The following is a 57671-nucleotide window of genomic DNA, read 5'->3' as shown; positions in this document are numbered from 1 at the left end:
ATCTTAAAATATCCAATATTTTTATCTATATCTTTTGTTTCTAGGTTTTCTGTATTAAATTCATTTGAATTATTCTTTGATTTTCCAACTATATTATTTTTTTCGTTAGCCTTTGGACCATTTTCATATTGGTTAAATTTTAAATAGTCGTTAATTTTTTTATTATCAAGACCATATCTTCTTCTTACATTTTCCTTTTCGTATATATGACTTAAATAATGACGCCAGTCATTTTCTGGCATTTTATAATAAGTTATATACATTTCAACCGCTTGATTTTGATCAATTATTTGGGTGTGGTCGTTGTTAAGCTCATACAAAATTTTATTCATTCTCAAAGCAAAGTCCACATCATTTTTTGAATCACCAATATATTTTTTGAAAGATTCTTTTTTGCCTAGCCAATCAATACCATTTATTTTCTTATTTATATCAAAATAAGGATAGTAAGTTTCCAAAATATTGTAGGCGTATTCAAAATCTTCTATATATTCATCCTTTGTTAAGTCTTTCATTTTTTTTTCTTCAAGGCTTGGAAGATTGATTTTATCAGCATTTTTGGGGCTAGTAAAATTCAAAAAAGCAAGAATTAGTAAAATTGAAATGATAGCAAAGGGAAAAAGTCTTCTTTTTTTCATCTAATTATCCTTTCCTTTTTAATTATAACAAATAATATTTTAACTTACACTTTTCTTATAGAAATTAAGAAGGGAGGGTTGTTAATTTGATTGAAAAAATCATATTTTATAAGTTGAAATTTTTTTTGGTCCAAATTTTTTAGAAAATCACAAACATATAAAGCTTCATTTTTGCCAGCTTCATGGCCTGGATAAAAAGTTATTAGGATTAGGCCCTTTTCATTTAAAAGATTTAAAGCCGACTCTAGTGATTTTATGACGGACTTATAATTTGTTGTAATTGATTTATCACCTTTTGGCAAAAATCCCAAATTATAAATAAAAAGATCAATTTTTTCTCCTATATATTTTTCAATATTTTTGTGATCATCAAGGATAAATTTAAAATTTTCCCTTTGGCCTATAAGATTCTTACATCTTTCTTGTGAAAGTTTTTGTATATCAAAGGCATACAGAATTTTTGGATTTTTCTTATCCAAAATAAACTTTGAATCCTTTCCGTTTCCAGCTGTCATATCGCAGGCTCTTATATTATTTTCAACCCTATTTTCTATCAAATAATGGGAAAGTTTTACCGGATTATTTATAATTTCATCAGTATATATCATGATTTCTTATATCCTTTCCGTTAATATCCTTAAAAAATCTAGAATCTGCTTCTTCTTTTTTGATTTTCATCCCCATTCTGTGCATTTCATTTAATTTGAAAATCATAAGATTTACATTTACATCGTGCATTGAGGCTAGCTGATTGTAGGTGTAGCCTTCTTTTACATCATTTATAAGTTCTTTCTCATCCAAAAGAAGATGGGCTGCAAAAATATTTGCACACAATTCCATTTCGCTATTTATATCAAAAAGCTCGTATTCAATCAGATTTTCATTTTTTGCCATGTCTCTGTGATAAAGGTCATGGCCTAATTCGTGAGCAAAAACCATATTTTGAATTCTTCTGTCAACAAAGGGATTGTAAAAAACAAAAGAATTTCTTTTTATAATTTTGTACATGCCCAAAAGCTTTGTATTTTCCTTAAAAGCAATTATATTTACCCCTCTTTGAATTAAAATTTCCCTCGGATCTCGGCTGTCATATTTTTTTATTAATTTTTTTACATCATCAAAAATTTGATCGTAGAAAAAAGACATAATTCACCTAATCTTTGTGAGGATTGTATTTTTTATTTTTATTTTTTGCAATATAGTAGGCCTCTTGGATAGAATCAAGAATTGCTTTTTTATCTTCCTCATCTATTTCTCCACCAGCCATAAGACCGATTACACCATCAACCATTTCCTTTGCATCCCTTGCTCCATTATAGCCGTATTTTTCTCTGGCATTAAGAATAAAATTATCCTCATCAGTTACAAGATAATCGTGACTAGTATCTAAAACTTCTGCAAGCTTGTCATAAATTTTTCTATATCTAGGTTTTGATTCTCCTGTTTCATATCTTGAAATAGTTTTTAAAGAAACGCCAACAAGTTTTGCTAGCTCTTCTTGGGTTAGATTTTTATTTTCACGAAGTTGCCTTAACTTAGGTCCAAAACTCATATTTTCTCCTTCAATAGACACTCAAAGACTTTTACGTCATTAAAATCCTTGACAAAAGACATTTAGCGTCTTAAAATTTAATTAAGTCATTTAATGTCATAATTATACAATATCAGTCATTTAAGTTCAAGGAGGAAAAAATGATTAGAACAATCCTACATTCAGATATGAATTCTTGTTATGCATCAATCGAAGCAAAATTAAATCCAAAATTAAAAAACAAGGCAATGGCAGTAGCAGGCGATCCAAAAAATAGGCACGGGATAATTCTTGCAAAAAGTCAAGAAGCAAAAATTATGGGAGTAAAAACGGGAGAGGCAATTTGGCAAGCAAAAATTAAATGTCCAAATTTGATTTTAGTTCCTCCTCACTATGAAAAATATTTAGAATTTTCAAGAAAGGCAAGAAAAATTTATTATTCTTATACAAACAGGGTTGAGCCCTTTGGTCTTGATGAATGTTGGCTTGATGTAAGCGAAAGTTTAAAACTTTTTGGAAATGGAGAAGAAATTGCGGCTCAAATAAGAGAAAGAATGAAAAAAGAATTGGGAATAAGTGTAAGCGTTGGAGTTTCATTTAATAAAGTTTTTGCAAAACTTGGTTCTGATTTAAAAAAACCTGACGCTACTACAATAATAAAAAAAGAAAATTTCAAAGAAATAGTTTGGCCCTTGGATATTTCTTCTATAATTGGAATAGGAAAGGCTACAAAAAGAAAATTAAATGGTATAGGAATTTATACTTTGGGAGATCTTGCAAAAACAGATTCTGATGCAATAAGAGGAATTTTGGGAATAAATGGACTTTATTTGTGGCAATATGCAAATGGTCTTGACGATAGGCCGGTAAAAGATTATTCCTATAGGGAAGTAATAAAAACCATAGGAAATTCATCAACTCTTGTTGAAGACTTATATACAAATGAGGAAGTTTACAATATTTTTCAAATTTTGGCATTAAATGTTTCAAAAAGACTTAGGGAAGCAAATCTTTCTTCTATGGGAGTTCAAATTTTTATTAGGGACAATAATTTATTCTCTTTTGAATTTCAAATGCCAATAAATAATCCAACCCAATCTTCCATAATTCTTTCAGAAAAAGCAATAGAACTTTTTAAGAAAAAATACAAGTGGAACTTTCCCATAAGGGCACTAGGAATTAGAGCAATAAATTTAGTAGACGAAAAAATCCCAGCCCAAACTGACTTATTTTCCGATTATAAAAAAATAGTAAAAAAAGAAAAATTGGACAAGGTGATTTATGATGTAAGAAAAAAATACGACAAAAATGCCCTTACTTTTGCATCATTAAAAAACAATAAAAAATTTCCAAAAGACAAAACAGAAATAGTAACACTTCCAAATGGAAGAATTAGATAGGGCTGTTGCAAAAGTCCAAAGATAGAAAAAAGACGAGGAAATTAAAATGAAAATTAATAATTAGTTTGAGAAAAGAATTGGTTATAAATTTATCGAATAGGAAAAGCTTTTACCTAAATGCTTTTTATATTGATTTTAGACAAATTTTTTATATTTTTTGATTTTTTACAAAGGCTAATACTCTAATTATTAACACTATAAGTTTATACTTATGATATCGATTATAAATAAATAATTTTACTATTAAAAACGTTTTCTATATAATTATATTTGAAAATTGCTACTAATATTTATTATAATTGTAGAGGATTCAAAATTATTAAGTGAATTTATGGAGGAAATTATGACTAAGTTTCGTAGAGAACATGATTCTGTTGGTGAAATGGATATTTTAGAAAATGCTTATTATGGTGCAAATGCCAAAAGAGCTGAAGAGAATTTCCCAATAACTGGTCTTAAGGCTGATGATAAATTTTTGGATGCTATGGTTGAGGTTAAAAAAGCTGCAGCGTTGGAAAATGAAAAATTAGCTTTAATTTCAAAGGAACAAAAAGATGCGATTATTTATGCTTGCGATAAAATTCTTGGTGGAGAATACAGAGATAACTTTATAGTCGATCCTATTCAAGGTGGAGCTGGTACAAGCTACAATATGAATACTAACGAAATTATTGCAAATATAGCAAATGAAAAACTTGGTGGAGGCCTTGGAGTTTATGATAAGGTTCATCCAAATGATGATGTAAATAAAGGACAATCTACAAATGATGTTATTCCAACAAGTGGAAAAATTGCTCTTGTTAGATATTTTATGGAACTTAAAGAAGAATGCGAAAAACTTTTAAAATCTTTTGATAAAAAAGCAAATGAATTTAAAGATGTTTATAAAATGGGTCGTACTCAACTTCAAGATGCAGTTCCAATAAGCTTGGGCCAAGAATTTAATGCTTATCATTCTGTAATTAAAAGAGATTACAAAAGAATGGAAGAAGCAATTGAAACCTTATCAAGTGTGAACTTGGGTGCTACTGCTATAGGAACCGGACTTAATGCTGATGCTACATATGTAAATGAAATAGTTGATGTATTAAAAGAAGTTACAGGCCTTGATTTAAAACAAGCAGAAGATTTGGTTGATGGAACACAAAATTTGGACGGATTTTTATATGCATCATCAATTTTAAAAACATTTGCTGTATCTCTTTCAAAAATCTCTAATGATTTAAGGCTTATGTCTTCAGGTCCTCAAACAGGAATTGGCGATATTAATTTACCAGTTAGACAAGCCGGTTCATCAATAATGCCTGGAAAAGTAAACCCAGTTATACCAGAAGTTGTAAGCCAAGTTGCCTTTGCTGTTTGTGGAAATGATACTACTGTAACAATGGCAGTTGAAGCTGGACAATTAGAACTTAATGCTTTTGAACCAGTAATATTTTATAAACTTTTTGAATCTCTAAGAGCTCTAAAGGGTGCAATTTATACATTGAGAGTTAATTGTATAGATGGAATCACAGCTAATAAAGAATTATTATTAGAAGAAGTTGAAAAATGCGTAGGACTTGTTACAGCCCTTGCTCCACATATAGGATATGAAAAATCAAGTGAGATTGCTCACAAGGCTCAAGATACAGGTAAAACAGTAAGAGAGATTGTTCTTGAAGAAAAATTATTGGGCGAAGCTGAACTTGATAAAATATTAGACTTCAAAAAAATGATTACACCTGGAATCTTAGAAGAGGATAAATTGGATGAAAAATAAATTTTAGGAGGATTTTATGACTGCAAATGAAAAAAAGAAAATGAGCGCAACTAAAAAAATATTATTATCAATGCTCATTGGTCTTGTAGTAGGTATAGGACTTCACTATATAGTTCCGGATGGATTTTTTAAACAGTCTGTTTTGATTGATGGTGTATTTTTCCTATTCGGACAAGGTTTTGTTAGATTATTACAAATGCTTGTAGTACCACTTGTATTTTTCTCAATTGGTACAGGCGTTATGCAAATGAGAGATGTTTCCCAATTTGGTAGAGTTGCTATAAGAACTTTGGTTTTGTATTTAATTACAACAGCTCTTGCAATTGCTATTGCTTTATTTATTGCAAAAATATTTAAACCAGGAGTTGGAATGAACCTTGCTGAAGCTACAAAATCAGCAGCACCTGCAGCAGATGCAGAAGAAGCTCCAACATTAATAGAAACTTTGGTGAATATAATTCCAAAAAATCCTATTGAATCATTAGCAAACGGAGATATGCTTCAAGTAATATTCTGGGCATTTTTATCAGGAATAGTTATAGGAAAATTTGGTCAAGAATTAAAATTATTAGAAGACTTTATGAATGTTGGAAATGATTTTATGATGAAAGTTACTGCTTTAGTAATGAAAGCTGCACCAATCGGTGTATTTGCATTAATTGCTAGAACATTTACAGATATAGGACTTGGAATAGTAGGACCACTACTATCATTTTTGGGATCAGTATTAAGCTCAATGCTAATTTTAATACTTCTTGCATATATCCCATTAATTTCTTTAACTTCAAAGAAAAGTCCAAGCCATTTCTTGAAAAAAGTATTTCCGGTTTATACCTTTGCTTTTTCGTCAGCATCATCAAACGCTACAATTCCATTAACCCTATCATCATGTGATACACTTGGAATTCCAAGGGAAATTTCATCTTTTACAATTCCACTAGGTGCAACAATCAACATGAATGGTACAGCAATCTATCAAGGTTGTGCTGTAATATTTATAGCAAATGCTTATGGAATAGATTTAACATTTGGAAACTTGGTAACAGTTATTTTGACAGCAGTTTTATCATCAATTGGTACAGCAGGAGTTCCAGGAAGTGGAATGATAATGCTATCAATGGTTCTTTCATCAGTTGGACTTCCAGTAGAAGGCGTAAGCTTAATTATGAGTGTTGAAAGAATAGTAGATATGTTTAGAACAGCATTAAACGTAACAGGTGACGTTGTATCAACATTTGTTTCTGCAACAGCTGAAAAATTATTAGATCAAGAAAGATACTTGTCAGACGAAAAACCAGAAATGGAAGAAGTTAATTTTTAATTATGAAAAATTTCTTTGTAATTTTGGGAGGAATGGGGACTTTAGCAACAACAAATTTTCTAAACGATCTAAACGAGGCTTATAAACCAAAATCAGATCAAGAAAATTTAAATTATATGGTTTTAAACCATGCTACAATCCCCGATAGAACCTCCTTTATATTAAAAAAATCAGACGATAACCCTTTTGATTACTTAAAAGAGGATATAGAAAGTGTTGATAAACTAAATCCAGATTTTTATGTAATAACTTGTAATACTGCACATTTTTTTTATGATGATTTACAAAAACTTACAAAAAAACCAATCATAAATATGATTGAGCTTGTAGAAAACAAGTTAAATAAATTAAAAAAACCTTCAACAATAGGAATTTTTGCAACTGAAGGAACAATAAAAAGTAAATTATTCAACAATATTATAGAAAAATGTGGTCACAAGGCCTTGCAATCATCAAAAAACACTCAAGAAAATATTAATGCTTGTCTTTATGGTGATGTAAAGGAAAAAGGAGAAATTAATTTTGACAGATACCATAAAACTTTAAAAGCTATGATGGATGAGGGAGCAGATTATATAATTATAGGCTGCACTGAAGCTTCTTTTATAAATTCTAAAGATAAGGAAAGTTCTTCTTATCCATTAATTGATAGTGAAAAGGAATTGGTAGATGCGACTTTGAAATTAGGACTTAAACTTCAAAAAAATATAGAAATTTAGGAGAATATATGTCAGAGATGGACTTAGAATATATTAGGGCCATATTAAAATATGGGTCTATGACAGCCGCCTCAAAAAAAATTTATATTTCCCAATCAGCCCTAAGCCAACATATAATTAGGATTGAGAAAAAATTGGGAGTTGAAATATTTAATAGGGATTTTAAGCCCATAAAACTTACAGAGGCAGGAGAAATTTATAAAAAGTCCCTTGAAGACATGGAAAAATTAAAGGAGGATACTCTTTTAAAAATTGAGGAAATAAATAAGCTAAAGGTTGGAGAAATATCAGTTGGATCAACTGATTATCAAACTTATTTTTTCCTTTCTAAAATTTTAAAAGATTTCCACAAGGATTATCCTGGTATAAAAATTAAATTAATTGAAGCTAAAACAGACCAGCTTAATATTTTCGCCTTAAAAGGAATTTGTGATTTTTCTATAACCTACGAAACATATAGGTTTGATGATTTGGAAAGTATAAATTTATATAGGGAGGACGTGTTTTTGGCTATGGCAAAAGAGAGTCCTTTAAAAAAATTCTTATCAGGAAAAGGAAATATAAAATCAATTGAGGCGAAAAATTTGATGGGACAAAATATCATAAGAATGAAACAAGGACAAAACTTGGTCTTGCAATATCAAGAACTTGATAAATTTACTGAGGATTCATTAAAAACTGTTCTTGAAACGGATTCAATATTTATTGCTGAAAAGTGTGTTAGGGAAAATATGGGACTTGCTATTCTTCCCGAATCAATGCTTAAAGAAAAAAAGGATGATCTTATATATTTTAAATTAAAAGAAGGTTTATCATCAAGAACAACCATGATAAATTATTCAAAAAAACACAAGTTAAAAAGAATAGCAAATATTTTTATAGACAGATTAAAAAAATACGCAAATGAAGAATTTTAAATCGAGGTAAAAAATGAAATTTAGACAAGAAGAAGATTCTCTAGGAATTGTAAATGTTCCAGCTGATCATTTTTGGGGAGCACAAACTGAAAGATCTTTAGAAAATTTTCCTCAAGAAGTTGAAAAAATGCCACATTCCCAAATTATGGCAATAGCAAGCATAAAAAGAAGTGCAGCTATTGTAAATAATAAAGAAGGAAAATTAGATGATTTGAAAAAAGATTTGATTGTAGATGCTTGCGATAGAATTTTAAAGGGAGAATTCGACAACGAATTTCCACTAACAGTTTGGCAAACAGGATCTGGTACCCAAACAAATATGAATGTAAATGAAGTAGTAAGCCATATTGCAAATGAAAATGAAAAAATAATTCATCCAAACGACCATGTAAATATGAGTCAATCTTCAAACGATGTTTTCCCAACAGCAATGCACCTTTCAACTTACAAAAATTTATCAGAAAAATTATTAAAAGAATTGCCAAAAACAATTGATGCAATTAAAAAGTTGGAAGAAGAAAATAAAGAAATAATTAAAACAGGAAGAACCCACCTTCAAGATGCAACTCCTGTAAAACTTTCTCAAGAAATTTCTGCTTGGAGAACTTGTCTTGAAAGAGATTTGAAAGTTTTAGAAGAAGTAAAAGAAGAATTGACCTACCTTGCTATAGGGGGTACTGCTGTAGGAACAGGAATAAATGCCAAAAAAGAATTTGGCGATGAAATGGCAAAAGAACTTTCAGATTTTTATGGATTTGAATTTAAATCTGATGAAAATAAATTTTACCAATTATCATCAAAATCTGCCCTTGTAAATGTTCACGGAACAATCAAGGCCCTTGCGACTGATCTTTATAAAATTGCAAATGATATTAGATTTTTATCTTGTGGACCAAGATGTGGAATAAGTGAGCTAAGAATTCCTGCAAATGAACCAGGCTCTTCAATAATGCCAGGAAAAGTAAATCCAACTCAAGTTGAATCAATAACTATGGTTTGTATAAAAGTTATGGCAAATGATTTTGCAATTTCTATGGCAAATACCCAAGGACAATTGCAATTAAATGCTTACATGCCTTTAATAATCCATTCAATGGATAACTCAATTACACTTTTATCTAAATCATTAAAGTGTTTTAGAGAAAAATTATTGGAAGGCCTTGTAGCCAACAAAGAAAATATTGGAAAAAATCTTGAAAACTCACTCATGCTTGTAACAAGCTTATCACCACATATTGGATATGATAAGGCAAGTAAAATTGCAAAATATGCATTTAATAATAATTTAACTTTAAAAGAAGCTAGCCACGAACTAGGCTATTTAGAAGATAGCGAATTTGATGAAATTGTAAAACCTGAAAAAATGGTTTAAGGAGAAAATAATGGAAAATCTAAAAGAAAAAGCACTTGAATTACACAAAGAGATCCAAGGAAAAATATCAACAGAATTAAAAACAAAATTAGAAAGTAAAGACGACTTATCTTTAGTTTATTCACCAGGAGTAGCTGAGCCTTGTAAAAAAATCCATGAAAATGAAGATGATGCTTACGTTTACACTGGAAAAGCAAATACAATCGCAGTTATTTCTGATGGAACAGCTGTTTTAGGACTTGGAGATATTGGTCCAAAAGCTGCACTTCCTGTAATGGAAGGAAAAGCTTGTTTGTTTAAAAAATTTGGTGGACTAAATGCAGTTCCACTTGTAATTGATACAAAAGATACTGAAGAAATAATTAAATTTGTAAAACAAGTTGCACCAACTTTTGGTGGGGTAAATCTTGAAGATATTTCATCACCAAGATGTATAGAAATCGAAACAAGATTAAAAGAAGAATTAGATATTCCAGTTTTCCACGATGACCAACATGGAACAGCTATAGTTACAATTGCAGCTTTAATTAATTCTTTAAAATTAGTTGACAAAAAGCCTGAAGATTGTAATGTAGTAATCTCAGGAGTTGGAGCTGCAGGATCATCAATTGTAAGAATGCTAAATGATTTTGGAATTAATGATATATATGCTTTTAATTCAAGAGGAATTTTAAGAGAAGGCGAAGATTATTCTAAAGATTTATACAACAAACTTGCTAAAGAAACAAATAAAGAAAATAAGAATCTTACATTAGAAGAAGCGATGGCAGATGCAGATATTTTCGTAGGAGTTTCAGTACCAAATAAAGTAAGCAAGGAAATGGTAAAATCTATGAGACGTGATCCAATAGTTTTGGCTATGGCAAATCCAGATCCAGAAATTACTTATGAAGATGCAAAAGAAGCAGGAGTGAGAGTAGTTGGAACAGGAAGAAGTGATTATCCAAATCAAGTAAATAACGTTCTAGCTTTCCCAGGACTTTTCAAAGGAGCCTTGTCAGTTCATTCAACAAAAATAACAGAAAAAATGAAAGTTGCCGCTGCAGAAGCTATAGCAAGTTTGATACCAGACGATAAAATTTCAGAAGATTATGTAATTCCATCAGCCTTTGATTTAGGAGTTGCTGATGTTGTTGCAGAAGCTGTAGCAAAATGTGCAGTAGAAGAAGGACTTGCTCAAAAATAAATATTAACTAGATTTAATTCTCCCTAAATTTTGGGGAGAAATTTTTTGTGAAATTTTATTTTTTTATTAAATTTTGATTTAAAAAATAATTTGACAAATGTTTTCCTAAATGATAAATTGATATAAATAATATCTAAATTTTAAATAAGATATGTAGTATGTGATTAATGATTATTTTAGTTAAATTCAAATTTTGAAACTATTTTGGTCATTAATTTTTTTGTTTTTGAAAGGTAATTTATGATTAGATCCTACAAATGTATTGATAATCCACAAAAACCACTTGAAAATGACATATTATTAGATCCAAACAAAATGGCAGCATATGCTCGCGGGGAAAAATTTATTTCTTTGCCCCTTGTTCCTATGATTTCTATTTGTTTGGGAGTTGAATTTGAAAATGGCATAAAGGCTAAGCCAATTTTTGAAAAAATTCAAGATGTAAAGCTTATAATGAATTATGAAAATGATGACTACAAAAAAATGCTTGAAGCCATAGAAATTCTTGATGATAAAAAAACTGTAATAGAAATGAGAGGTCCTCTTGCTGTTTTGGATAATCTTTTGGGAATAGATAAGGTTATGAGGGCTATGAGAAAAAATAGGGAAAATCTAAATTTTCTCTATGATGAATTTATTGGGATTTATCTTGAATATATTAAGAAAATGCAAGATAAGGGAATTACAATTTTTAGTTTTGCTGAAAGTATTTTGGATGTGAAATTATTTGGACCAAGGGAAGTGAGTAATTATGCCAATGATTTTTTACTTAAATTTTTAAAAGAAATAAGAATTTTGCAAAAAGAAAATCCTTTTACCTTTCATCTTTGTCCAAAATCAAGCCTTATCCTTGTTGATTTAGAAAAGGCAGATTTTATTCCAATTGAGTATGAAAGTCCAAAAAAATATATAGATATTTTATATGAGAATAAGACTTTGCTTGGAGATAGGTGTTTAAATTTGGCAGATAAAAAATTTAAAAGTGTAAATAAAATAATTTTGAAGGAGGAGTAGATGACTAGTCAAAAAGAATATCTTGATAAAATGGCAGAAATGGTTGTTGAAATGGAAGATGAAGAAATCGGAGATTTGTGCCGTGAGTATTTAAAAGAAGGCTATGACCCAGAGGAGGCTATTTTTAATGGACTAATTAAGGGGATGAATGAAGTAGGAAGACTTTTTGAAGAGGAAGAATATTTTATTTCTGACTTATTGATTTGTTCAGATGCCATGTATAACGGCATTGATGTTTTGAAAGAAAATATTGAAAGTTATGGGGAAAATAATCTTGCAACTGCAGTTATTGGAGTTGTTGAAGGGGATACCCACGATATTGGGAAAAATCTTGTAAAATTGATGCTTGAAGTCAATGGTTTTAATATGATTGATTTGGGCAAGGATGTTCCTTGTGAAAAATTTGTTGATGAAGCAATTAAAAATAAGGCTCAATTTATTATGATGTCAACTCTTATGACAACTACTATGGAAAATATGAAAAAAGTAATGGATATTTTAAATGAAAGAAATGTTCGCGACCAATTTATTGTTATGGTTGGAGGAGGCCCAGTTACTGAAAAATTTGCCAAAGAAATTGGGGCTGATGCCTACAGTGAAAATGCAAATGAGGCTGTAAAGGTTGCAAAAAGTTTAATCAAAAATCATGAAAATTGAAATAGTAAATTCAAATAATATTATCGAGTCAAATGGCGAAAATATCCTAGAAAGCCTTAATTTAAATAATATAAAAATTGACAATTTTTGTAATGGCAAGGGGACTTGTGGAAAGTGTAAAATTAAGCTTTTAAAAGGAAGACTTAATCCTATAAGTTCTGTAGAAAAATCCTTATTAAGTGATAAAGAGATAAAAAATGGAATTAGGCTAGCTTGCTTATCTTTTCCGAAATCTGACCTTAAAATTAAAACTATAAGCGAAAATTTAGATTTTAAAATTTTAGACTTTGGAAAAATTCCTGATTTTGAAATGAAATTTGACCAAGGTTTTGGTCTTGCTCTAGATATTGGTACGACAAGTCTTGCCATGTACTTGGTTGATTTATCAAATGGGAAAATAATAGATAAAAACTCCTCAATAAATTCTCAGGTTAAATATGGCCTTGATGTCATGACAAGAATTAGTTTTGAATATGAAAATGAAAATGGTAAAAATTTACTCCAAGATGAAATTATAAAAAGTATCAATAATTTGATTGATGATCTTGTAAATAAAAACGAAATTGAAAGAAGTCAAATAAAAAAACTTGTAATTGGGGCAAATACTACAATGCTTCACATGCTAGTTGGCATTGATGCAAAATCTTTGGGGAAATTTCCCTACAAGGCAAAATTTTTAAATTCTTTAAAAATAGATTCTAAAAATATAGGCATCAATATTTCAGCAAAAGTCTATACCCTTCCAAATGTTTCGGCTTTTGTGGGAAGTGATATTGTAGCAGGAGTATATTTGACTGATTTAAAAAATCAAAAAAATGCACTTTTTATCGATATTGGAACAAATGGAGAAATAGTTTTAAAAACAGAAGATAAACTTTATGCAACGTCAACTGCAGCAGGTCCAGCCCTTGAGGGGATGAATATTTCTTGTGGAATGCGAGCAGAAAGCGGGGCAATTGATTCTTTAAAAATTCAAAATGAAAAAATAAATTTTTCTACAATAGATAATAAAAAGCCAAGAGGAATTTGTGGAAGTGGGCTTTTAAGTTCAGTGGGTCAAATAATTGAGAAAGATTTTGTAAATAAAAGAGGAAGGATTTTAGATCCAAAAAAATTGGAAAAGGAGGATTACAGGAGAAAATTTATAAAGGAAGATAGTAAGAGAAAAAGAATAATAATTCTTGATCAAAAGGAAAATATTTATATCAGCCAAAAAGATATTAGGCAGGTTCAACTTGCAAAAGGAGCAATTTTATCAGGATTTTTGATTCTTCTTGAAAAAGAGAACATGGAAATTGAAGATTTAAATTCTGTAATAATTGCTGGTGGTTTTGGAAGCCATCTTAAAAAAGAAGATTTGACAGGTGTTGGAATCTTGCCAGAAAGTGTAGAAGAAAAGATAAGATATGTTGGAAATTCTTCCCTAATTGGAGCCTATATGGTCCTTATGAATGAAAAAATTATTAAAGAAATGGAAGAATTATCCCAAAATATAACTTATCTTGACCTTGCAACAAGTAAAAATTATGAAAGAAAGTTTGCGAAAGCAATGCAATTTTAAGGAGAAAAAAATGAAAAATTACAAAAAATTACTAACCGTTCTTACCCTAACAACTTTAACTTTAACTTCATGTGCAAATAAAAATGAAGAAAAAAATTCTAATAATTCAAATCAAACAAGTGTAGCAAGCATTGAGTCTAATGAAAAAGAAGAGGTCACAAACGTAAGTATTTTAATCAAAGATACAGTAAATGACAAAGAAATTTTAAAAGAAGACGGAAAAATTGATAAGGATGGTCTTCAAAAATACCTTGAAGAAAATCACAAGGCAAAATTTGAAGACGGAATGATGACAGAACTTGAAGGAATAAAACAAGACAAAGAAAAAAGCCAATACTGGATGTATTATGTAAATGGTGAAATGGCTGAAGTGGGAATAGGCGATTATGTACCAAAAGAAAATGACCAAATAGAATTTAGATTTGAACAAATGTAGATGGATACAAAAAAACTTACAAGACTTGCTAGTCTTTGCGCAATTTGTGTAATCACAAGGATATATTTGAAATTAATCCCAAATGTCCAGATTCTTTCGGATATAATTTTAATTCTTGCAATAAATGGAAAGCTTGACGAATCTTTGATTGTAAATGCAAGCACTATGGTTATAACAAGTTTTTTTCTAGGTTTTGGATATTGGGTTATATTTCAAGTTTTGGATTTTGGAATTTTGGGGATTTCAAATTATATTTTATTTAATAAAATAAATATCAAAAAAACAAAAATAAATAAGGCCATAGCCCTCGGGCTTTCTGGTTTTATTTATGGTTTTTTGATAACTTTGATGCAAGTTTTTTTGGTGGCTGGAAATAAATTTACTTTTTTAGGACTTTATGCTGGTTCAATTCCTTTTGATATTAACCACATGGTTGGAAATATTGTAATATATATTTTTCTTATCATTAGGCTTGAAAAATATATTACGGGAGAAAAGCATTTTAAAAATTAAGGAGAGATGATGGATAAAATAAAACTTCAAAAAGAAATTTCAAATTATAAACCAGAAATGACATCAGACGAAAGATTAAAAGCATATTTTAATGGAGAGCGTGTTGACCACTTGCCATTTAATTTAATGAGCCTTGATATGGCTTATGGAATGAATTTGGGATATACATTAAAACAAACAGACCAAATTGAAAATTTAATAGAAATTATTAAAAAAAGATGCCAAGAATACAAGGTGTATGGAATTTCTGAAGGTTTAAATCTTAGGGGCATGGGATACGCCCTTGGTTCAAGTGGAATTTTTCCGGAAAATGATATAGACCATGTCGAAAAATATTTGTTAGAAGATAAAATTGATATGGACTTATTAGAAATGCCAGATCCCTACAAAAATAAATTTTTAAAAAGAAAAATTGATAATGCAAGAAGGCTCAAAGAAAATTTCCCAGACCATAAAATTTCTACTTTTGTAGCAGGACCAATGACTGTGCTTTCAGCTTTAAGGCCCATTGAAAAACTTTTGAGAGATTTGAGAAAAAATCCCCAAGGAGTAAAAGAATTACTTGACTTTGTTCTGGAAGCAAATATGAAATGGATTGAAGTTTTTAACAAAGAATTTGGAGATGTGGGAGTAATGATTGCAGATCCAGTTTCCTGTGATGATATTTTAAGTCCAAAACAAGTAAAGGAATTTTCATTTCCATATTTAAAAGAATTGACCGATAGAATTTATAAGGTAAATAATATCAAGGCAAATCTTCATATTTGTGGTCACACAAAAAGACAGTGGGAAAATCTTACAAATTTACAAATTGGATCATTTAGTCTTGATAATTGTCACGATCTTAGTGAATGTAAGGAAATAATTCAAGATAAATTATCACTAATGGGAAATGTTCCACCAGTTGATGTAATGAGAAATGGTAGCGTGGATGATGTAATAAATTCTGTAAAATCTTGTATAAAAAAAGGTGCGGACAACAAAATGGGCTTTATTTGTGCAACAGGCTGTGCAACTCCTGCAAATAGTCCAAAGGAAAATTTGGATGCCTTTGTCTATGCAGTCCAAAAATACGGAAAAGATGCAAAAATCGGAGAAATTCCACAAGCAGTTTTTAAAGATTAATGGGAGGATTTATGAACAAAGAAGAACTTAAGGAAAAGATGAAAAATTATAAACCGGAAATTACTTCATCAGAAAGGATATCCAAATATTTAAGCGGCGAAAGAGTTGACCATATTCCTTTTGCAATTATGAGTACAAATAGGATTATTGCAAACCACCTAAATTATACAATTAGCGATATGGAAGATGTGGACAAATTATCAGACATTGTCCAATACAAATACGATAAGTATAAAATTGTGGGTCTGACAGAAGAATTAAGTCTTAGGACTATGGGCCATGCTGTTGGTTCAAAATTAGTTTTTCCAGAAGATGATATTGATTATATAGAAGAATTTGTCATGGAAGAAAAACTCGATATGGATTTAATTGATTTGCCAGATCCCTTTACTAATAAAGTTTTGGCACCAAAATTAGAAAGAGCAAGAATCCAAAAAGAAAGATTTCCAAATATGGCAATCGAAACAGAAATTCCAGGGCCAATAACAACAGCTGCTGCCATAAGACCAATCGAAAAACTTTTGAGAGATTTGAGAAAAAATCCCCAAGGAGTAAAAGAATTATTAGATTTTTGTTTTGAAGCAAATATGAAATGGGCGGAGGCTTTCAAAAAAGAATTTGGACCAACAAGTATAATGGTTGTAGACCCAGTTGGATGCGATGATATTTTAAGCCCAAAGCAAGTTAAAGAATTTTCCCTACCATATTTGAAAAAACAATTAAGTGCTTATTATAAATTAAATGGAATAAAAGCAAATTTACATATTTGCGGTCACACAAAAAAACAATGGAAATATTTAAAAGATTTGGATATTGATTTTTTCAGTGTAGATAATTGCGAAGACTTAGAAGAATGTAAAAAAGAAATTGAAGATAAATTAATTGTTGTTGGAAATATTCCTCCAGTAGAAGTGATGCGTTACGGAAGTATTGATGATGTAATAGAATCAGTAAAAGTCTGCATAAAAAAAGCAGCTGATGCGAAATGTGGATATATAGCAGCAACAGGATGCGGTTCCCCAGTAAAAACTCCAATAGAAAATTTGGATGCTTTTATTTATGCAATAAACAAATACGGCAAAAATGCAAAATTAGGCGAGATGCCAGAAGCTATAAATGATTAAAAAATTATAAAAAATGAGCCAAAAATTTTAAAATAAAATTTGAGGCTCATTTATTTTTTGTCTATCAAAATATATAAAAATTTTTATTTGAAAATATATTTTTAATTTTCAAATAAATCCAGATATTCTTCATACCCTTCTTCTTTTAATTTCTTTTTTGGTATAAATTTAAGGCTTGCACCGTTTATGCAATATCTTAGTCCTCCCATTTCTTTTGGACCGTCATTGAAAACATGACCTAGGTGGGAATTTGCTTTTTTGGATTTTACTTCAGTTCTAACCATTCCATGTGATAGGTCTTCGTTTTCTTTTATATTATCTGCTAGTGGTTTTGAAAAAGAAGGCCAACCACAACCAGAATCAAATTTATCTAAAGATGAAAATAAAACTTCTCCACTTATTATGTCTACATAAATTCCATCCTTATAAAAATCATTATAGATACTAGAAAAAGGTTTTTCTGTACAAGAATTTTGAGTAACTTCAAAAGATAATCTAGATAGGTTTTCAAGTCTATCCTTTTTTAATTTTTCATCCATAATATCCTCCTTACAAATATTTTACTAATTTATAATAATTTAGGCAATAGTTTTCTTGCTTTTAAAAAAACATGATTAGTGATACAATATTTTAAATAATAATGAAAAAAGGGGAAAATTATGGGAAAAAATATTATAGCAGATCATGCTAAATGGCCAAGACTTGAAGATGCCATTTTTAAAGTTAGTGGTGAATGCAAAAAAGCAATCGAAAAATTTGGAAAAGAAAAAGTTATAAATTCAACTCTAGGGACTTTGATTGACGATGATGGAAATATTATTGCCTTTGACAGTGTCTATGATACTTTAAAAAATATGGACAAAAAAGATATAGCAAGCTATGGGGCAATTGAGGGCGACAAAGATTATTTGGATTTGGTAATTGAAAAATGTTTTGGAGATTATAAACCAAAGGGATTTATAAAATCAGTAGCAACGGCCGGAGGAAGTGGAGCAGTTAGGCATACTTTTTGGAGCTTTTCAGAAGCTTGCGATTATGTAATTTGTCCAAATTGGTATTGGCCAGCTTACGCTACAATGTGTGAGGAATACAATAGGGAATTTTTGACTTATGAATTTTTGGATGAAAACTTTGAATTTAATTTAAAAGAATTTACAAAAGCCTTGGATTTTTCTTTAGAAAAAAAAGATAGGGCCCTTTGTGTATTTAATTCGCCTGCAAATAATCCAACAGGATTTACTATTGAAGATTCTATGTGGGATAAAATTTTAAAAATTATAAAAGAAAGGGCAGTTGAAGGAAAATTTATTACGATTTTACTTGATGTTGCCTACATAGAATTTGCAGGAGACGGAAGTCAAAAGAAATTTTTCAAAAAATTTGGAGATTTACCAGAAAATATTATAACTACAGTGGCTTATTCCATGAGTAAATCTTACACAGCCTACGGACTAAGGTCAGGAGCTTGTATAATAATTTCTTCAAATGAGAAAATTGCAAACGAGGCTTTTGATTCAATGAAACACTCAAACAGGGCGATTTGGTCAAATATAACACATGCAGGAATGAATATTTTGGTTGATTTAGAAAAGGATGAAAAAAAGAAAAAATCCTACGAAAAAGAGCTAGAATTTTACAGAATAATGCTTGAAAAAAGAGCCAAAGCCTTCACAGAAAATGCGAAAAAAGTAGGACTTGTAACACTTCCATATTTTGGAGGATTTTTCATATCAATTCCTTGCAAAAATTCAAAAGAAGTTTCTAAAAAATTAAAAGAAAAAAATATGTATATAGTTGCAAATAAAGAAGGATTAAGATTTGCAGTTTGTGCAGTAAGCGAAGAAAAATGCAAAATTTCACCAAAACTTATAAAAGATGCTATGGATGAGATAAATTAAAACATTGCCTTTCTAACAGTAAGGCTATTTTTTTAAGGAATGAAAGTGAAAAATATTTTTTGAAATACAAAAAGTATTGATTTTTAATGTCTTATTTCGATAGTTATAGTTTTTTAGTGATTGCTTGATGTTTTTATGCAAAAATTTTACCTATGTTTTAATATATAAAGATTTTTTAAAAAAATAAAAATACATCTTTAATTTTCAAAAAAACTATGGTATGATAATTTTACATTCATTTGGGGGAAATAATCATGGATTTTGTTTTTAAAATTAGAAAATTTTCAAATATGATTTTATCTATGAAAAAAATTGAAAGACTAAGATATGTCTTTGGATTTCTATGCCCAATTTTGTCTATGAATGGATTAATGTTTTATCAAGGGAAGCTAATGTTTTATTAGCTTCCCTTTTCTTGTCTTTAATTTAGACTGAAAGCTTTATAATATGGAGGGATAAATGAGAGCTTTAATATCTGTTACTGATAAAAAGGATGTCGAAAAACTTGCTAAAGGTTTAAGTGATTTGGGAGTTGAAATTGTATCTACTGGTGGTACATACAAAAAAATCAAAGAAAGCGGAGTAGATGTAAAGGAAATTGAAGAGATAACAAATTTTCCGGAAATTTTGGATGGTAGGGTAAAAACTTTATCTCCTTATGTTCATGGAGGAATTCTTTACAAAAGAGATGACGAAAATCACAAAAAAACTGTGGAAGAAAATAATATCAAGGATATTGATATAGTTGTTGTAAATTTATATAAGTTTGAAGAGTCCTTAAAGAGTAAGGATATTGACAATATTATTGAAAATATTGACATAGGTGGACCAACTTTGATTAGATCTGCTGCAAAAAATCACAAGGACTGTATCGTTTTGACAGATCCAAAAGATTATGAAGAACTTTTAGAAAGATTAAAAAATAATCAAGTTGATTTGGATTACAGAAGATATTTAGCTATGAAGGCTTATTCTCTTACAGCTTATTATGACAGTGTAATTTCTAGATTTTTCAAAGATTTGACCAAAAAAGAAAGCGAATATAAAACTTACGGTCTTAGAAAAATTGAAGATTTAAGATACGGAGAAAATCCAAGCCAAAAAGCTAGCCTTTATGAAGATACTTATGCAAAGGGTCTTTTGAAAGATATAGAAATTCTTCACGGAAAGGCAATGAGTTTTAACAATTATAATGATTTAAATATTGCCTTGGAACTTGCCAAAGAACTTGGTGAAAATTCTTGTGTAGCTTTAAAACACCAATCTCCTTGTGGGGCAGCTATTGGAGAAAATGCCTTTGATGCTTATAAAAAAGCTTACGAAGCTGATTCCTTATCAATTTTTGGTGGAATTGTTGCTTTAAATGGAGTAGTTGATGAAAAAACTGCAAGCATGATGAGTGAAATTTTCCTTGAAATTGTTGCGGCAAATGACTTTACAAAAGAAGCTTTGGAAATTTTATCTAAAAAGAAAAATATCCGTCTAATAAAAGTCGACCTTTCAAAAGATTTTGTAAAAGAGGATGTAAAATATTTGGAAGGAAAAGTTTTAGTCCAAGATAGGGATACAAAAGAAGATGATTTTGAAGTTGTAACTGAAGTTAAACCAGAAAAAAAAGATATTGACGATTTAAAATTTGCCATGACTGTTGTAAAATATACCAAATCAAATGCAATTGTAATTGTTAAAGATGGAAAAACTTTGGGAGTTGGTTGTGGACAAACTTCAAGAATTTGGGCTTTAGAATCAATCAAAAATAACCACCCAGATGTAGACTTTACTGATTCAATTATGTCATCAGATGCCTTTTTCCCATTTGATGATTGTGTAGAATTTGCTCACAAAATTGGAGTAAAATCAATAATCCAACCAGGTGGATCAATTAGAGATAAGGATTCAATTGAAAAATGTAATGAATACAAAATGTCCATGGTATTTACCAACAACAGACATTTCAGACATTAAGGATAAAATCATGAAAAATTTGGTTAAGAGAATTTATGTAAGAAAAAAAGATAGGTTCGATTACAAGTCCAAGGAAGTCAAAAAAGAAATAGAAAATCTTTTGAAAATAAAATTAGAAAAATTAAATATCTACAACAGATATGACCTTGAAATAAGCGATGAAAATTTGGATAAGGCAATTAATAATGTCTTATCCGAAAGAAATCTTGATTATGTTTATGCCAAAGATGAGGCAAAAAAACTTGAGGATTCTTTTGAATCTGCTCTTGCAGTTGAATATCTTCCAGGTCAATTTGACCAAAGAAGAAAGGGAGTTCTCGATACCCTAGATTTAATTTTGGATGAAAAAACAGACTGTAAAACTGCAACTGTCTATGAATTTTCAAAATTAAGTGAAAATGACCTTAAAAAAATTGAAAATTATCTAGTAAATCCCGTTGATAGTCACAAAATTGATTTGAAAGAAATGCCAGAAAGTTTGGATACAAAAAGGGAAAAAAATCTAGAAAATGAAATATATGATGGATTTATAAATTATTCAGATGAGGAAATTTCTAAATTTTTAAAAGATCACGACCTTGCCATGGATAAAAATGATTTGAAAATGGTTAGGGATTACTTTAAAAAAGAAAATAGGGATCCAAACGAAACCGAAATAAAAATATTAGATACTTATTGGTCAGACCATTGTAGGCATACAACTTTTAATACCAGTCTTGATATTGATATAAAGGCAAAAACTGTTCTTGATGAGGCTATTAAAAATTCTTTTGAAAAATATTTAAAAATGAGAGATGAGCTTGATATTAAAAAGCCGATAAATCTTATGAGTTTTGGAACAATTCTTTCAAAATATATGAGAAGTAAAAATGACTTTGATGACTTGGAAGTTTCAAGCGAAATAAATGCCTGCTCTGTTTATGTAAAAGTTAGGGTAGAAAAAAATGGAAAAGAAAGTCTTGAAGATTATCTTTTGATGTTTAAAAACGAAACCCACAACCATCCAACAGAAATCGAGCCTTTTGGTGGAGCATCAACTTGTCTTGGTGGAGCAATCAGAGATCCACTTTCAGGCAGAAGCTATGTCTACCAAGCCATGAGAATTACAGGTGCTGGAAACATCTTGGAAGATGTCGATAAGACAATGGAAGGAAAACTTGCTCAAAGAAAAATTTCAAAACTTGCTGCAAAAGGATATTCTTCCTATGGAAACCAAATTGGTCTTGCAACAGGATTTGTAAAAGAAATTTTCCATGAAGGTTACAAGGCAAAAAGAATGGAATGTGGAGCAGTTATAGCCGCAGCTCCAAAAGAAAATGTAAAAAGACTTACACCAAAAAAAGATGATATAGTTTTATTAATTGGAGGGAGGACTGGAAGAGATGGAATTGGTGGGGCAACAGGTTCATCAAAATCTCACAAACTAACTTCAATAATTACAGAATCTGCCCAAGTTCAAAAAGGAAACGCCCCAGAAGAGAGAAAACTTCAAAGATTATTTAGAAGAAGCGAAGTTTCAAAACTTATAAAAAAATGTAACGACTTTGGAGCTGGTGGAGTTTCAGTTGCAATTGGAGAATTGTACGATGGAATTGATATTGACCTTTCTAAAGTAAAATTAAAATATGAAGGCCTAAAGCCATCAGAAATTGCAATTTCTGAATCTCAAGAAAGAATGGCAGTTTTAATTGATAAAAATGATAGGGAAGAATTTGAGAAATATTGTAGGGAAGAAAATGTAGAAACAGCACTAGTTGGTGTTGTTACTGACACAAATAGGATGAGAATGTTCTATGATGATAAAAAAATTGCAGATATTTCCTATGATTTTATAAATACAAATGGAGCAGAAAGAAATACGAAAGTCGAATTTGTAAGCGAAGAAGTTCCAAAATATTTGAAAGAAAAATCTTTAGATCCAAAATATTTTTATGAGAAAATAAAAGACTTAAATGTAATAAGCCAAAGAAATCTAATAGAAATTTTCGATTCAACCATTGGACAAAATACAGTTCTTCAACCACTTGGAGGAAAAAAACAAGTAAATCCATCCCAAGCCATGGTTGCAAAAATTCCAGTAAATGAAGGAAAATCTAGAACTGTTTCAATAATGTCCTATGGCTTTGACCCATATTTATCAGAAAAAAGTCAATATTTGGGAGGATATTACGCAGTAATTGAATCAATTGCAAAACTTGTTTCTGTTGGAAGTGATTTGGAGAAAATAAGATTATCCTTCCAAGAATTTTATGAAAAAATGGATAATGAAAAATCTTGGTCCAAACCATTGAAATCACTTTTGGGAGCCTTTGAAGTAACAAACTTTTTCAAAATGCCTCCAATCGGTGGAAAAGATTCAATGAGTGGAAGTTTTGAAGATTTGAATGTTCCACCAACTTTAATTTCTTTTGCTACGACTACTGAAGATATTGAAAATATAAAATCAAATGACTTAAAAGGAAAGGGAAAAATTGGTCTTGTTAGGGCAAAATATAATTCCGATATGACTCTTGACCTTGATTATTACAAAAATTTGTTGGAAAAATTAATTAGTGCTATGAGAGATGGAAAAATTATTTCTACTCTTGCCCTTGATAATAAGGGGATTTTAGCAAATATTTACGAACAAGCCCTAGGAAATTCTAATTTTACCCTAGATTTTGACAATTTATACAATCCAATGTTCGGGTCTTTTGTTGTTGAGTATGTAGAAGATTTAGACTTTGTTGAAAAAATTGGAGAATTTTCTGATGATTTAATTGTAAATGGAGAAAAATTAGACGTTGAAAAATTAGAAAAATCTTATTTGAATGAACTAGATCAAATATTTGCACCAAAAGAAGAAATTCCTTATGAAAAAATCGACCAAAAAGAGATGAAAGTTTCTTTAAAATCAAAAAAACCAGTCGATAAGGTCAAAGTTTCAATCCTTGCCGTAACTGGAACAAATTGCGAATGGGATACAAAAAAAGCCTTTGAAAAATATGGGGCAGAAGTTGATATAAATTTATTTAGAAATTTAGACAAAAAAGCTATCGAAGAATCTATTGAAAATCTTTCTAAATCAATCAGAAATTCACAAATTTTTGCCATCCCTGGTGGATTTTCTATGGCAGATGAGCCAGATGGATCTGGTAAATTTTTGGCAAATATTATAAGAAATAAAAAAATAAAAGATGCAATTGAATATATGCTTGATGAAAATGATGGATTAATAATTGGAATTTGTAATGGATTCCAAACTTTGATTAAAACTGGTCTTCTTCCTTACGGAAAAATCAAAGAAATCGAAGAAGATGACCCATCTTTAACTTACAACACAAATGATAGGCACATTTCAACAATTGTTGATACAAAAGTTTTAAATAACCAAAGCCCATGGACAAGTGGTCTTGATTTGGATGTAACTTACAAAATTCCAATTTCTCACGGCGAGGGAAGATTTATTGTAAATGAAGAAAAATACAAAGATTTATTAGAAAATGGTCAAATTTTTTCTGTATATGAAATAAATCCAAATGGCTCTGACTATAATATTGAAGGAATTTTATCCAAAGACGGAAAAATCCTGGGTAGAATGGGCCATGTTGAAAGATTAGATTCAGACCTTTACAAAAATATTTACGATAAAAAAGAGCAAAAAATATTTGAAAATGCAATAAATTATTTTAAAAAATAGGAGGCTTTATGCAAATAATAGGAGAAGGATTAACTTTTGATGATTTATTATTGGTTCCAGGTCCATCAGAAGTTTTACCAAACGAAGTTTCATTAAAAACAAATCTTACAAATAAAATTAAATTAAATATTCCTTTGATGTCAGCATCAATGGATACAGTAACCGAATCAAAAATGGCAATTGCTATGGCAAGGCAAGGTGGAATTGGAATAATACACAAAAATATGTCAATTGAAGAACAAGCCAAAGAAGTTGACAGGGTAAAAAGAAGTGAGCACGGAGTAATAACCGATCCATTTTATTTAAGTCCAGAAAATATTTTAAAAGAAGCCTTGGGAATAATGGCAAATTATAAAATAAGCGGAGTTCCAATAGTTGATGATAAGATGACTTTAAAGGGAATTTTGACTAACAGGGACGTAAGATTTCAAGATGACGAAAATGTAAAAATTGATGATATTATGACAAAAGAAGGTCTTATCGTTGGTCATGTTGGAATTTCTATGGAAGATGCGGTTAAAAAAATGGAATCAGGAAAAGTTGAAAAACTTCCAATAGTTGATGATGATTTTAAATTAAAAGGTCTAATCACAATTAAAGATATAGAAAAATCAAGACAATATCCAGATTCTGCAAGAGATGATCACGATAGGTTATTGGTAGGAGCTGCAGTAGGAATTACTCGCGATATGATGGAAAGAATTGACGCTTTGGTTAGCGCAAAAGTTGACGTTGTAACAGTCGACACAGCTCACGGCCATTCAAAAGGAGTTATTACTGCAATTAAAAAAATAAAAGAAAAATATCCTAACCTTCAATTAATAGCAGGAAATGTTGCAACAGGAGAGGCTACAAAAGATTTGATTGAAGCAGGTGTTGATGCTGTAAAAGTAGGAATAGGACCTGGTTCAATTTGTACAACAAGAGTTGTAACAGGAGTAGGAGTTCCACAAATTTCTGCAATAATTGATTGTGTAAAGGCTGCAAAAGAATATAATATTCCAATTATAGCAGACGGAGGAATAAAATATTCTGGAGATATCACAAAAGCCCTTGCTTGTGGAGCAAGTGTAATAATGGCAGGATCCTTATTTGCAGGAACGGAAGAATCCCCAGGAGAAACAATAGTATTTGAAGGAAAACAATACAAGGAATACAGGGGCATGGGATCACTTTCTGCAATGAAATCCGGATCAAGCGACAGATATTTCCAAAATGATACCAAAAAATTTGTTCCAGAAGGAGTAGAAGGAAGAGTTGCCTTAAAAGGATATGTTGGAGATGTAATCTATCAACTTCTTGGAGGCCTTCGCTCAGGTATGGGCTACGTTGGAGCAGGAAATTTAAAAGAACTAGAAGAAAAATCAAAATTCGTAAAAATTTCCCCAGCAACACTCGTAGAAAACCACCCACACGATATCCAAATAACCAGAGAATCACCAAATTATACAAAAAAATAAATAAGTAAAAAGATTGGATTTTGTCCAATTTCAGAGTGTAGACAAATCCTCAAGCACGAATATCTGACTCCAAAAATTGTTGATTTCTAAATTTTAAAATTCTAAAATCGCAAACTCGCTAACGCGAGGACAGATAAATAGCTTAAAATTGTGCCAGTGGCACGATTTTAATATTTATCCCTCGGAATAAAACGAAGAATTAAAATTTAATTGAATTTAATTTATTTAATAAAAAATCATAGCTTTAAATTTTAGAATGCGATTTTTTCCGAATTTTAAAATTTGAAATCAAATCAATTTTTTTCGTATGATATTCTTAGCATGAGGATTTGTATACTTTGTCGACAGTCTGAGATTTGATTTTGTCCAATCTTTTATTTTCTAAAAAATTGGGGTAAGAATATAATAAGAAAAAATTAGGGGGATATATGTTAGATCTTACAAAAATAATTATCGATTATTATAAAGGAAAAAATCTATCAATCGAAGAAATTGCAGAAGAGTTGGATAAGGCAAAGATTGAGGTTGTTGAAAATTTTTTGGATAATAAATTATATGTTAAAAAGAGAAATGGGAAAATTGAATTATTTGATATAGAAAAAATTTCAAGATCTATAAAAAATGCAGCTAGGGATGGAGAAATAGAACTAAATTCTTCTGACCTTTCTATTTTAAAAAATGATCTAGATAAAATAGTGGAAAAAAATCATCAAAGAATTCTTCCAACATCTAAAATTAAAGAATATGTAGAAAATATTTTGGAAGAAGATGGTTACAAAAAAGTATTAGAAAACTACAAATCTTATATTAAAAAGAAATAAAATGAGCCGACTGAGGCTCATTTTATTTTTCTATTAAATTATTATTTCAACTAATTTCATAGCAATTGGCATTATTATTACAGCAGTAATTCCTGCAATTGCAATTGAAAGCCCACTCATTGCTCCTTGAATTTCTCCCATAAGTCTTGCCTGGCTTGTTCCAACAGCATGGGCTGAAGTTCCTATGGCAACTCCTTGGGCAACTGGATCTTTTATTCTAAATATTTTCATTACGATAGGGGCAAAAACTGCTCCGCTTACTCCTCTAATTACAACTACAATTGCAGTAAGTCCAATTATTCCTTGGTATTCTCCGGAAAGTGAAATTGCTATTGCTGTGGTTATTGATTGTGGAATTAAACTTGCAACTAAATTTTTATCAATTTGGAATATTTTTGATAAAAATATGGCGAGTACAAATGAAAATATTGTTCCAAATCCAACTCCAACAATTATTGGCAAAATATTTTTCTTTAGTGTGTCAAGATTTGCATATAAATCTAAAACCATTGCAACTGTTGCAGGTCCTATAAAAAATGCTATAAAATCTCCACCTTTTTTGTAATATTCGTAGTCGATTCCTGTGATGGATAAAAATCCTATAATCAAAAGTATAGCAATAAGAAGTGGGTTCGCTATAGGAGTTTTTAATTTTTTATTTATCCATTTTCCAATTTCGTAGGCAGCAAAGGATAAAACTATGCCAAAATATTGATTATCAAGCATCTTTCCTCCTTTGTAAAAATTGCACTACAAGTCCTGTAAGAGCCATTGAAATTATTGTTCCAATTATAACTAAAATAATTATTTGAAAAATTTTTCCTTTAATGACATCGACATTAGCGAGTATTCCTACTCCTGCTGGTACAAAAAGAAAAGCTAAATTTTTTAAAATACCATCAGAAGTTTCTTTTATATCTTCACTTTTGAGTATGTTAAATTGTAGGGCTATAAAAAGATAAATCATTCCATAAACAAGTTCTGGTATTGGATAATTTATAATACTTCTTGTAATAGCTCCTAAAAATAAACAAACACAAAGGATTACAAATTCTTTTAGGTAATTCATAATCAAATCCTTTAAATTTACTCACCTAATAAGGCAATAACTTTATCTGGATTTAAAATCATATTTGGGTCAAATGCTTTTTTAATTCCTCTCATTATTTCAATATTTACGTCACCTTCAAAGCTCTTTAGATATTTTTTCTTTCCATGACCAATTCCATGTTCACCAGAAATTTTTCCACCTAAATCATATGCTTTTTTGTAAATTACATCCATGAATTTGTCGACTTCTTCTTTAAATTGATCAAGTTTATCTTCTTCATTTGATAGGGTGTAAATATGCAAGTTTCCATCTCCAGCATGGCCGAACGATTTAACATCAAACATATAAGATTCACTTTCCTTGTTAACAAAGTTTATATATTCAGCAATTTTTGTAACTGGGACAACCACATCACATTCATCTAAAAGTTTATTTTGAGTTTCAATTGCTTCAAGGAAAGAACTTCTTGCAGCCCAAGCATCTCTAATTGCATTTGGAGTATCAGCAACCAAAACATCAATAGCGCCGTTATCTACCAAAACTTCAGCAGCTTGTTCAAGAGTATTGTCGATTAAATCCTCATCATCGCCATCAAAAGTAATTAATAAATAAGCTCCAACATCAATTCCTTCCATATTTTTTGGGAAAGTTTCCTTACCTATATATTTTTCGCTTGCAATAACAATATCTCTTTCCATAAATTCTATAGCTTGAGGATTTAAATTATTTTGGAATAATTTTGGAACTGTAGAAATACAATCATCCAAATCTTCAAAAGGAACAATTAATGATACAGTGTGTTTAGGATTTGGAACTATTTTTAAAGTAAGCTCAGTTATAATTCCAAGAGTACCTTCACTTCCAACCATTAAATCTTTTAAAGAATAACCAGTAGAAGATTTAGAAACAATAGATCCAAAAGTTGTAATTTCTCCATTTGGCAAAACAACTTCCATTTTTCTTACATAATCACGAGTTGTGCCATATTTAACAGCACGCATTCCACCAGCATTTAGTGAAACATTTCCACCAAGAGTAGCGTTTTTTTCGCCTGGATCAGGTGGATATAAATATCCTTTATCAAGGCAGGCTTGAGCTAAAGTACTTAACAAAACTCCAGATTCAACACGAACAACCATGTTGTCTTCGTCAAATTCTAAAATTTTGTTCATAGATTGCATATTAATCATTACACCATTTTTAATAGCAACGCCAGCGCCAGTCAAACCACTACCAGCACCTCTTGCTATTACAGGAATTTTATTTTCATTACATATTTTCATAATATTTGCTACATCTTCTTTACAAGTAGCATCAACCAAAAGATCTGGAACACCTTGTCCATAAATTGGCATTTCATCGTGGAAAAAATCTTCATTTATTTCTTTTCCCACATAAACTTTTCCATTGACAGATGATTTGATTTTTTCAATAATTCCATCGTTAATTTTGTTGTAATACATTTTTTCCTCCTAAATTTAAATAGTAATTAATATGTAGAATTAACTTGCTACATTAATTGTCTATTTAAGTATAACATTATTTTAACAAATGGAAAAGTTTTCCTATAAAAAATTAAAATATAAAAAACATTTATTGATTTCTATAAAAACATGTAACATATATGTTTCAATTTTTTTAAAAATCAAATTTTAAATAAATAAGGGTAATTAAAAAATTTTGAATATATTGATAAAGATTTGACAGATTGACAGGTTGTGATATTATTATAGTGTAGGTAAAGATATTTTGGGAAATCTTTTTTCTTTCATATTGTTATTAATAAATTAAATCAAAATTGTATGTTCAATTTAGATTTTTATTTACCAAGAAAAGATTTTCAAAATATTTAAGGACTTAAAGCTTAAAAGCTTGATAAAAAATTAGCTAAAAGGCTTGACAAGTCTAAGTGCGATTGTTAATATAATAACATAGGCAATCAAAAGTGTTTCTAAATATTATTTTTTAGGTTAAAAATAATAAATATGGAAAATTATTTAGGAGAAAATATGTATAAATTATCAGAAGATTATGAAGAAATGAGAGAAATGTTTCATGATTTTGCAGAAGGCGAAGTTAAACCTTTAGCTCAAAAAGTTGACGAAGAACATATGTTCCCAGAAGAAACAGTTGCAAAAATGCAAGAATTAGGTTTCTTTGGTATTCCATTCGATGAAGATTTTGGCGGACAAGGTGCTGACACACTTACATATGTGCTTGCAGTTGAAGAAATTTCAAAATATTGTGCATCAACAGGTGTAATTTTATCAGCTCACACATCTTTATGTGCAGATTGTATAAATAAATTTGCTAATGATGAACAAAAGAAAAAATATCTAACACCACTTGCAAGCGGAGAAAAATTGGGAGCTTTTGCCCTAACTGAACCAAATGCAGGAACTGATGCTTCAGGTCAACAAACAGTTGCAAAACTTGATGGTGATGAATATGTACTTAATGGTACAAAGATATTTATTACAAATGGTGGATACGCTGAAACTTATATAGTATTTGCTATGACAGATAAATCTAAAGGAAATCATGGTATTTCTGCATTTATAGTTGAAAAAGGAACAAAAGGATTTGATTTTGGTACTCTTGAAAACAAAATGGGAATCAATGGTTCATCAACTATGGAATTAATCTTCCAAGATTGTAGAATACCAAAAGAAAATTTACTTGGTGAAGAAGGTAAAGGATTTAAGATTGCTATGGCTACTCTTGATGGAGGAAGAATAGGAATCGCAGCTCAAGCTCTTGGTATTGCAGAAGGTGCTTTAGAAAAAGCAGTACAATATTCTAAAGAAAGAGAACAATTTGGTCGTCCTTTAGCTAAATTCCAAAATACTCAATTTAAATTAGCTGAAATGGCTATAGAAGTTGAAGCAGCAAGACACTTAGTTTATAAGGCAGCTAGCCTAAAAGATGCTGGTGAAAATTATTCAGTAGCAGCAGCTATGGCAAAATTAAAAGCAGCTAGAACAGCATCATTCGTTGCTGATAGAGCAGTTCAAATTCTTGGTGGATATGGATATATCAAAGAATATGATGTTGAAAGAATGATGAGAGATGCAAAAATTACATAAATTTATGAAGGTACTTCAGAAGTAATGTTAATGGTTGTATCAGGAGCCTTATTAAGATAAGTTATAATAAAATTTAGGAGGAATAAATGAATATATTTGTATGTGCAAAGCAAGTTCCAGATACTAATGAAATTAAAATAGATCCTGAAACTAATACTCTTATTAGAAAAGGAGTTCCTAGTATCTTAAATACTTATGATGCTTTTGCCCTTGAACAAGCTTTAAGAATAAAAGATAAAGATCCAGAAAATGTAAAAATAACAGTAATTTCTATGGGACCACCTCAAGCTGAATCAATGCTTAGAGATACTCTAGCAGTAGGAGCAGATAAGGCATATTTGGTTACAGATAGAAAATTTGGTGGATCTGATACACTTGCAACAAGCTATATTATTTCAGAAGCTATAAAAGAAGTTGCTAAAAAAGAAGGCGATTATGACATGATTTTCTGTGGTCTTCAAGCAATCGATGGAGATACAGCTCAAGTTGGTCCAGAAATCGCTGAACATTTAGATCTTCCACAAGTAACTTATGCTTATACAGCAGAATTAAATGATGAAGGAATCAAAGTTCTTAAAGAAGTTGAAGGTGGAGCATTAAACATTCAAGCTAAACTTCCAGCACTTGTGACATTTACAAAATATGGTGATGAAGAATTAAGATATCCTAAAATCAAAAATAAAATGAAAGCTAAAAAAGCTACAATCGAACAAATTACTTTTGAAGAACTAAAAGAAAATATTGACGAAACAGCAATAGGACTTAAAGGTTCACCAACAAGAGTTAAAAAATCTTATACACCTGAACATAAGAAATCTGGAGAAATCTACAACGATGAAGATGCTAGCGTTTCTGTAGATAAGTTAATAAATGCTCTTTCTGATGAGAAACTTATTTAGGAGGATATAGATGAGTGAAAATAAAAATCTTTGGGTAATTGTAGAAACAAAAGAAGATGGATCAGCTGTAAATGTTGGACTTGAACTAATGAATCCAGGAAGAAGAATGGCTGATGCTATCGATGAAAAACTTTATGCTATAATTATTGGATCAAATGTTGATAAAGCTAAAGAAGAAGTAAAAGAATATGGTGTAGATGGAATTATCACAGTTGATGATGAAGTTTATAAAGAATATAATACAGAAGTTTATGCAGATGCAATAGATCAATTAGTTAAAAAATATAGTCCAAATATAATCTTGATTGGTGCAACAAACCAAGGAAGAGATTTGGGACCAAGAGTTTCTGCAAGACTTCACACAGGACTTACAGCAGACTGTACAGAACTTGATATCGACGCTGAGAAAAAAGAAGTTAGATGGACAAGACCAGCTTTTGGTGGAAACTTAATGGCTATGATTTTATGTCCAGACCACAGACCACAAATGGGAACTGTTAGACCAGGAGTATTCTCAAAAGAAGCTATTGGAGCTAAAGATGATATAGATGTAATTGATGAAGATATCAAATTTGAAGGTGAAGCTAGAACAAAAATCTTAGATTTCATTCCAAGAGATGAAGGAGATGAAGTTGATTTAGTTGGAGCTGAATTTATAGTTTCTGGTGGACGTGGACTTGGAGATCCTAAAAACTTCTCACTTATTAAAGATTTAGCAGATGCACTTGACGGAACTGTTGGATCAAGCCGTGCGGCTGTAGATGCTGGTTGGATTTCACACTCTCACCAAGTAGGACAATCAGGAAAAACTGTAGGACCAAGAGTTTATATAGCTGTAGGAATTTCTGGAGCTATCCAACACTTGGCAGGTATAAATGCTGCTGATAAAGTTATAGCTATAAATAAAGACCCAGATGCTCCAATTTTTGGTAGAGCTGACTACGGAATAGTTGGAGATTTATTTGAAGTTGTACCAAAACTTACTGAAGCAATCAATAAGAAAAAAGGAAAATAATTAAATTAAATTTATAAATTTGGGTATATCATTATTAGTATCTCAAATTGATTTTAAGGATGAGATTACTCTCATCCTTAATTTTTATTAAAGATAAGATAAATTTTTCTATATTTTAAAATATAAAAGCAAATGGAGGATGATATGGACTATAGTAAGCTTTATAAGGAAAAACTAATAAGTGCAGAGGATGCTGCAAAACTTGTAAAGGACGGCGATTATGTAGATTATTCATGGGGAATAGTTTCACCACATGATTTTGACGAAGCTTTGGCAAAAGAAATTACTAATCTTAATGACATCGTTGTCAGGGGTGGAGTGGAGCTTGAAAAATTCAAAATATTTGATGCTGATCCAACAAATGAACATTTTGTTTATAATTCTTGGCATTCATTGGGACCTATAAGAAAATTAGCAGGAGAAGGAAGAGCATTTTATTCACCATTAAAATATTCAGAGCTTCCAAAATATTACAGAACATCAATAAAAAAACCAAATATTTTTGTAACTCAAGCAACTCCAATGGATGAGCACGGATTTTTTAACTTCGGAGCTTCAGCATCACATCTTTATGCTGCAATCGAAAATTCGGATATAGTAATAATTGAAGTGAACAAAAATGTACCAAGAGGACTTGGTGGATATGAAAATTGTGTTCATATTAAAGAAGTTGATTATATTATTGAAGGATCAAATCCTGAAATGATAGCTTTAGGAAAAGCACAACCAAGTGATTTAGATAAGGAAGTTGCAAAATTTGTAGTAGAAGAATTAGTTGATGGGGCATGTCTTCAAATTGGAATTGGTGGACTTCCTACAGCAATCGGAAAAGAAATTGCAAATTCTGATTTAAAAGACCTGGGCGTTCATACAGAAATGTATGTAGATTCTTTTGTTGAATTATCAAAGGCTGGAAAAATTACAGGTAAAAAGAAAAATATTGATAGGGGCAGACAAGTTTATGCTTTTGCAGCTGGAAGCAAGGAATTATATGATTTTATAGATAATAATGAAGAACTTTGTGCAGCACCAGTAGATTATTGTAATGGTATCGAACAAATTTCTGCTTTAGATAATTTCATGTCAATAAACTCAGCCCTTGAAGTTGATTTAAATGGTACAGTTTCTGCAGAAAGTTCTGGAATAAAACACATTTCAGGTTCAGGTGGAGCTTTAGATTTTATGCTTGGAGCATATAATTCTAAAGGAGGCAAATCTTTTGTAACCCTACACTCATCAAGAGTTGATAAAAAAGGTGTTAGACATTCAAATATAGTTCCAAGATTAATTGAAGGAACACAACCAACAGGTTGTAGAGCAAATACTCATTATGTTGCAACAGAATTTGGAATGGTTAATCTTAAAGGACAATCATTGTGGGAAAGAACTGAGAAATTGATTTCAATTGCTCACCCAGAATTTAGAGATGATTTGATAAAAGAAGCTGAAAAAATGAGAATTTGGAGAAAATCTAATAAATAGTTAAAAAAAAGTCAATATTTCTTGATAAAACGGGAAAACAATGTTATAATATATGTATAAGTTATTAATTTAACAAGCAAACGAAACTTTTTTAAAACACAAAGGAGTAAATATGAAAATTGGTGTAATTGGATCAGGAATTATGGGTGGCGGAATTGTAGAAGTAGCTGCTAAATTCCACGAAGTAGTAGTAAGAGATATCAAAGATGAATTCTTAGAAAACGCTAAAGCAAGAATTGAAAAAGATTATGCTAAACAAGTTTCTAAGGGAAGAATGGAAGAAGATGCTAAAGAAAAAGCTATTAAAAATATTTCTTACACAACAGAAGTTAAAGATTTAGCTGATTGTGACATAGTTATAGAAGCTGCAACAGAAAATCCAAAACTTAAAAAAGAAATTTTCAAAGAATTAGATGAAGTAGTTAAAGAAGGAGCAATTCTTGCTTCAAACACATCTTCACTTTCTATTACTGACATAGCTGCATCAACAAAAAGACCAGAAAATGTAATAGGAATGCATTTCTTCAATCCAGTTCCAGTTATGAAACTTGTAGAAGTTATTAGAGGACTTCACACAAGTGATGAAACAAACAAAAAAGTATTTGAACTTGCTGAAGAATTTGGAAAACAACCAATAGAAGTAAAAGAAGGTCCAGGATTTGTTGTAAATAGACTTTTAATTCCAATGATTAACGAAGGAATTGGAGTTTTATATGATGGACTTGCAAGTGTTGAAGATATTGATAAGGGAATGCAACTTGGAGCAAACCATCCAATGGGACCTCTAGCTTTAGCTGACCTTATAGGACTTGATACATGTCTTGCAATTATGGAAGTATTATTTAATGAATTTGGTGATAGTAAATATCGTCCAAACCCATTATTAAGACAAATGGTAAGAGCAGGAGATCTTGGTAGAAAAACTGGTAAAGGATTCTACGATTATTCTAAATAATTTAAATTTTAAAAAGACTTTGCATGAGCGAAGTCTTTTTTTGTATAAATTTTTATTTTATCTTTTTATTTTAGGTAAAATCCTTATGGTATAATTATATTGAGGTAATTATGGAAAGAAAATGTTATGCGAAAATTAATCTTAGTTTAGATTCTTTGTATAAAAGAGAAGACGGTTATCATGAAATTGATACTATTATGACTAGGATTTCTTTGTTTGATAAATTAAAAATTGAAAAAAATAATAGAAATGATATAAGAATAAAAACTAATAGTGAAGTTTTGTCAAATGAAAATATAGAAAGTAATTTGATTTATAAGGCTTGGGATATTTTAAAAGATAAGGTTAAAAATCCTGGTGTCGATGTATATTTGGAAAAAAATATTCCAATAGCTGCAGGTCTTGCAGGTGGGTCTACAAATTGTGCTGAAATGATTTTGGCTTTGAATGATTTGTGGAATTTGAATTTGAGTGATAAGGAAATTTTTGAAATTGGAAAAAGTTTAGGAGCTGATATTCCATTTTTCTTTTTGAAAAAATCTGCTAGAGCCCAAGGAATTGGGGAGATTTTATCACCAATTGACATTAATTTGGATATGAAAATCCTTCTTATTAACGACGGAACAGAAATTTCTTCAAATTTTGTTTATAAAAGACTTGGAGATTATGGAAATGTAGAAACTGAAAAAATTATAGATGGATTAAAAGATTCTAATAAAAAAACAGTTAAATATTTCAGAAATGTCATGGAAGATGTGGTTTATGAAAATTATCCTCACCTTCTTGATATTAAAAATAGGCTTGAAAATCTTGGAGCATCTAAGGCTCTTCTTAGTGGAAGTGGAGCAAGTATTTTTGCTGTATTTTTTGATGAAGAAAAAATCAATAAGGCTTTTGATTTGATTAAAGGAGACTTTAAATTTGTTGAAAGGGTGAGTTTGATAGATGACTAATATTGGAGTATTTGATTCTGGACTTGGAGGACTTACAGTTCTTAAAGAATTATCAAAAAAACATAAGGCAAATTATTTTTACTTTGGTGATAATAAAAATGTACCTTATGGAGATAAGTCTAGCCAAGAAATAATAAATCTTTCAAAAAATATAGTTAAATTTTTACTTAAAAAGGATATTGATTTTTTTGTGGTTGCTTGTAATACTATTTCAGTCATTGCTATTGATAAGCTTAGACAAACTTTTGATAAGAAATTTATTTCTATAACTGATCAGGCAGTGGGTGAGCTTTTAAATAAAAAAGGCGATGTATTTGTTATGGCTACAAAGGCAACCTGTCTTAAGCATGCCTATAAAGAAAAAATCCAAAGCCTTTCAGATAAAAAAGTTTACGAAAAAGCCTGTCCTTCTTTGGTTACTTTTATTGAAAATGGGGAAATTTGTGGAAAAAATCTTGAAAATGATTTGAAAAAGTATTTGAATATTGCAAATGAGAGAAAAATTGAAAATATAATCTTGGGCTGCACCCATTATCCTATTATTAGAGAAGAAATTGAGAAAAATCTCACCTATAAGGCAAATATTATTGATCCTGCTAAGGTTTTGGCAAGGGATATTGTTTTTGATGAGGATGAGAATTTAAATATAGAAATTTATATGACTGATGTAAATGAAATTTCGCAAAAGATGACAAATATTATTATGGGAAGGGAAATTAAAATTAAAAAAGCCTGTAATTAAATCTTACATAAATTTTACATAGATTTTAAATAAAAAAAAGGAGAAAATTATATGATATATGCAGTTATAGATATTGGATCAAATACTATAAGACTTTCAGTTTACAAGGAAAAAGATGGAATAATCCATAATTTATTTAATGAAAAAGAGGGGGCAAGTCTTAGATCATATATAAAAAATGGCAAGCTAAATGAAAAGGGTGTTGAAAGGTTAATGGAAACTTTGAGAAATTTCAAACACCTTATAAATAATTTTGATGATATAGATGTGGTTTTACCTTTTGCAACGGCTACAATCAGAGATTCTTCTAATAGAAGTGAAATTTTAAAAAGAGTTAAGGATGAAATAGGCTTTGATATTGAAATTTTGTCTGGTGAAGAGGAATCAAAATTTGCCTTTATTGGGGCTAATTCTTCGCTTGAAATAAAAAAAGGAGTTTTGACCGATATAGGAGGCGGATCTAGTGAAATTGTAATAATTGAGCAAGGGAAAGTTATTAAATCTACATCTCTTGATATAGGTTCACTTTCTGCTTTTAATGATAATGTCGAATTTTTATTTCCTACACAAGATGATAGGAAAGCTATTGAAAATGCTATTGAAGATGAATTGATAGAAAGAAATTTCTACCAAGAAAATCATGACACCTTGTGTGGAGTTGGTGGTTCTGCAAGGGCAAGCTTAAAACTTTACAACGAATATTATGGCATTAGCAAGGATAATTTTTCTATGGATAGGAAAAAACTCAAGGATATGATAAAAGATTTGATTGACCATGAAAATAAAGAACTTTTGGATTTAATTCTTTCTGTAAAGGCTGATAGGGTTCACACTCTTATTCCTGGAATGATTATTTTAAATAAAATTGCAAAATATTTTAAGGCTGATGTTATAAATGTAAGTCAAACTGGTGTAAGAGAGGGATATGTTTACGATAAAGTACTAGGAAAGGAATAAAAAATGGATATATCTTTTACGCAAAACAGGGAATTGTCTTGGCTGAAATTTAATGAGAGGGTTTTGGATGAGGCAGATGAAAAAAACGTTGAATTGTTTGAGAGGCTAAAATTTTTTTCTATATTTGATACAAATTTAGAAGAGTTTTTCATGGTCAGAGTTGGTTCACTTGAGGATTTAACAAGGCTTAAGAAAAAAGCGGTTGATAATAAGTCAAATATGACTCCAGAAGCTCAACTTGCTGCCATTATGAAAGAATGTAAAAGATTATACCAAAAAAAAGATTCTGTTTATACTAGAATTATAAATGATTTTAAAAGTGAGGGGATAAATATTGAAAAAGTTTCAAATCTTGACAAAAAAGATTATGAGACTGTGAGATTTTACTTTGACAGCAAAATTGAACCTATTTTAAATTTTCAAGTTGTTGATAGGGTAAGGCCTTTTCCAAGGCTACCAAATCTTTCTATAAATGTAATTTTTAATCTTGTAAAAGAAAGAGAAAATAAGAAAGATAGGAATTATTTTGGAATAATATATGTTCCAGATAAGATTGATAGGTTTTTGAAAGTTTCACAAACAACTATAGTTTTAATCGAAGATATTATTAAAGAATTTGGGGAAAATGTATTTGATAATTACAAGTGTATTTCAAAGCATATAATGTCTGTCACGAGAAATGCAGATATATCATACGATGATGATGATTATGACGTCGACCTTGATTATAGGTCTTATATGAAAGATGTTTTAAAAAGAAGGAAAAGGCTCCAACCTGTAAGACTTGAACTTGATGAGGAAATTGAAGAAGAAGTTTTTGCTTTATTATTGGAAAAACTTCCTTTAAAAAGAGAAAATGTATTTGTTACAAAATCTCCAATGAGAGCGGGTTTTGTTTTTGATATGCTTGATGATATGCCTAAAGAACTAAAAGAGAAATATTATTATGAAAGTTTTTCGCCGCAAAAATCAGACAAAATTCAAGATGATATTCCAATGCTTGATCAAATAGAAAAAAATGATCTTCTTTTATCCTATCCTTATGAGAGCATGGATCCAGTGATTAGATTATTAAACGAAGCAAGTCTAGATGAATCTGTTATAAGCATAAAAATTACCCTATACAGAATTGCAAAAGATTCAGAAATTGCAAAAGCCCTAATAAAAGCTGCTGAAAACGGAAAAGAAGTTTTTGTTTTAATGGAACTAAGAGCAAGATTTGATGAAAATAATAATATTATTTGGTCATCAAGACTTGAAAATGCAGGATGTAAAATTGTATATGGATTTGATAATTACAAGTGCCATTCAAAAGTTTGTCTAATAACAAGAATAAAAGATGATAAAATTGCTTACACAAGTCAAATTGCTACAGGAAATTACAACGAAAAAACTGCAAAACTTTATACAGATTTTTCTTTCATGACAAGTAATGTAGGAATTGGAACAGATGTTAAGGAAGTTTTTGATAATATCATGATAGGAAATCTTGATGGATCCTACAATCATCTTTTGGTTTCACCAAAACCAATGCAAAGAAGACTTTATGAATTAATTGATGAACAAATACAAAGACAAAAAGAAAGTAAAAATGGTTATATAAGACTTAAAATGAATTCAATTTCTGATAGAATTTTGATAGATAAATTATCAGAGGCCTCAAACGAGGGGGTAAAAATTGATCTTATGGTTAGGGGAATTACTTGTATTTTACCAGGAATAAAAAATAGGACAGAAAATATAAAAATCCATCAAATTGTTGGAAGATTTCTTGAACACCATAGAGTTTATCAATTTGGTCAAAGTGATGATTGCAAATTATATATTTCATCAGCAGATTTTATGACAAGAAATATTAGAAATAGGATGGAAGTTGCCTGTCCAATTTACCAAGAATCTATAAAAAAACGAATTTTGGAATTTTTAGATATAATGTTTGCTGATGATGTAAAGACAAGAATAATGAACTCTAAGGGCGAATATGAAAAGGTTGAAAACAAAAAAAATCTAATTGCCCAAGAAAAATTTATAGAGATTGCAAAAGCTAGGGCAAAAGAGAAAAGTTTAGAAAATAAAAGAGAAATAATACCAAATAATATTTCAATAAAAGAAAATAAAAATAAGGATAAAAAAGAGAAAACATTTTTTGAAAAAATAAAAGATTTTTTTAGAAAATAAATTCAGAATATTTACAGTTTGGATTTATTAAAAATAAATTTTTAAATCGCTAAATTAGAAATTCTAATTATTAGCGATTTTTTTTAATAATTTTCGAAAAAAATCATTTATACTCTACATATTTCCTAAGACTTATGTTATAATGGAGTTAAGAAAATATTATAAAGTTTTTAAAATCTTTTTTTATGAATTGAAATATATTTGTATGATTTTGAAAACAATCCCACAGACGTAAATTTAGTTATATTGAAATATATTTAAGGAAGAAAACTAAAAATGGCAAACAAAAGTATTAGAGATTTAAGACGTAAAAAATTAAGAGAGAAAAAAAGAAAAAGAAGAAAAAATTTAATTAAAGTAGGAATATTTGCTCTTTTGATAACAGGAGCTTTGAAGATAGATTTTAAAAGAAATACCGATGATTTTCAAATTAAAAGACCAGTAGAAAACAGGTATGCCCAAAAAAACAAAAAAGAAGAAGTAAAAGATGAAATAAAGGCAGTTAAAACTCAAGTTGCAACACCAATTGGTTTTGAAAATGTTGTAATTGCTGACGAAGAAAAAATTGACAATGATGGTTATAGTGATATTATGAAATCCTACGTAAAATCATTAAAGAGTCAATACTGCTACCAAGAACCAAGCGATTTTACAAAAACTGAAGTAAGTATTAATAAAAATCAATATGTTGAGTATTACGGTACAGAAAATTCTTTTTCAAAAATTAAAATCAATGATGATTTTTATTATGTGAATAAATATGGTCTTGGAAAGCTTAAAGGCGAAGAAAATATCAATGTTATAAATGGAGTGGTATTTGTAAATGAAAATAATCCTCTACCAAAAGATTTTAATCCTGGTATAGATCCAACTAGCAAAAAAGCTTTTGATACTATGCTTATCGATATACAAAGGCAAGGCTTGAATTTAAAAATTGCATCAGATTTTAGATTAGGTCAAAGTGAAGAAAAATTATTAGACCAAAATAATCCTGATGCGGACTTGGCCTTTACAAGTGAGCATCAAACAGGAACTTGTTTTGATTTTTATACTGATGATACAAAATATTCAGACAAATTTAAAGAAACAGATGAGTATAAATGGCTAAAGGAAAATGCTTATAAATATGGCTTTATACAAAGATATACTAAAGATAAAGAAAGTATAACTGGCAAGAAAGAAAGATGCTGGCATTTTAGATATGTTGGTGTAGAAAATGCCAAGTCTATGTTTGAAAATAATCTTTCTTTAGAAGAGTACTTGAAAATAAAATAATAAATTATAGCACAAGTGATAGGTCTATTTCTTGTGCTTATTTTTATTTTTTTGTATTAAAGATTAAAATTTAAAATGAAAAATAAATTTTTGAATTTTATAAAATTTACTTAATTGAAAGTAAGATTTTAAAAGATATAATACAATTTATAAATTAAAAAGAGAGGTATTTATGGGACAAACTGCTTTTATGTTAATGATTGTAACAATTCTTTCCAAAGTTTTTGGATTTTTGAGAGAATCTGTTATGGCATATTTTTATGGAGCGGGAGATATAGTTGCAATTTATGCAGTTGCAAACACCCTCCCAGTGGTTATAGCAAATTTTGTCGCATCAGGTATTATTTTTGGATTTATTCCGATTTACACCAAGGCGAAAAATGAAGAGGGAGAAGAAGCGGCTGAAGAATTTACTTCAAATATTTTTAATATTTTGATGGTGTTTGGTCTTGTGGCAGTAATTATTGGATTTATTTTTGCTGGAGCTTTTTGTAAATTATTTTCTCCTGACTTAAAGGGCGAACTTTTACAAACAGCAATTGTATTTACAAGAATTATAATGTTTGCAATTTTTGCATATTTGTATTCAGCAGTATTTAGGGGATATTTAAATCTAAAAGGTAATTTCTTTATACCAGCCATTACTGGCATAATAATGAATGTAATAATAATTGCCTTTACAATTTTTTCAGGCCTTGCCAAAAATCCATATCTTCTAGCAATAGGATGTTTGTTGGGAAATGTTTTGCAGTATATAATGTTTCCAAAGGCAAGCAGAGACCATGGTTACAAACACTCAAACACAATTGATATCCACAATAAATATATAAGATCATTAATCTGGATTGCAATTCCAGTTATAGTTTCATCAGCTGCAGGAGAAATTGCTCTTACAGTAGATAATTCCATGGCTTCATATTTTTTTGGAAATGCATCAATATCTTATTTAAGATATTCAAAAACTCTTTTATCATTAATAACAGGAGTTATAACAGTTTCAGTTACAACTTCAATTTTTCCAACCATTTCACATTTGGGTCAAAGTGGAGAATTTGAAGATATGAAAAGTCACATAAATTCAGCCATAGTTTCAACCATGCTTTTGGTAATACCTGCAACAATCGGGATGATGGCTCTGGCGGTTCCAATAATAAAACTAGTTTATCAAAGAGGGGCCTTTGATGATAAATCAGTAATTATCACAGCAGCTATGCTTATTGCATATGCACCATTTGTAATTTTTCAATCATTTTCAGATGTAATTGACAAGGGATTTTATGCAGTTGGAGATTCAAAATCACCAGTAATAATAGTTGTAATCCAACAAATTATAAATATAATTTTCAATTTTATTTTGATAAAATTTTTCGATATTGAAGGATTGGCACTTGCAACAACAATTTCAGCGCTCGCTGGAGCATTAATGATGCTTTATAAATTTAGAAAAAATTTTGGAAGATTAAATTTCAAATCATCATTAAAATCATTGATAAAAATTACCATACTTTCAATTTTAATGGGACTTCTAGTTTGGAAAATTTATGGTTCATTAAGCGGAAAAATGTCATATCTTCTAGCTATGTTTATATCAATTTTTCTAGGAGCAATTTTCTATATATTTACAATACTTTTATCAAGAATTCCAGAAGTAATGAAGACGGTAAATCATCTTTATCATAAAATTAAAAAATAATTTAAAAGATGACCTAATATTAGGTCATCTTTAGTTTGCTATTAAATTTTTCATATAAATTGAAACTATTTTTGAGAAATTGTCTAAATTTTTTATCCTACAAAAATCAGTTCCATATATTAATTTTGCATTTTCTATATCTTCATCTTCTCCGGTAAATACTCCCAAAACTTGGATTCCATCGTTTTTTAAAGATCTTATTTCTTTTGCAGTATCATCAACTGCTTTTTTGTCTATATATTGGTCCTTAATTTTTGCATTTACTGTATTTATATTGTGCTTTTCATCATTTGGGCGTCCGTCCGATAAAATTATTAAAATTTTTCTCACGCCTTCATTTTTATCTTCATTGATTAATTTGTGCATTGTTTTAAAGGCGAGTCCATCTCTGTTTGCACCAGAAGCGAAAAAATTATAAATATTTTCATTTTTTCCCTTATCTTTAAAATCCCTGTACATATTAAAAACTGTATAATCTCTTAAAGTTGAAAAAGAAGAAACTCTTATAGGAATATTTACCTTATCCATGGCATTTGCAATTATAAAAGCTTGGTTTGCCACAAGATTTTGCCTTTTGATTTGGCTTGCCGATCCGTCTATCAATAAATCCAATTGAAATTTTGGTTTTGGATCTTTGTTATTTGAAAAAAATACCTTGGATTCATTTAATACAGGAGCCCTCCAAACATTTATAGAATCAAGAAGTCCATAATTTTTTCTGTAAAGCTCATCTTCTTCGTGATTTGCTAAAGAATTTTCTATGGTTCTTGTTAGCTCATTTACAGCCCTGTTGTTTATTGAAAGATTATTTTCAATATATTCTTTTGTTTTTTCCCTTTGTTTTTTCCTAACTTTTTGGTTGAATTTTGCATTTGGAGAATCGGTATATTCTCCCTTGGTAAAATATAATTTTTTTGATTTATGGATGCCCTTGGCAAGTTCTTTTTCCAAAAGTTCTTGTCTTTTTTTGCTTATAGAAAGTTTCCCATAAAAATCCTCTATAAATGAATCTTCTCTTTTATCTTTTTCACTATCAGATTTTTCAAAGATAAATATATCCTTGTTCATATCTTCTTTTTTTTCTTCAAAATAAATATAACCATTAAATTCTGCTGATTGGATTTGAAATTGGTCTTCAATATTTTTTTCAATATCAGACTCGTCCAAATCTTCATGGTCAAAATTTTTGGGCTTTTCTTCCTTTATCATTTGGTCAAAAAGTTCATTGTATTGGTCAAATCTTTCAAAAAGAAAATATTTTTTGAAAAGCTCGTCTAATTTTTCAATTATTTGGCTAGATTTATAGGTGTCAATTGAAAAAAGTTCAGCATAAAAATCCCTTACAAGCCTTGCTTCGGTTATAGGTTTATTAAAAATTTTCTCATAATAGGCCTTTTCAATTTGTTCGTAAACATTGTCGGTTTCTTTTTTGTATTGGTATTTGTCGAGAATTTTTTTGGCATAAGATTTTCTTAAATCTTTTATAACAAGATTTGTTTTTTCTAATTTTCTGTAGGATAAATCTTCCAACAAAAGAAGGGTGATTGCCTTAAATTCTTCAAAAAAAGGGTTGTCCTTTTTTAAATAGGAAAAAAATGAAGAAAATAAATCAAGCCTAAAATTTTTAAACTTGTACCCTTCAATTATATTTTTGTAATTTTTATCCATAGGATAGTAGGATTTAGGAAATATTTTATAATCATCAGCAAAATCCCAAATCACATTCATTGCCCTTAACTTTTCGAAAGTATCAGTCATCAAATACACTCTCTTTGATTTCTTTTGGAAGTTTAGAATCAACGCTATCTCTTACAAGCTCTCTCTCAAATTCATCAAAAGATTTATTAATTAGTCCCATTTCTATTGCATCGTATGGGTTAAGTCCAATTTCCATAGTTTCAATTGCAGAAATTAGTCCCCTTAGGTCTACTGATTTTGTAGAAATTTCTGAATTTTCACTTTTTTCTTGGAGAGATTCAAAAATATCTATAAAAGTATTCATATATTTTTCTTTTAATTTTGGAAATTTATCCCTTAATAAGTGTTTTAAATTTTCTCTTGTAATATTTGGCATATTTATAACCATAAATCTTGAAGCAAGTGCCTCGTTTACTTCTCTTGTTCCAACATAGCCATAATTCATTGTTGCAATAAATCTTGTCTTATCGTCAAGCTTTATTTTGTCATAGCCTGGAATATCAATTACACGTCTGTGATCAAGGGTTGCGTGGAGGACAGAAATCGCTTCGTTTTTTGCCATATTTATTTCATCCAAAACTCCAAAGCCACCTTTTTTTGCACATTCATAAACTGGACCCTTTCTAAAAACTACTTTTCCGTCTTTAAAAGTGTCAGCTCCAACCAAGGAATTGTAATCAGTATTTACGTGAAAAGAAATATCCCATGATGGACGATTAAAAATATAGGAAAGATTTTGAGCTAAAACATTTTTTCCTGTGGCTTTTGGACCAGAAAGTAAAATATTTTTTCCAGATAAAATTGCAGTGATTGCTTTTTTCAAAACATCTTCACCATAATATTTAAATTCTGGTTTAACAATTCTATCCTTGTCTTCTTCATCTATATTTGCTTTTCTAAATTCTATTATTTTATCAATTAATTTTTGGTCTAAATTTATTTCATTTAAATAATCTATCATAATTCACCTCAACTGATATTATACAACAAAAATTTTTAGAGGCTATTGACAAAGTCCATTTTAGGACTATAATAATTAAAAATAGAAAGGAAGAAAATGAAAAAAGATAAATCACTTGAAATTTTTAAATTATTTTCCGTAATTAGAAAAGTGCAGGGACTTAATAACCAAAGCTTTAAAGAAATGAAAGCTAATGGTATAAAGACTGCAATTTTTTTATTTCTAATTTATGAAAAAAATATCACCCAATCCATAATTGTAGAAAGAATGGCTGTTGCCAAGCAAACTATAAATAATGTGATTATGGAATTGTGTGAAGATGGTTATATAAAAAGAATTTCAGATAAGGATGATAAGAGGATAAAAATTTTAGAGCTAACAGATAAGGGAAAATTATATGCTAATGATTTTTTGAAACCCTTAAATGATTATAATGAAAATTTATATGATAGAATTGGAGAAAAAAAGATAAATCAAATGATAGATGACTTTACTATGTTAGCAGAAATTTTATGTAGGATTAATAAGGAGGGAGAAAATGAATAGTTTAAAAGAATTTTTTGAAAATTTTAAATATCTAATGCCTGCTGTTGGCCAATACAAAAAAAATGCAAAGATTTCTATGATTGCAACAAGTATTGAAACTATTTTGGAACTTGTAGTTCCTACAATAATGGCTTTGATAATTGACAGGGCAGTAAGCAGGAAAGATATTAAAATGACATTTATTTTGGGTGGACTAATGATTTTAGTTTCACTTATATGTATGTATTCAGGAATGGTTGCAACCAAACACGCATCAGCAACTTCCTCAGGTTTTGGAGCAAATTTAAGAAAAATTTCATTTGGAAAAATTCAAGAATTTGGTTTTGAAGATTTGGAAGAATTTAGGACTTCATCTTTAATAACCAGACTTACAAGTGATATCCAACAAATCATTTTTTCTGTATTTTTGGGAGTAAGATTTATTATTAAAACCTTGGTCATGGCGATTGTTGCAGTAATTTTATCAGTAAAAGTTTCACCAAGACTTTCACTTTTATTTTTGGTGACCTTGCCACTTTTGCTTGTAGCCATATTTTTTACCATGTCAAAAGCTATTCCTGGCTTTAAACAATACAGGAAAGAATTTGATAAATTAAACCAAATTATTCAAGAATCTTTAGCAAATATTAGGGTTGTAAAATCTTTTGTAAGAGATGATTTTGAAATTAAAAAATTAAGAGAGCAAAATTTCACCATGTTTAAATTAATTGATAAGGCTGGTGGAGCAATTTCCTATATTTTTCCAATTGCAAATGTAATTATGTTTGGATCTATGATTTCCATTGTTTGGTTTGGTGGAAATGAAATTATTAGTGGAAAAATCCAAGTTGGAGAGCTAATGAGTTTTATCATGTATTCAATGATGCTTTTGGGAGCATTCATTGGAATTTCTATGGTTTTAGTTCAAATGATGTCATCAAGCCCTGGAGTTGTAAGAATTGCTGAAGTTATAGAACATAAGCCTTACATGAATAATGATGAAAAAATAAATGATCTTGAAGTTAAAGATGGATCAATAGATTTTTCAAATGTTTCATTTAAATACGGAAAAGATTCTGATAATTTTGCCCTAAAAAATATTAATCTTCACATAAAAGAAGGAGAGTCAATTGGGATTTTGGGCTCAACTGGTTCAAGTAAGTCAAGTTTAGTACAATTAATTCCAAGACTTTATGATATTTGTGATGGTGAAATTAAAGTCGGTGGAGAAAATATTAAAAAATATGATCTTAAAAAATTAAGAGATGCTGTAAATATTGTTTTACAAAAAAATACCCTATTTTCTGGAACAATTGAAGAAAATATTAGGTGGGGAGATATGGAAGCATCCTTTGAAGAAGTAGAAAAAGTTTCAAAAATTGCCTGTGCAGATGAATTTATCAAAGAAAGAAAAGATGGATATAAATCTGTTTTGGGTCAAGGAGGAAGTGGAGTTTCTGGTGGACAAAAACAAAGGATTTGTATAGCAAGGTCTTTGTTAAAAAAACCCAAAGTTTTAATTTTGGACAACTCAACTTCAGCAGTTGATACAAAAACAGAAAGAAAAATTGTTGATGGTATAAATAAATATTCCGATAAACTTACAAAAATCATAATATCTCAAAGAGTCTCATCTTTTAAAGGCTGTGATAGGATTATGGTTATGAAAGATGGATATATTGAAAATATTGGAAACCATGACGAACTTTACAATAAAAATGAATTTTATAGAAAAACCTATGATATGCAAGAGAAAGGAAGTGATATAGATGAAAAATAAATTAAATTCATCCAAAAATAAAACTTCCAAGGGGGCAATAAAAAGGCTTTTAAAATATTTATTTAAATATAAGTGGCAAATGGTTCTTGTAATAATTTCTGTAATTATTTCAACAGCAAGCCAAATTTTTGGAATGGCACTTTTAAGGCCGACAATCGATAATACCATACTAAAGGCAGATGTAGCTGGACTTAGGGCAAATATAATTAAGATGATAATTTTATTTGGAACAAGCGTTATAACTTCTCTTATTTTTTCAAGACTTATGGTAAGAGTTAGTGAAAGAAGTGTAAAAGATATTAGAAATGAATTATTTGAAAAAGTTCAAAGTTTGGAAGTTGGATTTTTTGACCAAAACACCCACGGGGAAATAATGTCAAGATTTACAAATGATACTGATATGTTAAGCCAATCCCTATCATCATCAATCCCAAATATTTTACAATCATTTCTTTTATTTACCGGAACTTTTATCATGATGTTTGTAATTAATATCAAACTTACAGTTCTAACAATTTTTACAATATTTTTAATGCTTGCAGTTTTAAAAAGACTTATAAAAAAATCTACAAAATTATTTTCAAAAAACCAGGTAGAAATTGGGAAGATGAATGGATTTATAGAAGAAACTTTATCAGGTCAAAAGGTTGTAAAAGTTTTTAATTTTGAAAATAATTTGATAGAAGAATTTAATAAAACTGCCGATAGGGTTAGAGAATTAATTTGGAAGGCAAATACAGTTATGGGAAAAATTATGCCCTTTTTAAAAAATGGAATTAACATTTCCTACGCAATAATTTGTATAGCTGGTGCTTTTCTTACAATAATCGGTCAAATGACTGTAGGAACCTTGGTAACATATTTAACCTATGTAAGACAATTACAAAATCCAATCGCCACAGTTTCCCAACAAGCAAATGTCTTGGCTCAAGCTATGGCTGGGGCAAACAGGATTTTTGAAATTTTGGATATGGAAGGTGAAAAAGACGAAGGATATATTGACCTTGTTCATGCAAAAATTGATAAAAATGGAAAATTTCATGAATCAGATACTTTGACAGGAATTTATGCTTGGAAAAAAATTGAAAATGGAGAGGCTCTTTATAAGAGGCTTGAAGGAAAAATTGATTTTGAACACGTTAATTTTTCATACGATGGGAAAAATCAAATTTTAAAAGATGTAAGTTTTTATGCAAGACCAGGAGAAAAAATCGCCTTTGTAGGAGCGACAGGAGCTGGAAAAACAACTATAACAAATGTAATCACAAGATTTTATGATATTGATTCAGGATCAATCAAAGTTGATGATATTGATATTAAAAAAATTCAAAAACAAGCTTTAAGAAGAGCATTTGGAATGGTTCTTCAAGATGTAAATTTATTTACAGATTCAATCTATGAAAATATAAGATATGGAAGGCTTGATGCAAATGATGATGAAATAAAAGCTGCAGCAAGGATGAGCAAGGCGGATTCTTTTATAAGAAGACTTCCTCAAGGCTATGATACAAAAATTTACGGAAACGGATCAAGTTTGTCAGACGGACAAAATCAATTGGTTTCAATTTCAAGAGCAGCAGTTGATGAGCCATCAATGTTAATTTTGGATGAAGCAACAAGTTCAATAGATTCTGCGACAGAGCTTACAGTAACAGAAGCTTTGGATAATCTAATGGCGGGATCAACATCAATTGTAATAGCTCACAGATTATCAACAATCAAAAATTCTGACGTAATAATGGTAATGGATGATGGAAGAATAATTGAAAGAGGAAATCACGAATCTTTGATGAAAAAAAGAGGAACTTACTATCAATTATATACTGGAAAATTGGAATTAGATTAAAAAAAGCGTAGTGGTCGTTTGCCACTACGCTTATTATTTTGCAAAAGAATTTATTATTTCTCTTTCAATCAGATTTCTATAAGCTTTTGAACCTTCAACTTCTGGATGAACCATATCTTTGGCAAATAAATTTGCTTTTTCCTTGGCAAATTTGTACCAATCAACCATGTAGGCATTTTGATTTTCATCACAGAATTTTTTGATTTTTGTATTAATTGGACCTTCCCAAGATTGGCTGTTGACAGTATTTACAAAAAATACCTTTCTTCCTTCAGAAATATTTAAAATATCAAGCATATTTTGCTCGCTCAAAGTTCCATTAGAACCAAGACTAACGAGGATTATATTACCAAGTCCGTTTTTATTTTTTATATCTTGCAAAACTTTTGGCCCATCAGTCATTTGCCTTCCCACTTCACCATCAAGATAAAGATTTGGATTAAATTCTCTAATAAAAGGATCGATATTTATTAAAACCGAATCCCCAATTGCAGTAATTGAAGTGTTTTTCAAAAATTCCCTTTCTTTTTCGGTAAAATTAAAATCATCATAAGCTTTTTTTTCAAAAGTAATTTCTTTTTTTTCAGATTTTTTATTATCATTTTCTTTTTTGTCTTTGTCTTTTTCATTAGAATTTGAAAGTTTATTCTTGTTCTCTTTTTTCTTTTGATCTTGTAAAAATTTTTCGTTGTTTTTCTTTATATTTTCTTTGTTATCGCTAATTCTTTTTTCAAGATTTTTCATATCTTCAGCCTTAGGATTTGGAATAAAGTTTGCCAAAACATTTAGACTTAAAATTATTACAGCAGATATAATAAAATATTTTTTTAGGTCAAATTTCTTTTGGAAAATTATATAAGTTATTTCAGATAAAATTAAAACCAAAAATATTTCCAAAATATAAGCTAAAATCCTACTTTTTGTAGTGTGGGCAAAGGCATAGGATATAAAAGTATTTATTATATATTGCCACATATAGATATAATAAGATCTAAGTCCTATATAATAAAGAATAGTTTTTACAAAGCCCATTTCTTTTTTATTAATTGAAATTATACTTTCTTTTTCATAAGTATATAAAATACCAATTAATAAAGCTTGAATTAAGGTATAAATAGGAATGATTATCCTATAAGTATATAAATTTTCTCCATTTATAAAAAAGTAAAGGATAAAGCTTAAAAACAAAAGAGCATACAAAACATATTTTGGTGAAAAGTTTTTTTCTTTAGATAAGTCAATAATTTTTGAAAAATCATCTACCAAAAGATAAGTTATAGCTCCAATAAAAATAGCATTAATTCTCGTATCAGGACCATAGTAAATTCTTGAAATATTATTTTTATCAAAAGAAAAAATGATCATCAACAAGATTGAAATTACTGAAATTAGCCCAAAAAGATAAATCCTTATTTCCTTACTTGTAAATTTATCCTTAAATTTATCTAAGAAATAATTTATCAGATAAAAAATCAAAATAAATTGAATTTGCATGGATATATACCAAAAATGAGTAAAAATTGAAAAATATCCATTTTTAGTAAAGTAAGACCCACCCTTAAAAATTTGGTATAAATTTTGAAAAGATAGGGCAGATGGAATAGAAGCCTTGATTGAATCGTGAAAAATAATTTTAGAAAAAATCAAAGCTATTATTAAAGATGTGCTTATTACAAAAATTAAGCTGGGCATAAGCTTTAAAAATCTTTTTTGAATATTTATTTTTAATTCTTTCAAATTAAAGTCTTCTATATTATTTAATTTTTTCATCATTAAAAATCCACTCATAACAAAAAAGCCGATTACTGCCATAAAGCCACCAGGTAAAATTTGAACTGATGAGTGAAATATGCATATTGCAATAATAAAAATAGCCCTTAAAAAAGTGAATGAATCTATTTGTTTGTGTTTTCTCATGTATCCCCCAATGAAATTTATTATAAGTTATCAAGAGAAAAATATCAATAGATTAGTGAAATTGTAACCTTTGTAATCAAATTAAATAGATTATACATAATTATTACAAATTTTTATAAATTTTCTAATAAAAATTCGCTATATTATTTACAGAATAAATGTGCTTAGGAGGAAATAATGAAAAACAAAAATAAATTAATTTTGGCTTTATTAATTGCAAGTGCGACTACTACAATTTTTCCGGAAAATGTATCCTTTGCAAGTGATGATGCTAGTACAAATGTAGAAATTACTGAAAAACAAAATCAAGATGGGAAAGAAAATATAGCTGATATTCCGAAAGATGACGAAGTAACCTTCCCAAAAAATGAAAAAAATACTAGAGAATCCGATGGAACAAATAAATTTAATAGGGCAACTGAAACTGAAAGAGAAAGTTTTGGCGAAGATAAAAATGTAGGAAATATTGATCCGAAAGTAAAAGAAAAATTAGAAGAAACAAAGGGAGAATATGGTAAGAAAAATGGATCATATGCGAATAATAATCTAAAAGCTATAGATACTCCTATAAAAGATATTACAATAAATCCAGGACAAAATGAAAACGAAGTTGCCGTAACTTGGTTTGGAAAAGGTGAAGTGAATGAAAATAGCAAATTAATTTTCAATAACAAGGAATACAAACCAATTAGGGCAAGAAAAACTGGTGATTCTAATGGGTATTCAACTTATACTTCAATTGTTCAAATAGAACCTGGTAAAAATTATGATTATTATATTACAAATGATGATTATAAAAGTGATATGTTTACTTTAAGAACTAAGGCTCTTGGAAAAAATAATGAATTTTCTTTAGTTTATTTGGGAGATCCTCAAATGGGATCAGGAGATAAAGTTTGGGATAAACACGGCTTAAATAAAAACACCCAAGCAAAAGTCGACCAAGATAAGGCGGATTTTGCAAAAACTTTGAAAAAAGCTCAAGAGCTTGATCCACATTTTTATTTTTCGATGGGAGATAATGTAGAAATCGCTGGTTATGAAGGAGAATATGATTATTTCTTTGATAATGACTTATTTAAAGAAAGAATTTTTTCATCAATAACTGGAAATCACGAAACCTATATTGATGGAAATGATTCGACTTTACAAAATACAGTTTTCTCTGATCATTTTTATCTAGCAAATGAATCAAAATTAGGCTCAATTTCAAAAGAAAATGAAGATGGAACAAGAACCTATATACCTGGAGATTTTTGGTATTCATATGGAGATACACTTTTCTTAAACTTAAATTCAAATGTAAATAATTCAAAAGAACATGAAGAATTTATAAAAGAAGCCATAAAACAAGCTGAAGAAAAAAGAGGATCAAAATTTTCATGGAAGGTTGTATCTTTCCACCATGCACCATATTCTACAGCAACTCACACCACTGATGATGATATTTTACAAAGAAGAAGTGAGCTTGTAAAAATATTTAACAACAATAATATAGATCTTGTCTTAAACGGACACGACCATATTTATACAAGAACAAAACATATGCTTGCTGGAGAAAAAACTTTAGATTTCAAAGATGCTTATGGAACAGATTTGAACGATCCAAATGCAGAAATTAAAGATGGATACTCAGAAACTTTCAACAATAAAATTTATCCAAATGGAAAAGTTATAGTTGATGGAATCGGAATTGATTATGGTAAAAATCAAGTGACAAATCCAAAAGGAACTTTATTTTTAACCATGTCTGCATCAGCAGGTGCAAAATTCTACAATCCAATAGGAGAGGACCAATGGTTTGTAAATAGGTCACTTGATGATAGAAGTCAATTATTCTCCCACTTAACATTTTCAAAGAATCAATTTAAAATTGTGACAATGGATCAAGATGGAAAAGTTGTAGATACTTATACAATAAATAAAACTGATGAAAAAATTTTAAATCCAGATTTTGGAAAAAATAATACAGATTACTCAAAATTAGAAAAATATATAGAAAATATTATGGGCAAAAAAGTAGTATTAGAAGATGAAAATGTTGAAACTTATAATATAGCCCTAGAAAATGCAGTTAGAATTTTAAATGATAAAAGTGCAAGTCAAGAAGAAGTTGATAGTGCAGTTGAAGTTTTAAAAACAAGAATAAGCGAAGTATCATTTGTAAAAGAAAATCCAAAATCTAACAAGGATGAAAATGAGAATAATAAAAATGAAAATAAAAACGATGACCAAAAATCAAAAAGTGAAAATGGATCATCAAATAAAAGCAATCTAAAGGGCAAAAAAGTAAAAGCAGAAAACTCTAAAAAAGATTCTGACTTTGAAAATAAAGGCCTAAATAAAATTCACACAAAATCTACAAATGTGAAAACAGGAGTAAAATCTTTAAGTACAATATTTGCAAGTTTATCCCTTGCACTTGTCGGATTATTTAAAATTAAAAGAAAATAATTTTTTCTAAAGCCCAAAATCCATTATAGGATTTTGGGTTTTTCTTGTTTTTATCCAAAATATTTTGTAAACTATTACTTAATAGAAAGGATGAAAAATGAGATTAAGATTTAAAGAAAATGCAATTCCAGAAATGAAAGAAAACCCTCAAATATTTTTTGGTGGAAAAGAAAACAAGGAGAAATGGAAAGAAATTTTTGGAAATGATAATGATATATATTTAGAAATTGGGTCTGGCAGGGGAGATTTTTTAATTGAAATTGCAAAGGATAAAAAAGATAAAAATTTTATAGGACTTGAAGTAAATACCAATGCCTTTGTAGTTTGCAGTAGAAAAATGAAAGAAAATGAGCTTAAAAATGTAAGAGGCCTTATAGCAGATGCTGAAAATTTGGAAGAAATTTTTGAAAATGAAGAAATTTCAAGAATTTATTTAAATTTTTCAACCCCATGGCCAAAAAGACGCCATCACAAAAGAAGACTAAGCCACGAAAGATTTTTGAATAGGTACAAAAATATAATAAAAGATAAGGCAATTTTGGAGCTTAAAACAGATAACAAAGAGTTATATGAGGCATCTTGCAAATATTTTGAAGATTTTTCTATGGATATAATTGAAATAAATGAAAATTTATCAGAAGAAAAAAGCAAGTATATAAGTGAATATGAAAGAAAATTTAGAAACAAAAAAATGCCAATCTATTATATAAAAGCGAGATTTAATAAATGAATATTTCAATAGTAAGTGTAGGAAAAATAAAAGAAAAATACTTTAAGGATGCCATAAGTGAGTATGAAAAAAGACTAAAGCCCTATGTGAAGTTAAAAATATTTGAAGTAAATGATGAAAAAGCTCCAGAAAATTTATCAGAAAAAGAATTAGAAATTGTAAAAGAAAGAGAAGCTGATAGAATCTTAAAAAAGATAAAAGAAAATTCCTATGTTATAAGCTTAGAAATTGAAGGAAAAAGCCTATCATCGGAAAGATTTTCTAAATTAATAAAAGACCAAATGACCTATGGGATGGGAAAAGATTTGGTTTTTGTAATTGGAGGATCAAATGGTTTATCAAAAAAAATAAGTGATAAGGCAGATTATAAATTATCATTTTCAAAAATGACTTTTCCTCATAAATTAATGAGATTAATTTTAATAGAACAAATTTATAGGGCCTACAAAATTATAAATAATGAACCCTATCACAAATAAAACGGACCGAAAAAGGTCCGCTTTTTTTTATCAGCTTTTATTATTTTTCTTCAATTATTTCAATAGAAAAACCTTGAGGATCTTTTATAAAATAAAACTTATCAGACTCATCTGATAAACCACCAATTTCTTGGCTAACTATGCCCATTTTTTTGTGAAGTTCATAGGCTTTTTCAAATTCTTTTGTTTTAAAGGCCATATGTCCATAATAAGATCCGTGTTCATATTTTCTACCATCATGGTTGAATGTTAATTCAAGTTCATAAGCGCCATCTTCTGTCGCCATATAAATTAAAGAAAATTCATCTTCATCGTAATCTTTTCTTCTTGTTATATGCATATTTAATGCATCTTCATAAAATTTTATACTTTCTTTGTCGTTATCTGTGTATATGCATGTGTGAATTGATTTAAATCTCATAATACCTCCTAATTTCTCTATTAAATTTATACCCAAAAATTTAAAAATAAATTTTACTAACATTTTACAAGATAAATTTTAGCCAGGGTATATAAATAAGGGATAAGAAATTTCGCAACCTTATGACCAGAGTTTTGCAAATTTACTAGAATTTTTGCAAGGCTCTTTTTTTTGAAATTTTTATTTGATTTGCTAAAATAAATTTAAATAGTATAATTTATTTTGCAATCTTTTAGAAATAATAAATTAAATTTTTGTTAAAATTTTTTAAAAATATTTGACAAGAAATGGAAATTATCTTATACTATAAAAGTAGTGTTTGCCCAGATAGCTCAGTCGGTAGAGCAGGGGACTGAAAATCCCCGTGTCGGTGGTTCGATTCCGCCTCTGGGCACCAGAAAGTGCGGAAGTGGCTCAGTGGTAGAGTATCGCCTTGCCAAGGCGAGGGTCGCGGGTTCGAATCCCGTCTTCCGCTCCATATGGCGCCATAGCCAAGTGGTAAGGCAGAGGTCTGCAACACCTTTATCCCCAGTTCAAATCTGGGTGGCGCCTCCAAATTTGTCCTCTTTGAGGACTTTTTTTGTACCTAAATTTAAGGAGGATTATGTTAATTATTAGCCACAAATCTAAAAAAGAATTTACAGATTTTTTAGATTTTAAAAATATAAAATATTTAAAAACAATCGACAATCCAAATCTCGACAAAAGAATTTCAGATCATCCTGATTTATCAATTTTTAAATTAGATGAGAAAAATTTAATTGTCGACAAAAATGTCTATGATTATTACAAAAAAAATCTGAAAAATATAAATGTAATAATAGGAGAAGAGGTTTTTGAAAAATATCCTCACGATGCCCTCTATAATATTGTAAAATTTAAAAATTTTTATATTCATAATGATTTTACAGAAAAACATATAAAATTATATTTTAAAGAAAAAAATATCGAACACTTATTTGTAAAACAAGGTTATACAAGATGTTCAATGCTTGTTTTTAATGAAAATCTTTTGACTTCTGATATGGGAATTTTTAAAAATTTAAAAAATATTCTTCCCATAACTTTATTAAAGGAAGAAAAAATTCCTCTTGATGGTTTTGAAAAAGGATTTTTAGGTGGATGTTTTGGAAAAATTGGAGAGAAAACCTTATTATTTAATGGAAATATAGAAAGATTAAATTCATATGATATAATTAAAAATATAGTAGATAAAGAAAATTTAAATTTATTATATCCAGATACTAATTTAGTAGATACTGGATCTTTTATATGGATATGATTAGGAGATTAGAATGAATATAGTAAAACCACAAACAATTGCAGGCGTAATGGAACTTTTACCAGATGACCAACTAGTTTTTGATTATATAAAAAAAATTATTGAAGAGACTTTTTTGTCTTATCAATTTTTGCCTATAGATACGCCAGCTATTGAAAAAAATGATATTTTATTTGCCAAAGGCGGCGGAGAA

General features: G+C 29.4%; 50 protein-coding genes and 3 tRNA genes (2 of these 53 running past the window's edge). 41 read left to right on the top strand and 12 right to left on the bottom strand.

Translation table 11 applies throughout. The features are described 5' to 3' along the window. The 4 genes in view from BN3265_RS07055 to BN3265_RS07040 are tightly spaced (at most 44 nt apart) and all read right to left on the bottom strand, a layout consistent with a single transcriptional unit that may run on beyond the window. A protein-coding gene (locus BN3265_RS07055) for a S41 family peptidase (RefSeq protein ID WP_058990854.1) crosses the window boundary here: on the bottom strand, nucleotides 1-638 show its 5' portion. 688 nt of this gene lie to the left of the window's left edge; 638 of the gene's 1326 nt are visible here — the first part of the coding sequence; the start codon lies at nucleotides 636-638; its stop codon lies beyond the left edge, outside the window. Nucleotides 639-682: 44 nt separating this feature from the next. Continuing rightward, nucleotides 683-1246 (bottom strand): tRNA 5-(aminomethyl)-2-thiouridylate-methyltransferase MnmM, encoded by a 564-nt coding sequence (gene mnmM / locus BN3265_RS07050; RefSeq protein ID WP_058990852.1) that lies wholly within the window; start codon nucleotides 1244-1246, stop codon nucleotides 683-685. Then, on the bottom strand, nucleotides 1233-1784 hold the full coding sequence (locus BN3265_RS07045; protein ID WP_058990850.1) for an ImmA/IrrE family metallo-endopeptidase: 552 nt from the start codon (nucleotides 1782-1784) through the stop codon (nucleotides 1233-1235). The genes mnmM and BN3265_RS07045 overlap by 14 nt, the downstream gene beginning before the upstream one ends. A 7-nt stretch (nucleotides 1785-1791) precedes the next feature. After that, on the bottom strand, nucleotides 1792-2190 hold the full coding sequence (locus tag BN3265_RS07040; protein WP_058990848.1) for a helix-turn-helix domain-containing protein: 399 nt from the start codon (nucleotides 2188-2190) through the stop codon (nucleotides 1792-1794). A 140-nt stretch (nucleotides 2191-2330) separates the two neighbouring features. Here BN3265_RS07040 and dinB point away from each other — a divergent pair, with 140 nt between their 5' ends. The 14 genes from dinB to BN3265_RS06970 all read left to right on the top strand — a co-directional run bounded on the left by dinB (nucleotide 2331) and on the right by BN3265_RS06970 (nucleotide 17276). Beyond that, nucleotides 2331-3569 (top strand): DNA polymerase IV, encoded by a 1239-nt coding sequence (gene dinB / locus BN3265_RS07035; RefSeq protein WP_058990846.1) that lies wholly within the window; start codon nucleotides 2331-2333, stop codon nucleotides 3567-3569. 343 nt (nucleotides 3570-3912) lie between these two features. Continuing rightward, entirely contained in the window at nucleotides 3913-5331 is a 1419-nt protein-coding gene (locus BN3265_RS07030) for an aspartate ammonia-lyase (protein ID WP_058990844.1), read from the top strand. A gap of 16 nt (nucleotides 5332-5347) precedes the next feature. Beyond that, nucleotides 5348-6652: a dicarboxylate/amino acid:cation symporter gene (locus tag BN3265_RS07025; protein ID WP_058990842.1), complete on the top strand. Its 1305-nt coding sequence runs from the start codon at nucleotides 5348-5350 to the stop codon at nucleotides 6650-6652. A 2-nt stretch (nucleotides 6653-6654) separates the two neighbouring features. Then, nucleotides 6655-7371: an aspartate/glutamate racemase family protein gene (locus BN3265_RS07020; RefSeq protein WP_058990841.1), complete on the top strand. Its 717-nt coding sequence runs from the start codon at nucleotides 6655-6657 to the stop codon at nucleotides 7369-7371. A gap of 8 nt (nucleotides 7372-7379) precedes the next feature. Then, on the top strand, nucleotides 7380-8288 hold the full coding sequence (locus BN3265_RS07015; protein ID WP_058990839.1) for a LysR family transcriptional regulator: 909 nt from the start codon (nucleotides 7380-7382) through the stop codon (nucleotides 8286-8288). Between the two features lie 13 nt (nucleotides 8289-8301). After that, nucleotides 8302-9660 (top strand): class II fumarate hydratase, encoded by a 1359-nt coding sequence (locus BN3265_RS07010; protein WP_058990837.1) that lies wholly within the window; start codon nucleotides 8302-8304, stop codon nucleotides 9658-9660. Between the two features lie 10 nt (nucleotides 9661-9670). Next, the gene (locus BN3265_RS07005; RefSeq protein ID WP_058990835.1) at nucleotides 9671-10846 is read left to right on the top strand and encodes an NAD(P)-dependent malic enzyme; all 1176 of its coding nucleotides are present in this window, start codon (nucleotides 9671-9673) and stop codon (nucleotides 10844-10846) included. Nucleotides 10847-11086: 240 nt separating this feature from the next. Beyond that, nucleotides 11087-11860 (top strand): uroporphyrinogen decarboxylase family protein, encoded by a 774-nt coding sequence (locus tag BN3265_RS07000; protein WP_058990833.1) that lies wholly within the window; start codon nucleotides 11087-11089, stop codon nucleotides 11858-11860. After that, nucleotides 11861-12517 (top strand): corrinoid protein, encoded by a 657-nt coding sequence (locus BN3265_RS06995; protein WP_058990831.1) that lies wholly within the window; start codon nucleotides 11861-11863, stop codon nucleotides 12515-12517. Continuing rightward, the gene (locus BN3265_RS06990) at nucleotides 12507-14078 is read left to right on the top strand and encodes an ASKHA domain-containing protein (protein ID WP_058990829.1); all 1572 of its coding nucleotides are present in this window, start codon (nucleotides 12507-12509) and stop codon (nucleotides 14076-14078) included. Before BN3265_RS06995 ends, BN3265_RS06990 begins: the two co-directional genes overlap by 11 nt. A 10-nt stretch (nucleotides 14079-14088) precedes the next feature. Continuing rightward, on the top strand, nucleotides 14089-14514 hold the full coding sequence (locus BN3265_RS06985) for a DUF4430 domain-containing protein (RefSeq protein WP_058990827.1): 426 nt from the start codon (nucleotides 14089-14091) through the stop codon (nucleotides 14512-14514). Further along, nucleotides 14515-15027 carry a hypothetical protein gene (locus BN3265_RS06980; RefSeq protein ID WP_058990824.1) on the top strand — a complete coding sequence of 171 codons (513 nt, stop codon included), beginning with the start codon at nucleotides 14515-14517 and terminating at the stop codon, nucleotides 15025-15027. It begins immediately after the preceding gene. 9 nt (nucleotides 15028-15036) lie between these two features. Beyond that, nucleotides 15037-16152 (top strand): uroporphyrinogen decarboxylase family protein, encoded by a 1116-nt coding sequence (locus BN3265_RS06975; RefSeq protein WP_245191103.1) that lies wholly within the window; start codon nucleotides 15037-15039, stop codon nucleotides 16150-16152. Nucleotides 16153-16163: 11 nt separating this feature from the next. Beyond that, on the top strand, nucleotides 16164-17276 hold the full coding sequence (locus tag BN3265_RS06970; RefSeq protein ID WP_245191102.1) for a uroporphyrinogen decarboxylase family protein: 1113 nt from the start codon (nucleotides 16164-16166) through the stop codon (nucleotides 17274-17276). Between the two features lie 101 nt (nucleotides 17277-17377). On the opposite strand, the gene msrB is transcribed toward BN3265_RS06970, so the two are convergent. Further along, the gene (msrB, locus tag BN3265_RS06965; RefSeq protein ID WP_058990818.1) at nucleotides 17378-17815 is read right to left on the bottom strand and encodes a peptide-methionine (R)-S-oxide reductase MsrB; all 438 of its coding nucleotides are present in this window, start codon (nucleotides 17813-17815) and stop codon (nucleotides 17378-17380) included. Nucleotides 17816-17935: 120 nt separating this feature from the next. Between msrB and BN3265_RS06960 the strand changes: the two genes are divergently transcribed. From BN3265_RS06960 to BN3265_RS06940, 5 genes are all read left to right on the top strand, one after another. Beyond that, a complete protein-coding gene (locus BN3265_RS06960; RefSeq protein ID WP_058990817.1) occupies nucleotides 17936-19174 on the top strand; it encodes an aminotransferase class I/II-fold pyridoxal phosphate-dependent enzyme in 1239 nt (412 codons plus the stop codon). Nucleotides 19175-19633: 459 nt separating this feature from the next. After that, nucleotides 19634-21139 (top strand): bifunctional phosphoribosylaminoimidazolecarboxamide formyltransferase/IMP cyclohydrolase, encoded by a 1506-nt coding sequence (purH, locus tag BN3265_RS06955; RefSeq protein WP_058990814.1) that lies wholly within the window; start codon nucleotides 19634-19636, stop codon nucleotides 21137-21139. 10 nt (nucleotides 21140-21149) lie between these two features. Further along, nucleotides 21150-24818, top strand: coding sequence for a phosphoribosylformylglycinamidine synthase (locus BN3265_RS06950; RefSeq protein WP_058991303.1), 3669 nt, complete (start codon nucleotides 21150-21152; stop codon nucleotides 24816-24818). Nucleotides 24819-24826: 8 nt separating this feature from the next. Next, on the top strand, nucleotides 24827-26278 hold the full coding sequence (guaB, locus tag BN3265_RS06945) for an IMP dehydrogenase (protein ID WP_058990812.1): 1452 nt from the start codon (nucleotides 24827-24829) through the stop codon (nucleotides 26276-26278). A gap of 428 nt (nucleotides 26279-26706) precedes the next feature. Beyond that, a complete protein-coding gene (locus BN3265_RS06940; protein WP_058990810.1) occupies nucleotides 26707-27099 on the top strand; it encodes an ATP cone domain-containing protein in 393 nt (130 codons plus the stop codon). A 33-nt stretch (nucleotides 27100-27132) separates the two neighbouring features. On the opposite strand, the gene BN3265_RS06935 is transcribed toward BN3265_RS06940, so the two are convergent. The 3 genes from BN3265_RS06935 to BN3265_RS06925 are packed head-to-tail and all read right to left on the bottom strand — an operon-like array spanning nucleotide 27133 to nucleotide 29613. Next, nucleotides 27133-27825: an LrgB family protein gene (locus tag BN3265_RS06935; protein ID WP_058990807.1), complete on the bottom strand. Its 693-nt coding sequence runs from the start codon at nucleotides 27823-27825 to the stop codon at nucleotides 27133-27135. Next, nucleotides 27818-28168 carry a CidA/LrgA family protein gene (locus tag BN3265_RS06930; protein ID WP_058990806.1) on the bottom strand — a complete coding sequence of 117 codons (351 nt, stop codon included), beginning with the start codon at nucleotides 28166-28168 and terminating at the stop codon, nucleotides 27818-27820. The genes BN3265_RS06935 and BN3265_RS06930 overlap by 8 nt, the downstream gene beginning before the upstream one ends. Nucleotides 28169-28185: 17 nt before the next feature. Further along, the gene (locus tag BN3265_RS06925) at nucleotides 28186-29613 is read right to left on the bottom strand and encodes an FAD-binding oxidoreductase (protein ID WP_058990804.1); all 1428 of its coding nucleotides are present in this window, start codon (nucleotides 29611-29613) and stop codon (nucleotides 28186-28188) included. 546 nt (nucleotides 29614-30159) lie between these two features. Between BN3265_RS06925 and BN3265_RS06920 the strand changes: the two genes are divergently transcribed. The 11 genes from BN3265_RS06920 (at nucleotide 30160) to murJ (ending at nucleotide 43385) form a co-directional block, all read left to right on the top strand. Continuing rightward, nucleotides 30160-31236, top strand: a complete 1077-nt coding sequence (locus BN3265_RS06920; protein ID WP_058990802.1) for an acyl-CoA dehydrogenase family protein — start codon at nucleotides 30160-30162, stop codon at nucleotides 31234-31236. Between the two features lie 86 nt (nucleotides 31237-31322). Beyond that, entirely contained in the window at nucleotides 31323-32135 is an 813-nt protein-coding gene (locus BN3265_RS06915; protein WP_058990801.1) for an electron transfer flavoprotein subunit beta/FixA family protein, read from the top strand. Between the two features lie 10 nt (nucleotides 32136-32145). Beyond that, nucleotides 32146-33150, top strand: a complete 1005-nt coding sequence (locus tag BN3265_RS06910) for an electron transfer flavoprotein subunit alpha/FixB family protein (RefSeq protein ID WP_058990800.1) — start codon at nucleotides 32146-32148, stop codon at nucleotides 33148-33150. Nucleotides 33151-33294: 144 nt separating this feature from the next. Further along, the gene (locus BN3265_RS06905) at nucleotides 33295-34632 is read left to right on the top strand and encodes an acetyl-CoA hydrolase/transferase C-terminal domain-containing protein (RefSeq protein ID WP_058990799.1); all 1338 of its coding nucleotides are present in this window, start codon (nucleotides 33295-33297) and stop codon (nucleotides 34630-34632) included. A gap of 112 nt (nucleotides 34633-34744) precedes the next feature. After that, nucleotides 34745-35587: a 3-hydroxybutyryl-CoA dehydrogenase gene (locus tag BN3265_RS06900; protein WP_058990798.1), complete on the top strand. Its 843-nt coding sequence runs from the start codon at nucleotides 34745-34747 to the stop codon at nucleotides 35585-35587. Between the two features lie 110 nt (nucleotides 35588-35697). Further along, entirely contained in the window at nucleotides 35698-36540 is an 843-nt protein-coding gene (ispE, locus tag BN3265_RS06895; protein WP_058990797.1) for a 4-(cytidine 5'-diphospho)-2-C-methyl-D-erythritol kinase, read from the top strand. Beyond that, entirely contained in the window at nucleotides 36533-37282 is a 750-nt protein-coding gene (gene murI, locus BN3265_RS06890) for a glutamate racemase (protein WP_058990796.1), read from the top strand. Before ispE ends, murI begins: the two co-directional genes overlap by 8 nt. A 51-nt stretch (nucleotides 37283-37333) precedes the next feature. After that, a complete protein-coding gene (locus BN3265_RS06885; protein WP_058990795.1) occupies nucleotides 37334-38239 on the top strand; it encodes a Ppx/GppA phosphatase family protein in 906 nt (301 codons plus the stop codon). Nucleotides 38240-38242: 3 nt separating this feature from the next. After that, the gene (locus tag BN3265_RS06880) at nucleotides 38243-40417 is read left to right on the top strand and encodes an RNA degradosome polyphosphate kinase (RefSeq protein WP_058990794.1); all 2175 of its coding nucleotides are present in this window, start codon (nucleotides 38243-38245) and stop codon (nucleotides 40415-40417) included. A 276-nt stretch (nucleotides 40418-40693) separates the two neighbouring features. Next, nucleotides 40694-41692 (top strand): M15 family metallopeptidase, encoded by a 999-nt coding sequence (locus BN3265_RS06875; protein ID WP_058990793.1) that lies wholly within the window; start codon nucleotides 40694-40696, stop codon nucleotides 41690-41692. 172 nt (nucleotides 41693-41864) lie between these two features. Further along, the gene (gene murJ / locus BN3265_RS06870; protein ID WP_058990792.1) at nucleotides 41865-43385 is read left to right on the top strand and encodes a murein biosynthesis integral membrane protein MurJ; all 1521 of its coding nucleotides are present in this window, start codon (nucleotides 41865-41867) and stop codon (nucleotides 43383-43385) included. 30 nt (nucleotides 43386-43415) lie between these two features. On the opposite strand, the gene BN3265_RS06865 is transcribed toward murJ, so the two are convergent. Together BN3265_RS06865 and BN3265_RS06860 are read right to left on the bottom strand one after the other, a co-directional pair. After that, a complete protein-coding gene (locus BN3265_RS06865; RefSeq protein WP_058990791.1) occupies nucleotides 43416-45143 on the bottom strand; it encodes a vWA domain-containing protein in 1728 nt (575 codons plus the stop codon). Further along, nucleotides 45136-46044, bottom strand: coding sequence for an AAA family ATPase (locus BN3265_RS06860; protein WP_058990790.1), 909 nt, complete (start codon nucleotides 46042-46044; stop codon nucleotides 45136-45138). The genes BN3265_RS06865 and BN3265_RS06860 overlap by 8 nt, the downstream gene beginning before the upstream one ends. Nucleotides 46045-46140: 96 nt before the next feature. Between BN3265_RS06860 and BN3265_RS06855 the strand changes: the two genes are divergently transcribed. The 3 genes from BN3265_RS06855 to BN3265_RS06845 are packed head-to-tail and all read left to right on the top strand — an operon-like array spanning nucleotide 46141 to nucleotide 50195. Continuing rightward, nucleotides 46141-46590: a MarR family winged helix-turn-helix transcriptional regulator gene (locus tag BN3265_RS06855; protein ID WP_058990789.1), complete on the top strand. Its 450-nt coding sequence runs from the start codon at nucleotides 46141-46143 to the stop codon at nucleotides 46588-46590. After that, nucleotides 46583-48349 carry an ABC transporter ATP-binding protein gene (locus tag BN3265_RS06850; RefSeq protein ID WP_058990788.1) on the top strand — a complete coding sequence of 589 codons (1767 nt, stop codon included), beginning with the start codon at nucleotides 46583-46585 and terminating at the stop codon, nucleotides 48347-48349. Before BN3265_RS06855 ends, BN3265_RS06850 begins: the two co-directional genes overlap by 8 nt. Continuing rightward, a complete protein-coding gene (locus BN3265_RS06845) occupies nucleotides 48339-50195 on the top strand; it encodes an ABC transporter ATP-binding protein (RefSeq protein WP_058990787.1) in 1857 nt (618 codons plus the stop codon). Before BN3265_RS06850 ends, BN3265_RS06845 begins: the two co-directional genes overlap by 11 nt. A 33-nt stretch (nucleotides 50196-50228) precedes the next feature. Here BN3265_RS06845 and BN3265_RS06840 read toward each other — a convergent pair whose 3' ends face one another. Beyond that, a complete protein-coding gene (locus BN3265_RS06840; RefSeq protein ID WP_058990786.1) occupies nucleotides 50229-52112 on the bottom strand; it encodes an acyltransferase family protein in 1884 nt (627 codons plus the stop codon). 177 nt (nucleotides 52113-52289) lie between these two features. Here BN3265_RS06840 and BN3265_RS06835 point away from each other — a divergent pair, with 177 nt between their 5' ends. From BN3265_RS06835 to rlmH, 3 genes are all read left to right on the top strand, one after another. After that, nucleotides 52290-54566 (top strand): metallophosphoesterase family protein, encoded by a 2277-nt coding sequence (locus tag BN3265_RS06835; protein ID WP_058990785.1) that lies wholly within the window; start codon nucleotides 52290-52292, stop codon nucleotides 54564-54566. A gap of 97 nt (nucleotides 54567-54663) precedes the next feature. Further along, the gene (gene trmB / locus BN3265_RS06830) at nucleotides 54664-55296 is read left to right on the top strand and encodes a tRNA (guanosine(46)-N7)-methyltransferase TrmB (RefSeq protein WP_058990784.1); all 633 of its coding nucleotides are present in this window, start codon (nucleotides 54664-54666) and stop codon (nucleotides 55294-55296) included. Beyond that, entirely contained in the window at nucleotides 55293-55775 is a 483-nt protein-coding gene (rlmH, locus tag BN3265_RS06825; RefSeq protein ID WP_058990783.1) for a 23S rRNA (pseudouridine(1915)-N(3))-methyltransferase RlmH, read from the top strand. Before trmB ends, rlmH begins: the two co-directional genes overlap by 4 nt. 40 nt (nucleotides 55776-55815) lie before the next feature. Here rlmH and BN3265_RS06820 read toward each other — a convergent pair whose 3' ends face one another. Further along, nucleotides 55816-56196, bottom strand: coding sequence for a VOC family protein (locus tag BN3265_RS06820; RefSeq protein ID WP_058990782.1), 381 nt, complete (start codon nucleotides 56194-56196; stop codon nucleotides 55816-55818). A gap of 321 nt (nucleotides 56197-56517) precedes the next feature. Between BN3265_RS06820 and BN3265_RS06815 the strand changes: the two genes are divergently transcribed. The 5 genes from BN3265_RS06815 to hisS all read left to right on the top strand — a co-directional run. Next, a tRNA-Phe gene (locus BN3265_RS06815) sits at nucleotides 56518-56593 on the top strand. Between the two features lie 6 nt (nucleotides 56594-56599). Further along, nucleotides 56600-56674: transfer RNA gene (locus tag BN3265_RS06810), tRNA-Gly, on the top strand. Nucleotides 56675-56677: 3 nt separating this feature from the next. After that, nucleotides 56678-56751, top strand: a tRNA-Cys gene (locus BN3265_RS06805). A gap of 49 nt (nucleotides 56752-56800) precedes the next feature. Beyond that, on the top strand, nucleotides 56801-57478 hold the full coding sequence (locus BN3265_RS06800) for a DUF6873 family GME fold protein (protein WP_058990781.1): 678 nt from the start codon (nucleotides 56801-56803) through the stop codon (nucleotides 57476-57478). Nucleotides 57479-57491: 13 nt separating this feature from the next. Beyond that, nucleotides 57492-57671, top strand: the 5' portion of a protein-coding gene (hisS, locus tag BN3265_RS06795) for a histidine--tRNA ligase (RefSeq protein WP_058990780.1). 1119 nt of this gene lie beyond the right edge of the window; the window shows 180 of its 1299 coding nt (coding positions 1-180); the start codon lies at nucleotides 57492-57494; its stop codon lies beyond the right edge, outside the window.

This window comes from Anaerococcus rubeinfantis, from assembly GCF_001487145.1.
Lineage (GTDB): Bacteria > Bacillota > Clostridia > Tissierellales > Peptoniphilaceae > Anaerococcus > Anaerococcus rubeinfantis.
The sequence above is the reverse complement of the archived record's forward strand: the minus strand, read 5'-3'. Positions and strand labels throughout refer to the sequence as shown.

Bases quoted from the DNA above. Each gene is read 5' to 3' on its own strand.
- BN3265_RS06820 (WP_058990782.1), bottom strand. From the start codon at position 56,196: ATGAGATTTAAATCAATTCACACATGCATATACACAGATAACGACAAA.
- BN3265_RS07010 (WP_058990837.1), top strand. From the start codon at position 8,302: ATGAAATTTAGACAAGAAGAAGATTCTCTAGGAATTGTAAATGTTCCA.
- BN3265_RS06985 (WP_058990827.1), top strand. From the start codon at position 14,089: ATGAAAAATTACAAAAAATTACTAACCGTTCTTACCCTAACAACTTTA.
- BN3265_RS06980 (WP_058990824.1), top strand. From the start codon at position 14,515: ATGGATACAAAAAAACTTACAAGACTTGCTAGTCTTTGCGCAATTTGT.
- BN3265_RS07020 (WP_058990841.1), top strand. From the start codon at position 6,655: ATGAAAAATTTCTTTGTAATTTTGGGAGGAATGGGGACTTTAGCAACA.
- BN3265_RS06865 (WP_058990791.1), bottom strand. From the start codon at position 45,143: ATGACTGATACTTTCGAAAAGTTAAGGGCAATGAATGTGATTTGGGAT.
- BN3265_RS06950 (WP_058991303.1), top strand. From the start codon at position 21,150: ATGAAAAATTTGGTTAAGAGAATTTATGTAAGAAAAAAAGATAGGTTC.
- msrB (WP_058990818.1), bottom strand. From the start codon at position 17,815: ATGGATGAAAAATTAAAAAAGGATAGACTTGAAAACCTATCTAGATTA.
- guaB (WP_058990812.1), top strand. From the start codon at position 24,827: ATGCAAATAATAGGAGAAGGATTAACTTTTGATGATTTATTATTGGTT.
- BN3265_RS06970 (WP_245191102.1), top strand. From the start codon at position 16,164: ATGAACAAAGAAGAACTTAAGGAAAAGATGAAAAATTATAAACCGGAA.
- purH (WP_058990814.1), top strand. From the start codon at position 19,634: ATGAGAGCTTTAATATCTGTTACTGATAAAAAGGATGTCGAAAAACTT.
- BN3265_RS07000 (WP_058990833.1), top strand. From the start codon at position 11,087: ATGATTAGATCCTACAAATGTATTGATAATCCACAAAAACCACTTGAA.
- ispE (WP_058990797.1), top strand. From the start codon at position 35,698: ATGGAAAGAAAATGTTATGCGAAAATTAATCTTAGTTTAGATTCTTTG.
- BN3265_RS06925 (WP_058990804.1), bottom strand. From the start codon at position 29,613: ATGTATTACAACAAAATTAACGATGGAATTATTGAAAAAATCAAATCA.
- rlmH (WP_058990783.1), top strand. From the start codon at position 55,293: ATGAATATTTCAATAGTAAGTGTAGGAAAAATAAAAGAAAAATACTTT.
- BN3265_RS06855 (WP_058990789.1), top strand. From the start codon at position 46,141: ATGAAAAAAGATAAATCACTTGAAATTTTTAAATTATTTTCCGTAATT.
- BN3265_RS06850 (WP_058990788.1), top strand. From the start codon at position 46,583: ATGAATAGTTTAAAAGAATTTTTTGAAAATTTTAAATATCTAATGCCT.
- BN3265_RS07040 (WP_058990848.1), bottom strand. From the start codon at position 2,190: ATGAGTTTTGGACCTAAGTTAAGGCAACTTCGTGAAAATAAAAATCTA.
- BN3265_RS07025 (WP_058990842.1), top strand. From the start codon at position 5,348: ATGACTGCAAATGAAAAAAAGAAAATGAGCGCAACTAAAAAAATATTA.
- BN3265_RS06845 (WP_058990787.1), top strand. From the start codon at position 48,339: ATGAAAAATAAATTAAATTCATCCAAAAATAAAACTTCCAAGGGGGCA.
- BN3265_RS06910 (WP_058990800.1), top strand. From the start codon at position 32,146: ATGAGTGAAAATAAAAATCTTTGGGTAATTGTAGAAACAAAAGAAGAT.
- BN3265_RS06975 (WP_245191103.1), top strand. From the start codon at position 15,037: ATGGATAAAATAAAACTTCAAAAAGAAATTTCAAATTATAAACCAGAA.
- BN3265_RS06915 (WP_058990801.1), top strand. From the start codon at position 31,323: ATGAATATATTTGTATGTGCAAAGCAAGTTCCAGATACTAATGAAATT.
- BN3265_RS06885 (WP_058990795.1), top strand. From the start codon at position 37,334: ATGATATATGCAGTTATAGATATTGGATCAAATACTATAAGACTTTCA.
- BN3265_RS06835 (WP_058990785.1), top strand. From the start codon at position 52,290: ATGAAAAACAAAAATAAATTAATTTTGGCTTTATTAATTGCAAGTGCG.
- dinB (WP_058990846.1), top strand. From the start codon at position 2,331: ATGATTAGAACAATCCTACATTCAGATATGAATTCTTGTTATGCATCA.
- BN3265_RS06920 (WP_058990802.1), top strand. From the start codon at position 30,160: ATGTATAAATTATCAGAAGATTATGAAGAAATGAGAGAAATGTTTCAT.
- BN3265_RS07030 (WP_058990844.1), top strand. From the start codon at position 3,913: ATGACTAAGTTTCGTAGAGAACATGATTCTGTTGGTGAAATGGATATT.
- BN3265_RS06900 (WP_058990798.1), top strand. From the start codon at position 34,745: ATGAAAATTGGTGTAATTGGATCAGGAATTATGGGTGGCGGAATTGTA.
- BN3265_RS06800 (WP_058990781.1), top strand. From the start codon at position 56,801: ATGTTAATTATTAGCCACAAATCTAAAAAAGAATTTACAGATTTTTTA.
- BN3265_RS06940 (WP_058990810.1), top strand. From the start codon at position 26,707: ATGTTAGATCTTACAAAAATAATTATCGATTATTATAAAGGAAAAAAT.
- murI (WP_058990796.1), top strand. From the start codon at position 36,533: ATGACTAATATTGGAGTATTTGATTCTGGACTTGGAGGACTTACAGTT.
- BN3265_RS06930 (WP_058990806.1), bottom strand. From the start codon at position 28,168: ATGAATTACCTAAAAGAATTTGTAATCCTTTGTGTTTGTTTATTTTTA.
- trmB (WP_058990784.1), top strand. From the start codon at position 54,664: ATGAGATTAAGATTTAAAGAAAATGCAATTCCAGAAATGAAAGAAAAC.
- BN3265_RS06875 (WP_058990793.1), top strand. From the start codon at position 40,694: ATGGCAAACAAAAGTATTAGAGATTTAAGACGTAAAAAATTAAGAGAG.
- mnmM (WP_058990852.1), bottom strand. From the start codon at position 1,246: ATGATATATACTGATGAAATTATAAATAATCCGGTAAAACTTTCCCAT.
- BN3265_RS06880 (WP_058990794.1), top strand. From the start codon at position 38,243: ATGGATATATCTTTTACGCAAAACAGGGAATTGTCTTGGCTGAAATTT.
- BN3265_RS07015 (WP_058990839.1), top strand. From the start codon at position 7,380: ATGTCAGAGATGGACTTAGAATATATTAGGGCCATATTAAAATATGGG.
- BN3265_RS06860 (WP_058990790.1), bottom strand. From the start codon at position 46,044: ATGATAGATTATTTAAATGAAATAAATTTAGACCAAAAATTAATTGAT.
- murJ (WP_058990792.1), top strand. From the start codon at position 41,865: ATGGGACAAACTGCTTTTATGTTAATGATTGTAACAATTCTTTCCAAA.
- BN3265_RS07005 (WP_058990835.1), top strand. From the start codon at position 9,671: ATGGAAAATCTAAAAGAAAAAGCACTTGAATTACACAAAGAGATCCAA.
- BN3265_RS06990 (WP_058990829.1), top strand. From the start codon at position 12,507: ATGAAAATTGAAATAGTAAATTCAAATAATATTATCGAGTCAAATGGC.
- BN3265_RS06995 (WP_058990831.1), top strand. From the start codon at position 11,861: ATGACTAGTCAAAAAGAATATCTTGATAAAATGGCAGAAATGGTTGTT.
- BN3265_RS06905 (WP_058990799.1), top strand. From the start codon at position 33,295: ATGGACTATAGTAAGCTTTATAAGGAAAAACTAATAAGTGCAGAGGAT.
- BN3265_RS06840 (WP_058990786.1), bottom strand. From the start codon at position 52,112: ATGAGAAAACACAAACAAATAGATTCATTCACTTTTTTAAGGGCTATT.
- BN3265_RS07045 (WP_058990850.1), bottom strand. From the start codon at position 1,784: ATGTCTTTTTTCTACGATCAAATTTTTGATGATGTAAAAAAATTAATA.
- BN3265_RS06935 (WP_058990807.1), bottom strand. From the start codon at position 27,825: ATGCTTGATAATCAATATTTTGGCATAGTTTTATCCTTTGCTGCCTAC.
- BN3265_RS06960 (WP_058990817.1), top strand. From the start codon at position 17,936: ATGGGAAAAAATATTATAGCAGATCATGCTAAATGGCCAAGACTTGAA.